Source organism: Halalkalibaculum sp. DA3122, from assembly GCF_043951865.1.
Taxonomy (GTDB): domain Bacteria; phylum Bacteroidota; class Rhodothermia; order Balneolales; family Balneolaceae; genus JAMQKA01.
Genome location: NZ_JBINJF010000020.1, coordinates 57,672 through 101,574, shown reverse-complemented (window position 1 = coordinate 101,574; position 43,903 = coordinate 57,672). Strand labels below are relative to the sequence as shown.

Annotated in this window: 30 protein-coding genes (1 of these 30 running past the window's edge); 11 read left to right on the top strand and 19 right to left on the bottom strand. The window is 42.1% G+C overall.

Annotation, left to right across the window (positions count from 1 at the left end; genetic code table 11):
* Window positions 1–101 (top strand): 2Fe-2S iron-sulfur cluster-binding protein (locus tag ACG2F4_RS13510; RefSeq protein ID WP_395261408.1); only part of this gene is annotated, 101 nt, incomplete at its 5' end.
* Window positions 102–281: 180 nt separating this feature from the next.
* On the opposite strand, the gene ACG2F4_RS13505 is transcribed toward ACG2F4_RS13510, so the two are convergent.
* Complete coding sequence (locus ACG2F4_RS13505) at window positions 282–1,379, bottom strand: ROK family protein (protein WP_395261407.1); 1,098 nt, start codon at window positions 1,377–1,379, stop codon at window positions 282–284.
* 516 nt (window positions 1,380–1,895) lie between these two features.
* Between ACG2F4_RS13505 and ACG2F4_RS13500 the strand changes: the two genes are divergently transcribed.
* The 5 genes from ACG2F4_RS13500 (at window position 1,896) to ACG2F4_RS13480 (ending at window position 8,993) form a co-directional block, all read left to right on the top strand.
* Window positions 1,896–3,851, top strand: a complete 1,956-nt coding sequence (locus ACG2F4_RS13500) for a M1 family metallopeptidase (protein ID WP_395261406.1) — start codon at window positions 1,896–1,898, stop codon at window positions 3,849–3,851.
* Between the two features lie 237 nt (window positions 3,852–4,088).
* Window positions 4,089–4,430, top strand: coding sequence for a hypothetical protein (locus tag ACG2F4_RS13495; protein ID WP_395261405.1), 342 nt, complete (start codon window positions 4,089–4,091; stop codon window positions 4,428–4,430).
* Entirely contained in the window at window positions 4,376–6,310 is a 1,935-nt protein-coding gene (locus ACG2F4_RS13490; protein ID WP_395261404.1) for a sigma 54-interacting transcriptional regulator, read from the top strand. The genes ACG2F4_RS13495 and ACG2F4_RS13490 overlap by 55 nt, the downstream gene beginning before the upstream one ends.
* 561 nt (window positions 6,311–6,871) lie before the next feature.
* Window positions 6,872–8,290, top strand: a complete 1,419-nt coding sequence (locus ACG2F4_RS13485; protein WP_395261403.1) for a selenium-binding family protein — start codon at window positions 6,872–6,874, stop codon at window positions 8,288–8,290.
* A gap of 10 nt (window positions 8,291–8,300) precedes the next feature.
* A complete protein-coding gene (locus tag ACG2F4_RS13480) occupies window positions 8,301–8,993 on the top strand; it encodes a hypothetical protein (RefSeq protein ID WP_395261402.1) in 693 nt (230 codons plus the stop codon).
* A gap of 665 nt (window positions 8,994–9,658) precedes the next feature.
* Here ACG2F4_RS13480 and ACG2F4_RS13475 read toward each other — a convergent pair.
* The 13 genes from ACG2F4_RS13475 to ACG2F4_RS13415 all read right to left on the bottom strand — a co-directional run bounded on the left by ACG2F4_RS13475 (window position 9,659) and on the right by ACG2F4_RS13415 (window position 31,464).
* Window positions 9,659–10,744, bottom strand: coding sequence for a nucleoside hydrolase (locus ACG2F4_RS13475; RefSeq protein WP_395261401.1), 1,086 nt, complete (start codon window positions 10,742–10,744; stop codon window positions 9,659–9,661).
* A gap of 73 nt (window positions 10,745–10,817) precedes the next feature.
* Window positions 10,818–11,810, bottom strand: coding sequence for a nucleoside hydrolase (locus tag ACG2F4_RS13470; protein ID WP_395261400.1), 993 nt, complete (start codon window positions 11,808–11,810; stop codon window positions 10,818–10,820).
* A gap of 335 nt (window positions 11,811–12,145) precedes the next feature.
* Complete coding sequence (locus ACG2F4_RS13465) at window positions 12,146–15,856, bottom strand: FG-GAP-like repeat-containing protein (protein WP_395261399.1); 3,711 nt, start codon at window positions 15,854–15,856, stop codon at window positions 12,146–12,148.
* 69 nt (window positions 15,857–15,925) lie between these two features.
* Window positions 15,926–17,449, bottom strand: a complete 1,524-nt coding sequence (locus ACG2F4_RS13460) for a sulfatase (RefSeq protein WP_395261398.1) — start codon at window positions 17,447–17,449, stop codon at window positions 15,926–15,928.
* A gap of 228 nt (window positions 17,450–17,677) precedes the next feature.
* A complete protein-coding gene (locus ACG2F4_RS13455) occupies window positions 17,678–18,412 on the bottom strand; it encodes a class I SAM-dependent methyltransferase (protein ID WP_395261397.1) in 735 nt (244 codons plus the stop codon).
* 95 nt (window positions 18,413–18,507) lie between these two features.
* The gene (locus ACG2F4_RS13450) at window positions 18,508–19,530 is read right to left on the bottom strand and encodes a nucleoside hydrolase (protein WP_395261396.1); all 1,023 of its coding nucleotides are present in this window, start codon (window positions 19,528–19,530) and stop codon (window positions 18,508–18,510) included.
* A gap of 65 nt (window positions 19,531–19,595) precedes the next feature.
* The gene (locus tag ACG2F4_RS13445) at window positions 19,596–20,594 is read right to left on the bottom strand and encodes a multidrug DMT transporter permease (RefSeq protein ID WP_395261395.1); all 999 of its coding nucleotides are present in this window, start codon (window positions 20,592–20,594) and stop codon (window positions 19,596–19,598) included.
* 27 nt (window positions 20,595–20,621) lie between these two features.
* Window positions 20,622–21,545: a ribokinase gene (gene rbsK, locus ACG2F4_RS13440; RefSeq protein ID WP_395261394.1), complete on the bottom strand. Its 924-nt coding sequence runs from the start codon at window positions 21,543–21,545 to the stop codon at window positions 20,622–20,624.
* Between the two features lie 96 nt (window positions 21,546–21,641).
* Window positions 21,642–23,564, bottom strand: coding sequence for an arylsulfatase (locus ACG2F4_RS13435; protein WP_395261393.1), 1,923 nt, complete (start codon window positions 23,562–23,564; stop codon window positions 21,642–21,644).
* Between the two features lie 97 nt (window positions 23,565–23,661).
* Entirely contained in the window at window positions 23,662–25,590 is a 1,929-nt protein-coding gene (locus ACG2F4_RS13430; protein WP_395261392.1) for an arylsulfatase, read from the bottom strand.
* Between the two features lie 156 nt (window positions 25,591–25,746).
* Window positions 25,747–27,240 carry a RagB/SusD family nutrient uptake outer membrane protein gene (locus tag ACG2F4_RS13425; protein ID WP_395261391.1) on the bottom strand — a complete coding sequence of 498 codons (1,494 nt, stop codon included), beginning with the start codon at window positions 27,238–27,240 and terminating at the stop codon, window positions 25,747–25,749.
* A 48-nt stretch (window positions 27,241–27,288) separates the two neighbouring features.
* Window positions 27,289–30,345 carry a SusC/RagA family TonB-linked outer membrane protein gene (locus ACG2F4_RS13420; RefSeq protein ID WP_395261390.1) on the bottom strand — a complete coding sequence of 1,019 codons (3,057 nt, stop codon included), beginning with the start codon at window positions 30,343–30,345 and terminating at the stop codon, window positions 27,289–27,291.
* Between the two features lie 96 nt (window positions 30,346–30,441).
* On the bottom strand, window positions 30,442–31,464 hold the full coding sequence (locus tag ACG2F4_RS13415) for a LacI family DNA-binding transcriptional regulator (RefSeq protein ID WP_395261389.1): 1,023 nt from the start codon (window positions 31,462–31,464) through the stop codon (window positions 30,442–30,444).
* A 261-nt stretch (window positions 31,465–31,725) separates the two neighbouring features.
* Here ACG2F4_RS13415 and ACG2F4_RS13410 point away from each other — a divergent pair, with 261 nt between their 5' ends.
* From ACG2F4_RS13410 to ACG2F4_RS13390, 5 genes are all read left to right on the top strand, one after another.
* A complete protein-coding gene (locus tag ACG2F4_RS13410; protein ID WP_395261388.1) occupies window positions 31,726–32,973 on the top strand; it encodes a tyrosine-type recombinase/integrase in 1,248 nt (415 codons plus the stop codon).
* A 28-nt stretch (window positions 32,974–33,001) separates the two neighbouring features.
* Entirely contained in the window at window positions 33,002–33,913 is a 912-nt protein-coding gene (locus ACG2F4_RS13405; protein WP_395261387.1) for a hypothetical protein, read from the top strand.
* A gap of 85 nt (window positions 33,914–33,998) precedes the next feature.
* Window positions 33,999–34,286 (top strand): helix-turn-helix domain-containing protein, encoded by a 288-nt coding sequence (locus ACG2F4_RS13400; RefSeq protein ID WP_395261386.1) that lies wholly within the window; start codon window positions 33,999–34,001, stop codon window positions 34,284–34,286.
* Between the two features lie 15 nt (window positions 34,287–34,301).
* Window positions 34,302–36,476 (top strand): phage/plasmid primase, P4 family, encoded by a 2,175-nt coding sequence (locus ACG2F4_RS13395; protein WP_395261385.1) that lies wholly within the window; start codon window positions 34,302–34,304, stop codon window positions 36,474–36,476.
* A 122-nt stretch (window positions 36,477–36,598) separates the two neighbouring features.
* Window positions 36,599–36,946, top strand: a complete 348-nt coding sequence (locus ACG2F4_RS13390) for a DUF2116 family Zn-ribbon domain-containing protein (RefSeq protein ID WP_395261384.1) — start codon at window positions 36,599–36,601, stop codon at window positions 36,944–36,946.
* Window positions 36,947–37,226: 280 nt separating this feature from the next.
* On the opposite strand, the gene ACG2F4_RS13385 is transcribed toward ACG2F4_RS13390, so the two are convergent.
* From ACG2F4_RS13385 to ACG2F4_RS13365, 5 genes are all read right to left on the bottom strand, one after another.
* Entirely contained in the window at window positions 37,227–37,997 is a 771-nt protein-coding gene (locus ACG2F4_RS13385) for a M48 family metallopeptidase (RefSeq protein WP_395261383.1), read from the bottom strand.
* A complete protein-coding gene (locus ACG2F4_RS13380) occupies window positions 37,936–41,142 on the bottom strand; it encodes a type I restriction endonuclease subunit R (protein ID WP_395261382.1) in 3,207 nt (1,068 codons plus the stop codon). Before ACG2F4_RS13380 ends, ACG2F4_RS13385 begins: the two co-directional genes overlap by 62 nt.
* 132 nt (window positions 41,143–41,274) lie before the next feature.
* Window positions 41,275–42,417, bottom strand: a complete 1,143-nt coding sequence (locus tag ACG2F4_RS13375) for a Fic family protein (protein ID WP_395261381.1) — start codon at window positions 42,415–42,417, stop codon at window positions 41,275–41,277.
* A 19-nt stretch (window positions 42,418–42,436) separates the two neighbouring features.
* Window positions 42,437–43,753 carry a hypothetical protein gene (locus tag ACG2F4_RS13370; RefSeq protein WP_395261380.1) on the bottom strand — a complete coding sequence of 439 codons (1,317 nt, stop codon included), beginning with the start codon at window positions 43,751–43,753 and terminating at the stop codon, window positions 42,437–42,439.
* Window positions 43,750–43,903 carry the 3' end of a Pycsar system effector family protein gene (locus tag ACG2F4_RS13365; RefSeq protein WP_395261379.1) on the bottom strand. The gene runs 380 nt beyond the window's last position, so only the last 154 of its 534 coding nucleotides appear in the window; its start codon lies off the right edge, out of view — the gene reads right to left on this strand; its stop codon occupies window positions 43,750–43,752. Before ACG2F4_RS13365 ends, ACG2F4_RS13370 begins: the two co-directional genes overlap by 4 nt.

Below are 43,903 nucleotides of genomic sequence, written 5' to 3'. Positions count from 1 at the left end.
CTTCAGACGAAGAAATCAAGTCCGCAATGAATGGCAACTTGTGCCGCTGCGGTACCTACCTGAGAATTCGAAAAGCTATCAAAACAGCCGCAAACTCCTGACTTTGTGTAGCCGGTATTCTTCACGACAATTAATTTAAATTTCTTGTAGAGGGCTTTGCCAAAAAACCTCAATTTCTCGTTCTGAGGAAGTTGTACTCCCGTTAAAAGGTCACCAAGGTCGGTGGTACAACTACCTCCCAACAAAATAGCAGGTTCTGCAAGGGTCTCTTGGAAAAAGGGCTAAAGCTGACTCAGCGCGTAGGCGTAGGCTCCCAATGCGGTGGCCCTGCTGGTTCCGAGCCGGGTTACGCCTGCGGCCAGGCGTTTATCGGGCACGTAGGGGACTTCTTGATCAGAGTAGGGGACCGTCACATGCCTGCTTTTATACTTGTAGAACTCTTTGGCGGATTTCGGACTCTCCAGGTTGTATATACTCGAGACCAGGCGCGATATTTTCTTCCCGTTTTCATCTTCTATGCTCCCGTTCATATGGTCGATCGCTTTCGGCAGGAACAGCTCATGAGCCCCGCAGATGCCGCCGCCCAGCACAATAATGCTGTCAACAAGCGTGACGGCATTGGCCAGCGCCTCACCAAGTACCACCGCCATCTCCTCGAAAGCCTTGACGGCAGCCTCCTTGTCGCCCGGCTTTTCGCCCCTGGCGATCTGGTAGATTTCACGCACGGTCATCTTTTCGTCGGTCCCGGAGGAAGCACGCTTCTCGTACGATCGCTGTACCGCCCGGATGCTTACCCCCTCCTCGGCAAAAAGCGCGCTGTTTCGATAGTTTCGGCTAAGCCAAATCTCCCCTGCTGCAGAATTATCTCCAAGGCACAACTGGTTGTTCATAACTATGCCACCCCCAAAACCGGTACCGATGGTGACTCCGAAAAGATTTTTGTACTGCCTGGGGATCCCGTTTTCCCTGAGCCTGCTATTCACTTCCGGCAGCAGTCCCCCCATCGCTTCGCCATAGGTGAACAGGTTCCCGTCATTGTTGATAAACACGGGCAGGCCAAACTTCTCCTCCAGCATGGGGCCCAGAGCAACGCCTCCCCGGTAACCAGGCATGTTCGGCAGGTCTCCGATCACCCCGGAGGGATAGTCGGCAGGACCGGGAAATGCGAAACTGATCGCATCTGCCGAACGCCCGGTTTTGGATTCCACCTCCTGGAATCCCCGGACCATATTTTTCAGGGAACGATCCAGATTATCGCCGTTGGCCGGTAATGTCACCGGCTCCAAAATCTCTTTTCCCGCCTGGAGCGCTGAAAACACAAAATTTGTCCCGCCGGCATCTAACGTCATTACTGTTCGGGTATCACTAAAAATATCCATAAACCTGATCTCTTAATTTAAATTGAACCGTGCCCCAAACAACCTGGGCAGCACCGCAAGTTGCCGGCCGTTACCGGGCTTTCTTCCCGGACTTCATTGACAGTCCCGTCGGGCAACCTGTGAATCGGCTCCTCATAACACGGGAATATGAGAAAATGATCTAATTTTTCGAACTGTTTTCTGTAATTTACTTTAATTATTTAATTCAGCATCTATTTCCCCGTATCTTCAAGCGGTCTGCCGGGAACTTTCAGAACCATGTACCCCGTTTTGGCAACACTATTGGCAGGGGTATACCGGTCGGAAATCAACAGCGTTTCTACGATAATACCGGAATAGCCTGCCTGATTTAACACCAAGCGTTCAATTTCCCGGTAACAGCGACGTTGATATCACGAATATCTCTTGAACAAATCCGTTAAATTTTGAACCTTCTCCCCGTCAAAATATGACATGCCAGAGAGCATTTAATTATAAACCGTCAGCAACAACCATTTAATAGTAAAAGCACCTGCAATGAAATTAAACATATCATTTATCTCCCTTCTTATAGGACTGTTCCTAACCACCTCCGCAAGGGCACAACAAGAGAACCCAAATGTGCAGGAAGCGTTCCTGCCTTACCATACGGGTGAAAGCACCATCTACCGCAGTGCCAGCGGTGCCCCGGGCGAAGCATACTGGCAGAACAGTGCCGATTACAATCTCGATGTCATCCTTCATCCGGAAGATCACCGGGTAGAGTCGACGGTTGAGATCCAGTACACCAATAACAGTCCCGATGCGCTGGAGTCGCTCTGGATACAGCTGGATCAAAACCTGTTTGCGAAGGACTCTTGGGGAACCAGGCTCACCCCGCATACCGGCTCGCGCTTTGGAAACCGGGGGTTTGACGGGGGCGTCCAGATCAAAAACATCCGGGTAACCCACAACGGCGAGATCTACGAACCCAAACGGCACCTGGTGGACACCAACATGAAGCTGCACCTGAGAGAGGCCCTGGCAGCTGAAGGGGGACAGGTATCGATACAAATCGACTTTGAATTTCGTATCCCGGAGTACGGTTCTGACCGCATGGGGCGACTCAACACGCAAAACGGCTGGATCTATCAGCTGGCGCAGTGGTATCCGCGGATGGCCGTATATGATGACATGGAGGGCTGGAACATCCGCCCCTACCTGGGAGCCGGAGAGTTTTACATGGATTTCGGAACGTTTGACTACACCATTACGGCCCCTTCCGAATTTGTGGTAGTTGGCTCCGGGGACCTGCTAAACAAGGAGGAGGTGCTGACCAAAGAGCAGCAGGAACGCTGGCAAAAAGCCCAGCAAAGCGACGAACGGGTCTTTATTATCCGTGAGGATGAGGTGGGCACGGAAGCATCCCGACCCAACACAGGGGGCACGCTCACCTGGCATTACCGGATTGAAGATGCTCGGGATATCGCCTGGGCCGCCTCCAAAGCATTTATCTGGGACGCCGCTCGCATAAACCTGCCGGGGGAAGATCAGTCGCTGGCGATGTCGGTTTACCCGGTTGAAAGTGCGGGCGACTCCGCCTGGGGGCGCTCCACCGAGTATGTGAAAGGATCCGTTGAGTATTACTCCGAGAAATGGCTTGAATATCCCTATCCACTGGCTATAAATGTTGCCGGTACAGTAGGCGGCATGGAATACCCGAGTATCATGTTTTGCAGCTGGGAGGCCACCGGAAGTGCACTCTGGGGCGTCACCGACCACGAATTCGGGCATATTTGGTTCCCGATGATTGTGGGTTCCAACGAACGGGAATATGCCTGGATGGACGAAGGCCTCAATACCTTTATGAATGGCTACAGCACCATGAATTTCAACGATGGGGAATATGGCGGACATCGCATCAGCATTCGGGGCATTACCAACTGGATGAACAGCCCGGCCCATGAACCGATCATGACGCACCCCGACCAGATACAGGAGGGAAACCTCGGTTACGTAGCCTACTTTAAACCGGCCGTGGGGCTCCGTATACTTCGCGAGACCGTTATCGGTCCTGAACTTTTTGATGAGGCGTTTAAAGAGTATATCGACCGCTGGGCCTATAAACATCCCACTCATGACGATTTCTTCAATACCATGGAAGACGTAACGGGCCGCGAGCTGGACTGGTTCTGGAGAGGCTGGTTCGAAAAAACCTGGAATATGGATCAGGCGGTGGATTCTGTCAACTATGTGGACGGAGAAGCTTCAAACGGAGCGCTTATCAGCATCAGCAACAGGGACAAGCTGGTTATGCCGGTCATCATGCAGGTGACACTGGCCGATGGTTCCACGCAGCGGGTGGAGCTGCCGGTACATGTTTGGCACCGCGGCAATACGTGGACGGCAAAGCTGGATACCAAACAGGAGATCACCCGTGTGGAGATCGATCCCGACAGGGAACTGCCTGACATCGATCCGTCGAATAACCTATGGATCGGCGGGGAAGAATGATCCGGATTATTCGTAAGGGGGCTTTGAAAACCCCGGGGTTTTGTTCAAGGCTAAAGCCTGAGCGGATTCGAAACCGCAGTTTATATCTCATAAATGAGGAGTTCGAATCCGCGAAAATGCCGGAATTGAGCAAAACAACGGTTTTGCAAAGTCCTCTCGTAAGTAGAGTGGAGTAGATCATCAACCGCGTGTCAGTATTGTTTATCCCCCCAAACCTGTGTGGAAACAGGGTGGGGGATGCGGGACAGGTATGGATACGGGATCGCTTTTATTGAGTATGTAGGCATTGGCAAGCGACTAATTTCCAAAACCGCGTTCCCCTTTTTTACCGGTCGCTTTTGTATCGAGGCCAAACAGGTTTCCACCGGGCAAAGGCAGAGAGCCCAAACACCACCAACAGTTAATGAAATTGGTAATATTCAAAAAAATGTGCGTGATGAATTTGACCTGAGTTGGAAAGTGCAGTACCTTCCCGGAGTAGCCACCTGCAAGATCCACAAAAACAAACACTTGTGGTTAATAAAATGGGCAATAAAGAACAATATGATGCCCCACCTTTCGAGGAACATCAAGCGCTAAGGACTATACTGCAAGGAACGGCTGCTCACACAGGCAACGCTTTTTTCAGGAAGCTCGTCAAACACCTTGCGGAGGCGCTGCACACAGAAAGTGCCTGGATAACGGAGTATAAAGAAAAGGGACAAAAATTACGTGCCCTTGCCTTCTGGATGGGTGATCGGTTTATCGAGGGATATGAATATGATGTTCCGGGAACCCCCTGTGAAATCGTATTGGGAAAGAAAGAGATGCTGCATGTCCCAAAAAATGTTGTTAACCTTTTCCCGGACGATCCCGATTTACAGAAATACAACGCGATGAGCTACCTGGGAGCCCCCCTGCTCGACCTTGACGGTAACACCCTTGGGAACCTTGCAGTTATGGACACGCGAGAAATGCCGGAAAAGTATCGCGATGTTGCACTGTTCAAGATCTTTGCTGATCGCGGGGCTTCGGAGCTGCGCCGGATTAAGGCCGAGCAGCGCCTGAGAGAACGAGAAGGGCAGCTCAGCCGCCTTTTCGACAGTGCCATGGACGCCATTATTGAGATCACGTCCGACCTCACGGTTACCCAGGCCAACCGGGCGGCACTGGAACTGTTCGAGGATAAAAATAACGATACCATGCTGGGAGAATCCTTTGAGCGATACCTGCTGGCAGAATCCGGGCACAAACTGAGAAATCTGCTGAAGGGCCTTCGCGATCGACCCATGGGGCAGCGTTATCTCTGGATTCCCGGGGGACTAAAAGCTGTGGGGAAAAAAGGGAATTCATTCCAGTTTGAGGCTACCCTGTCCTGCTATGAACACAACAGAAATACCTATTTTAATCTGATTCTGAGAAACATCACAGATCGCATAAAAGCCGAGAAGAGAATTAATACCCTGTCGGCCGAGTCGGAATATTTGCGGGAGGAGCTCGATCTCATCCACAACTCTGACGAAATAATCGGGCGGAGTCCCTGCATGCTGAAAGTGTTCGACGAAATCGACCAGGTGGCCGGTACCAATGCAACGGTCCTTATCTCCGGGGAAACCGGCACCGGCAAAGAGCTTGTGGCCCGGGCGATCCACGCAAAGAGCACAAGAAGTGACAAACCGCTGATCAAGGTGAATTGTGCGACCATCCCGGAAACATTAATCGAAAGTGAATTTTTTGGTCACGAAGAAGGGGCCTTTACCGGTGCTACGGGACAGCGTAAAGGGCGCTTTGCCCTGGCCGACGGCGGGACGATATTTTTAGATGAGATCGGTGAACTGCCCAAGTCCCTGCAACCGAAACTGCTCCGGGTACTCCAGGAGGGCGAATTTGAACCGGTGGGCTCCTCCCAGACGCAAAAAGTGAATGTGCGGGTCATCGCCGCGACCAATCGCGATCTGAAAAAGATGATCCAGGAGGGTGGCTTTCGTGCCGATCTATACTATCGTCTCAATGTGTTTCCGATTACAATTCCTCCTCTCAGGGAGCGTGGCGATGATATCCTGTTACTGGCTGAAGCATTCACAGAGCGATTTTCAAAACAGTTCGGTCGCAGGATGAAACCGTTGACGCCGGGTGACAAAAATCACCTTCGGTCGTACGACTGGCCGGGCAATGTCCGCGAGCTGCAAAATATTATAGAACGGGCAGTGATAACCTCACCGGATGATACGCTTAACCTTCCCAGTGTACTTACCGGTGCTTTACGCACGGATCAATCGAATTCCTCTCATGCGGCCAACGGTCGGATACTCACGGCCGAAGAACTGCTGCAGGAAGAACGCCGGAACATGATCCGGGCGCTAAAAGCAACAGACTGGAAAGTAGCCGGCAAAGGTGGTGCCGCCGAGCTGATTGGCGTTCCCCCCTCCACGTTCAGCTCGCGGATGAAGGCGCTCAATATTAAACGGCCCTCCGACTAGTCCCAAATTTAAAATGTGTTTTGGATTAGGTTGCCAAAATAGTTAGTAAGAAAGCCAAATTTTTAGATCTGCCAAGCTATAACACAGAGAATATCGGAGCAGGCACAGAGTTTCACAGAGGGATTCTTCTTTGTGGTTCTCAGTGTATTCTCTGCGTAACTTTTTTATAGGGGGGCTTTGAAATACCCGTCGGATGGCTGTTTTTGCCGTCCCGACAGCAGTCGGGATCTGTGAGAGCGTTTAAACCGGTCCGACCGCAAATACAGCGGTTGGGCCGGGAGGTTTTGCAAAGGTCTCTAATAGTTTTTTCCAAAAGGGCGTTATTGGCAAAACTCCTATCCACCAGTTGAGATCCCCCTTTTTGTTCATCTTCAGGTAATATTTTTACGAAATTTAGTTACGACATTTCGTAAATAACGATATTTCACTATCCCCTACCCAACAGAATAAAACCCGTAACACACTGCTAGTCAACAGGTTATAAAAACCTTCCTTTTTTGGCACGATTCGTGAATAAATGATTATGCCTATATAAACCACAACTAAAAAAGGATAACTGTCATGGCAAAATGGAAACCTGATGAAACGTTTTACACCTCGCCGCAAATGGCGATGGAAGCACCGGATGAAGAAATAGCCTATGTCGCTATTTTCAATCCGGAGGGGGAAGGTGAAAAAGACGCTATTGGCGTCGTAGATGTTGATCCCAAATCTAAAACCTATGGTAAGCTCATTAGTAAAGTGGAGCTGCCCGAATCGGATAACGAACTGCACCATTTCGGATGGAATGCATGCAGCTCTCACCTCTGCGGGTACGCGCCACACGCTCACGCAGAACGTCGCTACCTGATTGTACCGGGCATCGCATCGTCGCGCATCCATATCATCGATACCAAGCCGGACCCGCGTAATCCCAAGCTGATCAAGACCATTGAAGCAGAAACCATCAGGGAGAAAGCCGGGTATTCCGCGCCCCACACTGTGCACTGCGGGCCTAATGGTATTTATATAAATGCGCTGGGCTCCGCAGAGGGTGACGGGCCGGGCGGCATCTTTATGCTCGATCATGAGACGTTCGAGGTCCTCGGACCGTGGGAGCGAAACCGGGGCGACCAATACCTCTCGTATGACTTTTGGTGGCACCTCGGATACGATACCATGCTTACCAGCGAGTGGGGCACGCCCAACATGGTATCCAGGGGAGTTGACCCCGAGCTGCTGCTGAACGGCAAATACGGGCACTCTCTCCACGTCTGGGATTTGCGCACCCATGATCATTTGCAAACGCTGGATCTTGGCGCTGAGCATCAGATGGTGCTGGAGCTCCGCCCGGCCCATAATCCCCAAAAAGCCTATGGATTTGCCGGGGTGGTGCTCTCGCTTGAAGACCTCTCCGCGTCGATCTTCCTGTGGTACCGCGAGGGGCACAACGGGAAAGCCGAGTGGAAGACGAAAAAGGTCATTACGATACCTGCCGAGCCCGCTGAGGCGGAAGATCTTCCGCCGCTGCTGCAGGGGTTTGGAGCCGTACCGCCACTGGTCACAGATATCAACCTGTCGCTCGACGACCGCTACCTCTACGTATCCTGCTGGGGTACGGGAGAGTTGCGCCAGTATGATGTCAGTGATCCTTTCAACCCGGAGTTTACGGACTCACTGCATATTGGCGGTATTGTCCGTCGCACTCCACATCCTGCGACTCCTGATGTGCCACGAAACGGCGCCCCGCAGATGGTGGAAATCAGCCGTGACGGCCGGCGTATTTATCTGACCAACTCGCTTTATTCCCCCTGGGATGCCCAGTTCTACCCCGATGGCATCAAGGGCTGGATGAGCAAAATCAATGCGAAGCCCAATAAGGGTGAAATGAAATTCGACGAGTCCTTCTTCCTGGAGTTTGAAGGAGTTCGGCCTCACCAGGTCCGGCTCCAGGGTGGAGACACCTCTTCGGATTCATTCTGTTATTCCAATAAAAACTAATCCCGACATCATGTTTGCTGAACTGATATTCACGTTTGTCATGCTCCTGCTGCTGGGGATCTTTCACGGGATCAACCCGGGCATGGGATGGCTGTTCGCCGTGAGTCTGGGGTTACAGGAACAACGCAGGGCGGCCGTATGGTCGGCCCTGCTTCCCCTGGCTCTTGGCCATGCGTTGGCCATCGGTGTAACACTGCTGCTGGTCGGTATTATAGGGCTGGTGATTCCTTTTGAAATCCTGAAGTGGATTGTCGCCGCCATACTGATCGTATTCGGTGTTTATAAGCTGATTCGCAATCGCCACCCCCGTTATGGGGGCATGCAGGTTAACTTTCGCCAGCTTACCACCTGGTCATTTTTGATGGCTTCTGCTCACGGTGCCGGCCTGATGGTCCTGCCGTTTCTTTTTGGCGGGATGGACGCTGAGCCCGGAATGTCATCATCCCACATGGATCATCAAACAGGGGCGATGGTGGACCATGCCAGTCATGCCAGCGTTTTGTCCAACCTGCCAACCGATCCGATGATTGGCATTCTTGTCATACTGGCCCACACGGTAGGATATCTGCTGATAATGGGACTTATAGCTGTTATCGTCTATGAAAAGTTGGGGCTCAGGCTCCTCAAATCGGCCTGGTTTAATATCGACCTGGTCTGGGCAGGTGCCTTGATTTTGAGTGGAGTGCTTGTTCCCCTGATTTAGCTGTTAGCCCGCATTTTTTCATATCAGTAACGTCAACCTCGGGAGGGCACAGTTTCTTATTTGCGAACTGGTTATCAGTTATTTGCTATCCCTACAACTGACTTATTGCCAGTGATTCAACAGGATTGTTTTAGTTCACACTGAAAGAACATCCAATGCCGGGAAAAAGGTTTCGTGACCTTTTGAGCCAAATGACTGATACCCAGCACTTTGTTTGTATCCCCACCAGAAAGGAAATATTTGCATTTCAACACACTAAAAGTAGGTTTAAATCATTTCAACTACGAAACACGGCAATCTTAAAAAATTCTAAATGCATCTTTTTGTAAGAAATGTTGGACACTTGCTGGACAAGTCTGTAATGTCTACTATGCAAGATTGATTAGGAATTCCACTCTGACCCAATCAAGGGCCAGAGAGATATTTAGGGGATATGGGAATAAATCTTCATATGCTTTCTCGACCTAATAATTATTATAAGTTAACCCGTTTACCAGTTAAAGCAACAAACTGTAGATTATAAGCAAAGTGGAAAAATAACACACCGATTAATCCACTCATCAAGAGGGGAGGCAACTTGTCCCCTCCTCGGGAGGGGAGCCAGGGGTGGGTCAGCAATACGTTACCCCTTGTTCAAAATCGTTTAAACGTAACCGGTAAACGCGTTATAAGTTACTATTTTCAATCATCGGATTTTTCATCGTTTTAAAATAATCGCTCATAATTTCATATATATGGAAATTTTCCCACACAGTAATTTTTCTTTCATTATCAGGTCTTTCCACCCATTGATTATCAATTAATATAGGAGATGGTATTTCTTTTGAGTCACCCCAGTCTGGGTTCTTAACTATTGCTACAGCAGCCATATCAAATAAAGGTCTCGAAGGTGGGTCTCCATCCATCTTATAATTTTGAAATAAGTTCACAGAATAATCTCCGAAGTTACTAAATTTCCCACCGTGGCGTCCCTCAATTGGATCAGAAATATTAGGCCCTTTATCAGGCATTCTATGTATTATTTGACCCTTTGTCACTTTAACGGCGGAAGTTCCGGAGGGCTTCCCATAGCGTACAGTTACCATCTCAAAAGGAATATCCGAATTGAGTAGGTAGTTCATAGCTGTAGTATCGGAGACTTGATTATGCTCGCCAGGTTCAGGATAGTTTGATCCAAGCCAAACTAGACGTGCTTTTGATGCGATGGCAGGTTCTTTTTTTAATGCCAAAGCTACATTGGTTAGCTTACCCACAGCTAAAATAATGAGTTCATTTTCTTCATCGGCCATGGCCCGCTCAATAATAAAGTTGACCGCAGAGGAACCTTCAAAATTTGGTTGATTCACTTGATCTTCTATTTCTGGAAAGGTACTGTCAGCCCCCTCTTTTAAAGGGATATTCTGATATGACTTGGAGAGCTTCAATATTCGTTGAGCCTCTATGTAATCTAATTTTACATCCGGTTCTTTTGTTGAATTGACAGTTACTCCTTCTACATCGAATATGTGCTGATTAAATAAGAGATAGGCCAATGCATGCTGATCATCTATTTCATTATTCGTATCTGTATCAAATAAGATTCGCTTCTTTTGTTGCTTCTGAGATACCTGATCCATTTGCTGAGTTTTATCATTAGTTGAACTACAACTGCAAAAAAATAAAGTAAGCAATGCAACAGCGCTTATAGCACCTATCTTTCTGAAAGAGATTTTTTGACGAAAACCATACTTAATTGAATTATTTAATTTCATAATCTAATATTTTATGCATGTTTTATTACTATTATTAATTCTGAAAACATTTTAAAAGGTTTTGATTTCTACCTTATTCAGGTTGGTGCATCATTAACTGATCAATAAGATTTTGCATATAGTCTACCGATTTCTTTTCAACCATATAAAAATGCCCTGATCCCGAGTAATCCCATTTATTCTCTCCATTCGAATCCACCGTATTTCTACCAGGTACCAGCGAATAATAAGGCTCTGCTCCTCTTACCGCTACCAGCACGGCTGTCTGATCCCAACTCATTCGGCCATCTTTATCTTGTGGTTGTTGAGGGATGCTAACCACATAGGCTTCTTTTACCGGACTATCTTGGATATCCTCATTATTGATTAGGGGTATACCAGTCTTTATTTTCTCTCCAATTTTGAATCCGCTAAAAATGATTTCAGTCGGCCAATGTTCTAATACGTAGTCCGTTGAGGCTACATCCATGACTATATTGTGTTCTTCACCACTAGGATACTCACCTGCCATACTTACTAATTTCTCAACTTTTCTAGAGACCAGCTCATGGCCAGATAATTTGGAATAGCTATCGGGTTCAGAAACCAGCAATTTGGCCATATTAGTTAAAAATCCAACGGTTACTATAGTTACACTCTGATCGGGTTGAGTACTTAAAATTCGTCTGTAAAGCTCCACCGCACCAGGTACCTCCGCATTCGATTGAATATCATGAGGAAATTTTTTCACTAGTACTCGACCCCATCCACGTCTGTCAATTCGTTCAACTGCTATGCCTTTAGGTATACCAACTGGCATATCAGGATGATCAAAATAGGTGTTGATCACATCAAAAATCTGAGCCTTTTCCGGTTGCCGGTTACTTGCGATGGTAGCCAGTAAATTCACCTCTCCGCTGTCGGCTAAAGCATGCAATACAGCAAGAGCTCCCACATCATCATAATCCGGTCCCATGTCGGAGTCATAAATAATGGAACCTGAATTTTGTTTAATTTGAGCGTTAGTTGTAAAAGATAGAAAACTCAGAAGGAGTACAAATGGAGCAATCTTTAATAACTTAGGCATTTACTTATTTTGGTTTTAAAGGTTAAAAAGAACAATCGATTGTTCTTTTTAAATAAATAAAGAGGCATTATCAAACAGACCTAGTGATTTATTTTGCACAATCGATTGTTCGATAAGTATTTTACTGATATTTTGGGGGATTGTCAAACTAGATATTCGTCTATACGGATAATTACATCTTAACTCCATTCTACTACCTTAATATTAATTCTGGAATTCTCTTAACACCGAATATTGTCCAACCTATAGTTGGTTTTTCCAGTCGACTTCAGTTGCATTTCCCAAACAACTGAAGTCGGAGAGCTATGTGTGTACTCCCGCACCCTTATTGGGTTTTACATTGAAATGTCAGGATGAGAAATATTATACTTCCATTTTGACTTATTTATTTTAATATATTGTGTGTTCCCATCATACCAATTGACCTCTATACTTATTGGGTGAGCATTCTCTTTTATACCAAGAATATGCTTTGATGATCTCTGAGACCAATATCCAGATCCGGCCTGAATTTCTCTAATTGGACCTTTAGTGTTATTAGCGTAGACTAATCTAACACTAGATCCTATACCCATGCGGTTTTGGAGTGGACCATTCAAATGTACTTTGATCCCCTTCTTCTTAGTTTGGTTTAAATAGACTTTAGTTGAATCTTGATTTTGACTTACCAATAAATCTACTTTCCCATCATTATTAATGTCGTTCAGTGCCGCTGCCTTTTGTTCTCCATAGATTTTAATTCCACTTTTATGTCCCGGTATGGGTTCAAAATTCCCATTTCCTTTTCCTTTTAATATAAGACCACGTCCTGCATCCATTCTAGGTGTAACAGGATGAACTGCAAATAAATTTTGGCTTAGAAATATATCTTCAATTCCATCATTATTGAAATCAGCAATAGAAGTATGCTGGGCAGGGGCTAATTGTGCATACTCCGGAAGAGATCTAGCGTTAAAATGTGTTCCTTCATTCAAAAAAATCATATGCCTCAGTGTATTTATTTTTTTTGAAGGAATAGAATCCAAATTTCTATTTAAAATCACACTGAGAGTAGCATTTGCGAAATCTCTGTGAGTTTTTAAATTCGATTCCATAATGGTCCCTCTCAAAGACTTGTATTTATTTAACTGGCGTCTAGGAACATATGACTGCATTGTAGAATCATAGTAGGCTTCCACGATGTCTATATTTCCATCCTTATTAAAATCGTCATAAAACAATTTTATAGGATACTTTGATTCAAGTTGATAAGGTGTGTTTAAACCAATATTTGTAGCTACAAAATCTGGTAGCCCGTTTCCATCAAAATCACCTGTTGAAACAGCATTCCACCACCCTTTGTATTTGTCCAGCCCCATAGACGAAGTCGCATTTTGAAAACTCCCCTTTAAATTCTGGAACAATTTTAATGATCCCCATTCTGTACTTAACAGTAAATCTTCGTAACCATCCTCATTATAATCGGTAAACACTGCCCCTGTCACCAGACCTATCCTACGTAGCTTTTTTGAGTTCTCTTGATCAATTTTGAAGGTTCCATTTACATTTTCAAACAGTTTAGAGCTCGCATCCAATGGATAATTGAATGGTATAAATCTCCCTCCAAGAAACAGATCCAAATCTCCATCATTATCGTAATCTGATAAAGCAATTGGTCCTATAGAAGATGTCATACCTGGCAAACTATCTTTCTTAACTACCTGTCCATTTTGAATTTTGTAAATGTAAGCAGGAGATACATATTTACCCTTTTGCTCATAATTTGAATTTCCTACTGTCAGATAAGTATTGTTGTTTTCTTGCCACCCAACGATTGACGTTTGGTCACCACTAAAACTTTCACTTAATTTGGATTCCTTAATCTTATTTAAATGCCCGTCTTCATTAATAAATATATTTAGCTTTTCATCTTTTCCTGCACCAATAATTAAATCATCATTACCGTCACTATTTATATCTATCCAACTAACTCCTGGTCCTGATTGACTGAGCTGTATCGGTAATAATGACTGAGATTCAAAATCATCAAAATGACTTTCCTGATGTCGGTGATTAATTAGACGTGAAGAATCTTTAAAATGAATATTTTCATCTTTTTTCAACGTTTTTCCCCACTCAACTTTTGAACTACTTGAAGTCTTTGAAATTTCATAGATTCGATTTGCAGCAACGCTATCAATTATACTGCGCTTACCATCAGGCCATACCACTTTAAGTATATGATTTTGATTTTTGTTATTTGCAGCAAAAGTTAATATGGGCGATGAATCAGACATATAATTGCCACCTGATACCATCTCTTTCATTTGTTTTTCAATCCCCCCGCCCTCAAGAATCACCTTTGCTCCTATACCCCTGGTGTTCGGGTAAGAACCCTTAAGCTTTACGGCTATGCGCGGTGATGCCGTTGTGTTCTCATAAAGGACAGCTCTATCCATTAAGCGGTTAATAGCTAAGTCGAGATCACCATCATTGTCAAAATCAGCTGTAGCTAATCCATAAGAGGCATCCAGCTCGTTAAAACCCCACTTTTTTCCAACTTCTTCAAAAGTAAGATCATTTCTATTTCGATATATTTTGTTTCTTAAATTGAGGGGAGGGGCTTGATCAAGTTTTACATAACTTTGAATTCTGCCTTTGCTTCGGTCAATTTGATTACCTCTCCTCTTTTGATAGTCAATATCCATCGCATCGTATACATGACCAGTATTGACTATAAGATCTTCGTAACCATCCAAATCAACATCTAAAAACTGAGTGGCCCAAGACCATCCCGTAGCTTCTACTCCACTATAATGGGAAATCTCGGCAAACGTGTTATCTCCTCTATTTAGATATAACGAATTTCGCATATACTGAGGTTGATACATTGAACTCTGAATTTTGGATGGGTAGGGTTCCATAGAGATGATTTGTCGTGCACGCCTATGATGATATTTACTAAGCATCTCTGATACAAATATGTCACTGGTCCCATCACGATCAATATCTGCAATTGCTACCCCCATTGAAGAAAAACTAAAATTCCGGAATTCTTTATAGCTGGCAGCTTTGAAACGACCTTTACCTATGTTAATCCAAATGCGGTCTGTTGTCCAAAAATCATTACACACGTAAAGATCTGGAAGTCCATTACCGTTTATGTCGTAAAATTTTGCAGTAAGACTCCATTCAGGTTTTAAATCCGCTGGATTACCATCACTATCTAGAAAGCGCTCGCTAATATTTTTTACATTATCAAATTCTCCACTTCCGTTATTGATATAAAGCTCATTTACTTCAGCCCGCTCTTTGAGTAAAGGATCTTTGTGCTCTCTATATAGAATTGTATAGTGTTTATCAAACGGTTTGCGTAATCTATACTGTCCCTTTGACTCCAATTCCACCATATTGGTGGTTTTAAGTTGACTAGGTTTGAATATATTTCTAGCCGGTTTCTCCTTGTTATTTGCCACAAACAAATCAAGATCTTTATCATCATCAATATCGGCTAGCGTCATAGTTGTACTTCCTTTACTAGTATTCAGGCCACTATCTTCTTTCAGATGAAACTGTCCAGTACCGTCATTTATGTACAAAGCATTTTTCTTATCAAGTGAAGCAACCAAAAGATCGGGATCATCATCACCATCTACATCAGCAAAAACAACACCAGTAGTATGAAAATCATCATGGCCAACTCCCGCGTGCTCAGTGATGTCATTAAATCGGAAACCTCCTGAATTTTTATATAATTTGTTTTCCCCTTTTAAATTGCCAAAATAGACGTCAGTCCATCCATCTCCATCCACATCTGCAGTAGCCACTCCTGACCCATTCATGTAGTTTTGATTTTCATCAATATCTGCCTGGCTTAAATTATTTATAAAATCAATATTTGTATCCCAATTGTCTCGTTTAATAAACCCAACTTTGCCAGATTCTTTGGGGTGGACTTCTGCCCAGCGATATCCTTCTTTCTCAACCCATTTTAATTCCTTCGGTTCTGGCGAACAACCAGCTAGAAGACAAAAAAATATTAGCAGTATTTGATTTTTCTTTGCCATTATAAACAGGAAGGATTAAAACAGAAACATCTATCTATTTAGAAATCAATTTTCTTAGCTTTTATGTTTCTACTCTTTTTCCCAATTCGGTGTACGTTTGCCTTCTTTTTCATTTATCAGATCATTAAGTCGTTGGTCAAGCCTTTTCACAGTTTTCCATATTTTAGGATCTTGTCTTTCAACCTTGTCCAAAAATGAACCGTAAACATGACCATATTTAATGTTACCTAGCAGATTATTGGTTTGCTTAGGATCTTTTCGCATGTCGTATAACTCATACTTGGACCAAATCCCTTCATAGGTCATATAACTATAGTTCTGTGTCCGTAGTCCCCACGTCGTTGGCGTTTGTACTGCTTTCGGATCAATAAAATATTCATACAAAAAATCGGTCCGCCAATTAATCGGTTGCCCCTTAAGCATGCGGGCGAAAGACATCCCCTGCATCGTGGAAGGCACAGTGCTTCCTGCCAGTTCTAAAATCGTTGGCCCAATGTCAATATTCAGAATAAATTCTTCCCGTTTCACGGGGGTCCGAATCTGTTCTGGCCAGTGGACAAAAGCCGGCACCCGAATCGACTCCTCATACATCACGCGTTTATCGATCAAACCGTGTTCCCCCATCATGTATCCGTTATCGCTGTAGTAAATAATTACGGTTTCCTCCAGATGACCAAGATCACGCAAGGTCTCTGTTATTTTGCCCACACTCTCATCGACCGACAACATAGCTTCGCTGTATAATTGAAAAAAACGATTATAACTCCCATATCCTGCAGCGGCAAAATCTCTTTCAGCTCCATGCCAACTGTTACGTTGCCGCTTTACCCAAAGAGGTTTGCCCTCATAATTTACCTCGGTGTTGGCAAAAGTCTCTGGCTTGGGAATATTCAGATCCTCATAATGGCCCTGATGACGTGGCGCCGGGGTAAAATCTTCATGGATAGCTTTATGGGACAAATATAAAAAGTATGGGGTTTCTCCCCGGGCATTTTCTTCAATAAAATCAACTGCATAGTCAGTAAGCAGATCGGTGGTATAGCCCGTGTGATCACTCCGTTGACCATCTATATTAAATGTTGGATCGTTATAGGCCCCCTGTCCTCTGAAGGAGACCCAACGGTCAAATCCCGGACGTGGCATATCATTGTCTCCTCCCATGTGCCACTTCCCAATAAAACCGGTATGATATCCTTGCTTTTGCAGTTTAACTGGAAACGTAGGAATATGAGACGGAAGAGGTGTATTGTTATCCATGACCTGATGCGAGTGCGCATACTGGCCGGTTAAAATAGATGCCCTACTTGGGGAGCATAAAGAGGTAGTCACATATGCATTTTCAAAATACATACCGTTTTTTGCCAATCTGTCAATATTGGGCGTCTCTATCCATGGATGATCCAAAAAACTTAAAAAATCATAACGCTGGTCATCAATCAATACAAAGACTATATTAGGTTGGTTTTCAGGTTGGGCCTTTACCATCTTAGTCCCAAAACATAAAAAGAAAACTACCAATACCACTATTTTAGAATTGCTTACCAAATAAGTCTTTTTTAAGCCAGTCATATCTAATTGATTGTTTTGTAACATCTCTTTTTAACTGTTTTATCTCCGATGGGCTTATCCTGCATCAACTTTATTTACTGGGAGTCTAGTGAAGCATAGCATGTTGCAAATCATTTTAATATTGCTTGCAACATAACTTGCGCCGTAATTATAGTTTTTTTTCAAAAAGATAGAATTTGAAACAAAGCAGGAGCTGTACACCACGTACATGCTACATCCACTTTTATGCGCCGATTAAGTTTATTGCTGTTATTATTTTGCAGCTATTATTTGAACCATTCCTTGATTAGACTGTAAGTTGTCTATAATAAAATTTGTCTTCTCAAGAAGATACTTGACTCTATCTACCGATAATCGAACTTTTTTATAAACACTTTTCTCAAATTCCCAACTGTCTCCATTGCGTTCATAAACCAAATCATGGACAAGTAAGTAATCAGATTCATATTCCAGAAATACGGTCATTATTTTATTTTGGTCGTTTTGAACTGGGACAAACCGATCAACACCCGTAAGTTCAACGGAATAATCACGGAAGCCAATGATTAGTTTTCCATTAGATTCAAGTAGATTATAGGCTATGTGAAAAAAATTATTCACAGATTCTTCTGACGAAAGATGAGTGAGCGTATCTCCCATACAAACGGCAAGTTCAAAAGGCGCCATGTGGGAATAGTTTTCTGGCTTGAGTATATCACTTTGAATAACTTCAATGGTTTCATTTTCATCATGACTTTTTAATTCATCAAGCAAATATTCATTAAAATCAATCCCCGTAACGTTAAATCCAATTGACGAAAGTGCAAAAGACTGGAAGCCTGAACCACAGCCTAAGTCTATAGCCTTTTGGTTGGTCTTTGGGTACACATCATGCTCCTTAAACCAGTTCTGGTTTTTCTTGACTTGTTTGTTAAAATCCCCAAACATCCAAGAATAGTGCTCAGCAAGCAAATTTTCGTAATGCTTTTTTGCAGAAATTTCAGCCATGATTATTAGATTAAGATTTAAAAACCCCTAACATTCCTGATTTCGTAGAATGCTATGATTTACACCTTACTACTTATTTTTAATCATCCTTCTGCTTATCTAGTTGGCTGTTGCTGCATTAAATTATCGATTACATTCTCTACGTGATCAAGGCCTTCTTTTTTTTCTTTTAGATAAAAATGTCCAGTTTGAGAAGAATCCCAGCCATTGGAGCCATTCCAGCTAACAGTTATTTTCCCAGGTACAAGATCAAAATATGTTTCTGCACCATGCACTGCTACTAATACAGCTGTTTGATCAAAACTAGCTCCACTTTTCCCAGAAGATACCATTCGCATAACATCTTTGACTGGACTATCCTCTATTTCATCATTTTGCAATAATTGTCCACCTGTTCTCACTTTTACTCCAAGTGCAAAGCCACTAAAAATGATTTCAGTAGGCCAATTTTCAAAAACATGCTTTGATGCTTTTGCATCCATATACAGATTGTATTCTTTATTGGGACCTTGGGGATCATTTACAGGACCCGTAAATGTACCCGCCATGCTAACAAGGTTTTGTACTTTCTTTTTAACAAGCTCTTTGCCATTGAGTTTAGAGTATCTATCCGGACGAGATACCAAAAGATTAGATAAGTTAGTTAAAAACCCTACGGTAACTATCGTTACACTATGATCTGGTTGATTGCTAAGGATCTTCCTATATATTTCTACAGAACTTGGCACTACCTTATTTGATCTGATGTCTGCAGGGTAATTGCCAACAATTTTATTAGTCCATCCTCCAAAACAACAGACCTCCGGGGCATCTTTTATTTCTAAAGCTAGTCCTTTGGGTACTCCGATGGGAATATTGGGACGCCCATAATAGGTATTAAAGACATCCAATAGTTGGGCAATGGTGGGATGTGTATTACTGGCAACAGTAGCTAGCAATTTAGCTTCTTCGTTGTCAGCCATGGCATGAAGTATAGCCAGCGCTCCTACATCATCTGTCATAGGCCCCATATCGGTATCATAGATTACTGAAACGGGTTTATCTTGACTTTTGATTTGTAGAGGATATAAAGTGATACTCATTAACCATATAAGAAAGTATTTAGATAACTTCTTCATAAAGTTCCCTTTTTATAGAATACTTTTCTTTCCCTAACTCATATCGATAATTAATTCAGTTAATATTATGCAGTTCTACTTATTATGATAAGACCTAAACCAACGATGAAAAACAAAAACATTGACCAAATCAATTTATTAGTTCCTTCAGGTGCATCTTCAAATTCATCCCAAATAAATACTCCCCATGCTGCAGCTACCATCGTTGCTCCCTGACCAAGACCATATGATATTGCGAAGCCAGCTTTTTCAGGTGCTAACAAGTTAAAACCCATTCCCAGACACCAAATTACTCCTCCCAATATCCCGACCACATGTAATCGGCTAGTACCTTCAGTAAAATACTGTTTGTAGGACACGGCTTCTCCAGAGACTGGACGGTACATGAAATAGGTATTCCAGAGAAAATTGGAAACAAAGACACCTAACGAAAAGATAAAAACGGCTCCATAAGGAGTCATGAGACCCGGTTCAGGATTCGTATAATTTAAGGATACACCAGCAGCCACAAATCGATAAAACAGCCCCATCAAAACTCCACACAAAATGGAAATAATTATTCCTTTAGCTGAGCTATGGGTCTTTTCTACTCTATTATAAGCTAGTGCATCTAATATTATTGCTACTGTAACAAATCCAACCCCAAGAAAGAGAACTAAAGGATCTCCTACGGGAGATGCCAAGTAGTTGATAAAAACACCAATAACCAAAGCTAAACCTATGCCTACTGGGAATGCTACGGCCATTCCTGCTAGATCAATTGCGACTACCAAAAGAATATTAGCAAGGTTAAATACTACCCCTCCCAGAAATGCTGAGCCTAAAGCTGACCAATCGGCTTGAGCCAAATCTGCAAAAAAGCTGCGACCTTCACTCCCAATTGTCCCCAGAGTTAGTCCAAATATTAATGAAAATAGAAGAACACCGATCGTATAATCCCAGTAATAGAGTTGGTAGGGCCAAGACTTTATAGCTAGCTTTTCAGTGTTTCCCCAAGACCCCCAACATAGCATCGTAATGAAGCAAAATATAACTGCAACTGCATAACTATCTATTATAAACATGTTATTAGTTTTTATATTTAATGTTGATCACGATTTATCACTGATAAATCCCTGTAGTTCATCTATCGTTGGTATCGAGCTCTGAGCCCCATTTCTAGAAACAGATAAAGCAGCTGCCATATTGGCAAATTTAATAGCATTTCTCAAAGATTGTCCTTGAATTATTGCAGTTGATAATGCTCCATTAAACACATCCCCCGCAGCAGTTGTGTCCTCAACTATAACTTCTTGAGCAGGTATAATACCTTCAGATTCCTCAGTTTTCATAAATACCCCATCAGAACCTAGCGTAATCACAACATTTTTAACCCCAAGCTCTTGTAAGCTTTTGGCTGAACTTCTTAATGATTCACTATCCGCTATGTGAATACCCGTCAATTTTTCAGCCTCATTCTGATTAGGAGTGACCAAAAATAAATCTTTAAAAAAATAATTTGGTAATTCCAGTGCCGGTGCTGGATTTAGGATAACTTTTGTTTTACCCTCTCTGGCTATTTCAAGAATGAGACCCACTATTTCTATAGGAATCTCAAGTTGCAAAACAAGCAAATCAAAACTGACAATTACATCCTTTAGGTTTTTTATTTCATTTCTGGTAATCCCATGATTAGCTCCGGGTGCAACAACAATTTTATTTTCACCAGTCATATTTACAGAAATCATCGCTACACCTGTAGGTCTATCTTCATCAAAAAGGATGTTATCAACATTTATGCCTACATCTTTATATTGTTCAGTACAAAGATCACCAAATTCATCATTTCCAAGTTTGCATATAAAACTAACATTACCACCTAATTTGGCTGCAGCTACAGCCTGATTAGCACCTTTTCCACCTTTATGCATTTGAAATTCCCCGCCAAGTATTGTCTCCCCAGCTTCCGGAAAACGTTCAGACCTTACAACCATATCGATGTTTGCGCTTCCTACGATTAATATTTTTTCACTCATTCTGTTCAGTAACTATAATTATCAATAGATTTAAAGTATTAATATGTAAAGATCTCAATTAAGCCAGCCTCTGGTAAAGCTAACTTTGGTAATTCGTTATTTACGCTTCACATATACGTAGTACGGAGTTGTAATCGGATTGCCGTCCTCGTCGTTGAACCAGCTGTGCAGGGCGATTGGTCCCTCTTCCAGCTTGACCGTAAACGTGACCGACCTGTCACCAGCCTCCACCTGCTTCCGCTCACCTAAAAACGGATATGCTTCTATTTCATCTAGTGGCTTATGGGGAACAGCTACATTGTTAATATAGATATGGGCGCTTGCTATCGGCAGGGTTGTTGCAATAGCGAGATTATGTCGGGGGTTGATACTTGCAAGTTCCCTGCGAGGTTTATCCTGTAAGGGAATGTTACTTTCTTCCGGCCAGCGGCGCAGTTCGAATTCATATTCCCCCGCTTCTGCCACCTTCAGCAGCCAATATCCAAATTTGCGGGTACCATTCATCACCTGGGTTTGCTGATCGATAAACACATCCAGCCATTCGCAACCGGTCAGCATCGCAGGATTTGCCTTGTCGCTGCCAATGACCACACGTTGCGGTTGGTTAGCTTTGGATTCGACATCATCCCACCACTTGGATAGATGGGTTCGCATTTTTTCGGCCACGTCGGGATACTGGCCGATCACATTGGTTTGTTGTTTGGGATCGGCCTCAAGGTTGTACAGGGCCCGATCTTTCAGCAACCGCCATTTTTTCCACAGTACTGCTGCCCCCTCGGGTTCCAAGATCGTTTGGCCCTTCGGAGAAGGATAATTAAATCCTATAGGCATTCGGCTATAATTGATTACCACCATGCGATCCTCAGGGACAGCGGTTCTACCGCGAAGGACCGGGGCCAAACTAACCCCATCGAACTTAGGCGGGCTGGTGGGCACTATCCCAGTGAGATCAATAAGCGTGGGGAGAACATCTTGGACGGTGGTCAGCCCACCGATATCTCTTGGTTCTCCTAGCGCCCCATTGGGCCAACGTATGAAGAACGGAACTCGATGCCCCCCTTCCCAGAGCTGGGTTTTCATCCCGCGCATGCCTGCATTGTAATACAGGGGGCCGTGCGTGCTGCCATTGTCTGTGGTAAATATGAGAATCGTATTCTCTGATACCCCATGCTCCTGCAGAAAGTTCATCAGCCTGCCCATATTTTCATCAATATTTCGAATCATGGCCAAATACCGTATCAAACGGTCTTTTGTATCTGGATTCATATCAGTAAAAGCAGACTCGGCAAAGGCCTTTTGCATATCATCGATATCTGTGTCCTTTGCAATAAGAGGCCCATGCGGGGTATTGGTAGGGAGGTAGGTGAAGAACGGGGTTCCCTCTTCCACCGAACGACGCATAAAGTCCATCGCCTCCTCAAAGAAAACATCCGTGCTGTATCCTCCGAATTTTTCTCGCTCGCCATTCTGAATGTAAGTATCGTCAAAATAATCGTTGCCCCAAAAATCCGGTATTGAGCTTATCGATGAGGAGGGAAACCAGACGGTTTGCTGAAATCCGCGATCTTCCGGTCGAAAGGGATAGTTATCACCTAGGTGCCACTTCCCAAAAATGCCGGTATTGTACCCGCTTCCGGAAAATATATCGGCCATCGTGGTCAGGTCCGGTCGCAAAAGAGTGCGCCCGGCGCTAACGTTGATGGCTCCGTTGCGCGCCGCATCCAACCCGGTCAACAACTGTCCCCGCGTCGGGGCACACATCGGGGTCACGTGATAGTCGGTCAGCCGGAGGCTCTGGCCGGCCAGCTTGTCCAGCTGGGGGGTCGCCAACACCGGATTCCCGTGGTAGGAGAGTTCCCCGTATCCCTGATCATCGGTCATCACCAGAATCACGTTCGGCTTTTGCTCATTGTCATTTAGGATTTTCTTATCAAGGGAAACACTTTTAAAAGGCCAAATAATGAGTATAATTAAGAAAAGCAGGGGAATAAGGAATATTTTTGCAAACTTAATACTCATATTAGCATGTCATTAAGCATTAGATTTAATCAAGTATGTTCAGTTGACATTATTGATGGGAATAAAGGGCCCACACAATAATCCGAGAGGAAGCAATTCATTTACGTTTTACATATACGTAGTAAGCACCTGTAATTGAACCACCATCTTCGTTATTAAACCACGTATGCAAACGAATTGAACCCGGTTCTAGGTTGGTAGAAAATGTTACAGCCTTTTCTCCTGAACTAACTTCTTTTGTTTCGTTAAGAATGATAGATCCACCCTCTTGTTTGTTAGCATCACCACTGATGTATATTTGAGCTTCTGAGATGGGCAGAGCCTTTCCTGACACAAGAAATTCATCACCTTTTCGAACATGATCAGAAGGAAGAGGATCGCTTAATGCTAGATCTGCTTCTCGTGGCCACCTGCGTAGCTCAAATTCATACTCTCCTGCCTGTTCTACATTTAGATGCCAATATCCATTCTTACGAACGCCATTGCGAACCTGTCTTTGTAGATCTACAAAGACATCCAACCATTCTACCGCTGTCAATTTTGTTGGATTTTCAGCCTCATCTCCAATGCTAACAGCCAGCGGTTCATTTACATCATTTTTAACTTCTTTCCACCATTGATCGAGATGGTCATTCATTTTTTGAGTTACTATTGGGTACTGATCTATAACATTGGTCTGCTGCATTGGATCCTCTTCAAGATTATACAACTCCGTGCCTCTCAATAATCGCCAGTGCTTCCAGAGGACAGCCGCTCCGTTTCGCCGTACAATAGACGGGTTTGCAGGAGACCGATAATCGAATCCAAACGGCATGCGACTGTAGTTTATAACCACCATTCGTTCTTCTGGAACCTCCGTTGCTCCCTGGAGTGCTGGAGCGAGGCTGATACCGTCAAATTTAGTAGTAGTATGGGGAACGATACCTGTCAGATCAATAAGTGTTGGTAGAACGTCTTGAACTGTAGTCAATCCATTAACTTTTCGCTCATTCCCTAGATCACCATTTGGCCAACGAATAAAGAAGGAAACGCGATGCCCGCCTTCCCAGAGTTGTGTCTTCATTCCTCTCATTCCAGCTTTGTAATATTGGGGAGCAAAAGTACTACCATTATCGTTTAAAAAAATCAATATAGTATTGTTAGACAACCCTTCATCCCCCAAAAAATCCATCAGTTTACCGATATTTGTATCTATATTACGAATCATGGCTAGATATCGGATTAAATTTTTTTGCATATCCTCGGTATGCAAAAATTCCGGAGATTCCCCTGTTTGAGCACTTGAAAATTTTGAATTTTTGTAAGCTTCCTTTAAAACCTCAATATCTTCCTCGGGTGCCCAAAAGGGCTGATGTGGAGTATTTGTAGGTAAGTAGGTGAAAAATGGCTTATCGGACTCTGCTTTTTCCTTCATCCAAGCCATAGCTTGCTCAAAAAATATATCTGTAGAATAGCCATCAAATTGTTCTTCTTTGCCATTATGTCTCAAGACAGGATCAAAATAATCATTACCCCAGTAGTCGGGAACAGAGTTAATGTGAGAAGAGGGAAACCATATGGTCTCTTCAAACCCACGATCTTGAGGCCGATAGGGATAATTGTCCCCTACGTGCCATTTACCAAACAATCCAGTAGTGTAGCCGGAATGTTTAAAATAATCGGCAATAGTCGGTAATTCTGAACGCATCAGGGTACGGCCGCTGCTAACATTTAAAGCCCCATTGCGAGCAGCATCCATGCCCGTCAAAAGCTGCCCTCGGCTGGGGGTACACATCGGGGCAACATGGAAATCGGTAAGCTCAACGCTTTGTTTAGCAAGTTGATCCAAGTTTGGCGTATCCAGAATCGGGTTGCCATGGTAAGAAAGCTCCCCATATCCCTGATCATCAGTCATAATGATAATCACATTGGGTTTTTGGCCATCTGTCTGCTGGGAGTTATTATTTGGTTTTTCCCCGTCAATTGATAGTAATTCAAATGGAATCAGAAGAAGTAATCCTACTACTGACAACTTGTTAAGTTTCATAAAACTTTCCTTACTTTTTTGTTTTTTTGAAAATTGGAATTACCCTTGTTCTAAATAAAATCCTGCATTTTATGAATGAATTTGTAAACGCTTAACTAAACAAAACCAAATTTCATGTTGGTCCTTTTAGAACCCAACATGAAAGAAAAGTAATATTTAGTAACCGGGATTTTGCTCAAGTTCAGGATTTGCATCTATTGCATATTGAGGAATTGGAAACTTTTTATGGAATTCTTGAGCATTGGTAGCTCCTCGTTGTTGTGCAGACTCAATAAATTCTCCATGTCGTATTAAATCTCTTCTTCTTTTTGATTCATACCAGAACTCCCACTTTCTTTCTTTTAAAATTTGATCATTCAACTCTTCTTTATTAGCAAAATCAGATAATTGCACATCCCCTAATCCAGCCCGTTCACGTATCTGATTTATAAGATCGATACTCTCCTGATTTGGTCCATTAATTTCATTTAGAGCTTCAGCTCTGGATAAAAGGATGTCGGCATATCGTATTTTTGGTATATCATTCCCATGATTCCCACCTGTTGCGTTAGGATCCGGTGGATACTTCATTGATCTAGTGGCATTATCATAATCCTCAATTAGATCAACTGTATCGCCTTCGGTGTTTATATATCTTGTGAGGATACGACCATTTCGCTCATCATTAGGCGCAAAGGAATTGTAAAATGAGTCACGAAGTCTATATTGGGAAGCAAAGTTTGTCCAGCCCTGATCAACAACTCCGGCTATACCACCATCCAAGCCTTCATGGAATCCCCAGGGAAATGCAGTTGCAGTAATTGTGCATCTGGCATCTGGATCATTCGTTATTGCCGGCCGTACCCAGATAAACTCACTGTTTTGTTCGTTCTCTAGCGCAAACATTTCGTTATAATCGGGATATAGCTCATAATTCCCATTATCAATAATTTCTTGCGCTTTATCAGCTGATTGCTGCCACTGTTCTGTATTAAGATATAATTTTGTGAGAAATGCTCGTGCTGCACCACTATTTGCTCTATACCGGGTTGCCTCATTCGGCCCTGGCAGTATAGACTCAACAGCGCTGAATTCAGATATTACAAAATTTATAGTCTCTTCAGCACTAGCCCTGGCTAATTCAAGAGGATCTTCTGTACTGGTTCTTAAAGGCACGCCACCATACTGATTCCAAAGATCATAGTAGGCAATAGCTCGGACAAAACGAGCCTCGGCACCAATTTTCTCTCTCTCACTTTCAGAAATATTTTGCGGTCTATCCAAATTATCCAGCACGATATTTGCATTTCGGATTGCACTCCAGTGGGGATCCCAATAAAATGAAGCCTCATCACAACAATTAGGATCCCACGTAAAATTAATCAACAGCACAGCATTTTGATTTTCACCTCCGCCTGTATGCCATAGGATATCTGTGGTCATTTCTTCCCTCTTTATCGTATGCTGGCTGCCCCAAGACGACATGTTAGCCGATTCAGTATATCCCTCAAATAGGGTTGATTCCAAGCCGGATTTTGTCGTTAGTAAGTTTTCACTTGCAAGTTCTGAGTGGACAGGTTCATTTAACACGTCTTCACATCCTTGTATCAGAAAAGAAACTGATAAAAGTATGATTGCTGTCTGAAAAATATTTGTTTCAACCGATTTCATATTCACTACCTCACTTAATTAATTTCTTTAAATTTCTATTTTTTTATTCTACAGACCTATTTTCAGTCCCAACATGAATGTCCTTGCCGTAGGGAATGCGTTGCGGTCTATTCGATAATTAGCATTACCATTGGGATTTATAGCCGGATCTATTCCATCATAATCAGTGAAAGTAACCAGATTTTCACCTACTACATATATTTGTGCAGATCGTAAGCTTTGGAATATTTTTGGTAGTGTGTAACTTAGTCTTACTGTTCTTAGCTTTATATAGGATCCATCCTCAACTACAAAAGAATTTATTGACTTTCTACCCTGCGCAAGGGGATTAACAAATGAAGGATATTTATTAGAAGGATTCTCAGGAGTCCATCGGTTCAAAAATGGTTCAGCAAACTTATTCCTTCTAAAATTGATAGGATAGAACGTTTCAACTTTATTTGCATTTAATATTTCAAACCCTTGTTCAGCTTGGAGAAACACATATAAACCAAACCCTTTGTAGTTGAATGTGTTACCAATGGACCATTGATAATCAGGAAATGAATTACCTAAAATGACCCGGTCTTCTCCGGTAATTGTTCCATCCCCATTTTGGTCTCTATACTTTATACTACCTGGACTAACGGGATCGGATGTGACTGAGAAATCATCACCTTCTTGCCAAATGCCTTCTACTTCCCAACCATAAAAGGAGTTTAATGGCGCACCGGGTCTTATAATACCTGCCTGTCCAGCAAATGCAACTCCTCCTAACTGGATTTCTGGGACACCGCCCAAACTTTTAACTTCGTTTTTAAGAGTTGAAAAGTTTAAGTTTGTAGTCCATTGAAATTCCTGTGCAGTTATATTTCTTGAAGTCAGAGATAACTCAAAACCAGTATTCTCAATTTGTCCCACGTTCGATAAACGTGAATCAAAACCAACAGACGTTGGAACTGGCAAATTAACCAACATATCCTCAGTTGTTTTCTTGTAATAGTCAACTCCCCCTTCAAGTCTATTTTCCCAAAGTGCAAAATCTAAACCGAAATTAAGTTGTTCTGTTGTTTCCCATTTTAAATCGGGATTTGGCAGCCTTGATGGAGTAGTAGTCGTCACTCCTGCATCACCTATAACAGCCGTTAGGCCTTCTGAAAATGTTCCAGCAAATGGGTAATCACCAATTTCTTGATTACCTGATTGTCCCCAACTGACCCTAATTTTAAGATTGTTTATAGCACTAATACCTTCCATAAAACTTTCTTCTGATAATCTCCAACCAATCGCTCCAGATGGGAAAAAAGCAAACTTATTGTTTTCACCAAATCTGGAAGATCCATCTAATCTAGCTGACAAAGTCAGAAGATATTTTTCAGAAAGTGTATAATTTACCCGGCCGAGATAAGAAGCAAGCCTGTTGGCAGTTTTAGAGTTAGACAATTCAAAATTTGAAGTCTGACCCAGACCAAGATTATCTGCACCGACTTGTAATGAAGGGAAATCACTGGAACTGTTATATAGGTATGTTGTTACAAATCTTTCATAGGTGATCCCTCCGACAGCATTGATATCATGCTCTCCAAATGTCTTGTTAAAATTAAGTGTTCCTTCTACTAACACATGGCTCATCTCAGAATTCTGATTACTCCCAATACCATTATTTTCTCGTCCCAGGCGTGTTTGGTCATCGACGAAGGTTTTTCTACTTTCGTTAGTAAAATCACCTCCAATATTTAATTTTGCGAACAAATTTTGGTTTATATCATATTCAGCAAATGCTGTCGAAAATATGCGATTAGTATTGGATGCTGAATTAACACCTTGCAATAAAGCCATTGGATTGTCAACACTGACAAGTTCATTTAGCGCAAAACTACCATCATCATTCCTAATGGGGAAAGTAGGATCAAAGTTAAATGCTGCTCGAATAACTCCTGAATTTTCAATTGCTGCACCACCGTTGGGTATAAAATCATCCTTGATATATGTACCAGTGGCTTTCAAACCAAGATTTAATCTATCTGAAACTTGAGACTCAAGATTAACCCTTGTTGAATATCGATTGAACCTAGTTTCTCTAACAGTCCCTTCCTGATCCATAAAGTTAAAAGATACAAAGTAAGTGGTATTTTCAGATCCTCCTGAGAAAGAAATTTGTTGGTTCGTGACCGGTGCATTATCATTTTCAATAACTTCCTGCCAATCAACACCTCTACCATTATTGGCTATATCACCTACTCTAAAGGAAGGGTCTTCACCACCAGCATCAATAATTGCGTTCAATTCTCTCTGATACTGCTGTGCATTTAACAAATCAAGTTTATTTGACCAATTTTGAATTCCAATACTTCCATGATAATTAACTTGTATATCCCCGCTGCGTCCACTTTTTGTAGTTATTAGGACTACTCCATTTGCCCCTCTTGAACCATATATGGCGGTTGCCGAGGCATCCTTAAGAATCTCAATCGATTCTATGTCTTCGGTATTTAAATTAGCAAGTGGATTCCTAGGAGTTTGAGTATTACCTAAATTTACTCCACTCCCCCCGATTGCTCTTTCCTTATTAACAGGTACCCCGTCAATAACATATAGTGGGCCATTGCTTGCATTGATCGAACTGGAACCTCTGATATTGATAGAAAAACCACCACCTGGCTCCCCGCTATTTTGAACGACATTAACACCAGAGCTTTTACCCACCATCATCTGATCTACAGAGGATGTGACTCCTTGATTTAATTCATCGACATCTACTGATGAGACAGATCCAGTTACATCAGTCTCTTCAACACTTCCGTAACCGACCACTACCAATTCTTCACCGGCTACAGCTTCGAGTTGCATGGTTACATTAATTGTTGTTCTGCCGTTAATTGGCATTTCCATTGTTTGATACCCTACAAAAGAATAAACCAATGTGTCATTCAATGAGGGCACATCTAGTTTATATTCACCCTCAGGATTTGTAGTAGTACCAATTGTTGTTCCCTCTACAACTATGTTAACCCCTGGTAGTGCTTCACCTGAATTACTATCTGTAACTTCTCCAGTTACAGTTTGTGCAATCAAGGTTGGTACTACCAAGGTCACTATCCCAATTGTTAGTATGAGTCGTTTCATAATTTATCCCTGTGTTGCTTATTATTGATTGAACAATCGATTGAGCTATATTTCAAAAAAATGCTCAATCGATTGTTTTATTTAGAAAACAATTTATTAGATACCTGTTACTGATTTTCGTTGAACTAGCGAAGGTTTCAACTCCCTACTTTTAAACTCTGACAAGGTTATATCACCATCAATGTGGTTTATTAAAGCCTGAGAAACAATCTTACTAATTTCTTCAACCGGCTGACAGATTGTAGTTAATGGAGTCGACAGGTAATCAAGGAAAACATTATCATCAAATCCGACGAGTGAAAAATCTTCTGGTATCCTCAAACCTGCCTCTTCTATAGCTTTGATAACTCCTAAAGCAATTGTACTGCTCATCGCAAAAATAGCAGTCGGCTTATTTTCTCTGGCTAAAATACGATTCATTTCTCTATATCCACATTCAATACTAAAATCATTACCACTTACCTCATATGGTTCTAACCCATTATCCTGCAAAGCCTTAAGGTATCCGTTCTTCCTGTCAATTGCGGGTGTTGAATCTTGTATTCCCTGGATACAAGCAATGTTTTGGTGACCGTTCTTAATCAGTAATTCGATAGCTTGATAAGCCCCGTTTACGTTATCAGTAGTAACATAAGGAATCTTAGAATCTTTAAAATATCTGTCAATACATAATACGGGGACTCCATGATCGCTGATCGCCTCAAGCAACGAAGGGTTACCTCCTTTTGCCTTGCTCGGAATCAATACAATACCATCCACGTTCCTGGAATTTAAATTTTCTATCATCTTTTTTTCAACCTCTGGATCATCATAACTTTCAGTAAGTACTATATTATATCCTCTTTCTGTCAATTGCTTATCCAAAATGCTTGTAATATTAACAAAAAAAGGATTATCTAAACTTGGTATGATCAATCCTACCGTAAAACTTTTTTTAACCCTTAAATTGACTGCAACAGGATTCGGTTTGTAACCAAGCTTTTTTACAGCCTTCAGAATTTTCTTTTCAGTTTTTTCACTTATTCTGAATTCCCTGGCTTTCCCATTTATGACTCTAGAAACCGTCGACTCTGAAAAACCTGTCTTTTCGGCTATAGTACTTAAAGATACTTTTTCCATCCGTTAACTTAATCCATTAGCTCAATCGATTGTTCAATATAAATTATATTTTTGAAAATGCAAATTTTTTTCCAAATAGGCATCAAATATGCTCTTCCAAGTTATTTTAAGAAGATAGAACTGAATTAGATTGACTGGCTTATCGATTCCCATTCTTTTATGAAAAATAATCAAGATCAATATACCAACCTATCAGATCCTTGCATCTTTCATTTTATACAGTAAGCTTTACTGCAAATAAAGCGAATCTATGCAAGGCCAATGGCAACACTTTCATACTATCTCAAGAAACGCAAAAACAAAGACAAGCATCCGCTTTACCTCCGAATCATTCATAATCGAAAATCCAGATTAATCAATACCGATATCCGTTTGGCTACATCAAACTGGAACGAGAGTAATGAGGAGGTGCGGAAGTCGCATCCCATCCATAAAAAGCTGAATAACTTTCTGAAGCGTAAAAAGTTGAATGCTGAGGCGATTCTACTCGATATAAAGTTACAAGGTAATGGAGTTTCTATTAATGATATAAAGAAAGCGATTACAGAGAATAAAGTTGAGGGAAAAGAGCCTGATAACAGTGAAGAACAACACAAACCAGATTTCTTTGAATATGCAGAAGATGTAATTGAAGACTTTAAAGTCACCCTAAGCCATACCCGCTGGAAAAGCTATAATACCGTGTATAATAAGTTCCAAGAATTCTGGAAACAGGATACCCTGCCATTCGAAGAATTTGATGTGGAGGTTCTTCGAAAATATGAAGTCTATTGTATGAAAGAACGTGGAAACAAACCCAACACCATCAAGTCTGACCTTAAGATGGTTCGCAAAATCTTCAATAATGCTATTCAAGAAGGTGTCATCCCCAGGGATATGTATCCATTTCGATTTTATACAATGCCCAGTAACCCAGTGGTTAAAACGAAACTCTCAGAAGAAGAAATTAAAGCACTAAAGAGTGTAGAAACCCAAAAAGGCACACGACTATTGGATACAAAAAATATTTTTCTTTTTGCATACTATTGCTGGGGAATACGAATTCGAGACGCATGCCTACTCAGATGGGAGAATATCAAGGATGGTAGACTTATCTACATTATGTCCAAGACGGGCAAGAGGATGTCAATAAAACTACCCAGGCAAGCCGATGACATCATTGCCCAATACAAACCTGATGGCAAAGTAAAAAACGAACATTTCCTGTTCCCCTTTCTGGACCATAGAATAGACTATTCTGATAAAGAGTTCTTGGACAACCAGATTTCTTCCAAAAATGCTTTGATCAATAAATATCTAACTAAGCTTCAAAAATTAGCTGAGATTGATCAACACATATCATTCCACGTTGCCAGGCATTCATTTGCCCAACGCTGCCTAGAAAAAGGGTTAAGAATCATCGAAATCAAGGATTTGCTGGGACACAAAAATATTACAACTACAATGAAATATTTGAAGAGCCTTGATAATCAACATTTAGACACTACCGTCGAAAACCTTTTCAATTAATATACTTTAATCTTAAAACTGATGAGCAATGAAAAAGAAAAAGATTACAGATCAACTTGTTAACGAAGTAGATATTAGAGCTGCGATAGATGGTTATTTCTCAATAAATCCAATAAAGGAAGGGAGTTTTTTCTATGAACAAATTCAGAAAACATGGAATAGAATGCTAGATGATTTTGAAAGTGAAGATTGTCTCCATAATGAAACCGGTTATATAATGTTTATGACGGTGGCACGTGAGGAAAAGGTCGAACTTTTTGAACGATGCAATTCTCTCCTTCAGAAAATTGATTTCCTCGTTGATAAATTTATCCTGGAATTAGAGCGATATTGTCAAAAACTTCCCAAAAATGAGAATAAACTTCTCCAAACAGCAATAGATATTTGGAAAGAGCTTAAGGATGATTATGATTATGCCTTTTGTATTGAATATACCGAACTGGTAGTTGAGGTTTCCAACTTAAAAGAGACAAAAATTGAGAATCCATGCGGTAATGTTGAACAATACATAAAAGTTTTTATCTACATTGTTGAAAGAGAAATTAAAGATTTAGCTGCCTTTTATGCTGGTTTTTGGGGAATAGATTCTGCAATAGAATGTGTAACCCTACATGGAGATCTTTATTCATTTGACCAATATCTTAATTGTGTTCGACCAAAGGAGAATTTTAGGCTGGCTAGATTAAACCATAAATCCATCAGAAACCTCATCTCTGCAGGGCATTTGATAGATCCTGCCACAAAACTACGATTCCTTTCCCTTAGGAAAAATGATAACAAGACGATGCAAGAAGCTTATGATATTATCCTATCTGAATTACAAGAATTAGGTTACACCCCATCCGATTATTTGCCAGTTGAGGCTAAAACATTGGCCGATCGAGCCAGAAGATATCGCAAAAAGCGTTTTAAAGAACTAGGTGCGCTGATCGAGAATTAAACTGCGCTCAGCAAGAAGGCGCTCTACTCTTCCTCTTTTAGCTTCATAGTGAACTTAAATTCAAACTCAAGAAATGAGGTTCACTATGAAGAACAATATAACAATTCAATTAGATAATGAACTGCTCGATCACCTTGCTTCTGCGGTCAAAGAAGCTGTTAAAGAGGAAATTCCTAAAATGAAGGATTCCTTCCAAAAGGAATGGCTGACGACCGAAGACGTAATGGAAATGCTCAGCTGCTCAAGGAGAACAGTCCAAAATTATCGGGACGAAGGCAAGATCCCCTTTACTCAGGAGGGTCGAAAAATTCTCTATCCGAGAAATGGTATAGAACAGTTTCTGAGTGATAATATGATTAAGGCTTATCGTTAGGAGGAGGATTAAATTATGAGTTCCAACTTAACCAGAGCACTCAATCTAGCTGAAAGTAACTTCTACATTGTACCCATGCATTTTCCCAAAAGCAATGGCGGCTGCAGTTGTGGTAATGATTGTAGAAGTACAGGGAAACATCCCTGGATTCGTGGCTGGCCTGAAAAGGCCAGTCGGAATCCGAAGCAAATTCGCAGCTGGTGGCGCCGATGGCCGAAAGCCAATATTGGGATCGCATGCGGTAAAAAGTCAAATCTGGCCGTGTTGGATGTGGATCCCAGACATAATGGCGATCAGTCATTGGATAAATTAGAAGAAGAGATTGGGGTATTTACACAAACCACCACCATATCAACGGGGGGAGGGGGATTTCATTACTATTTTCGGTATCCTGGTGAAAATAAGATGAAAAATAGCGTCGGTACCCTGGGAGAGGGATTGGATATCAGATCGGACGGCGGCCTGGTCGTCGCTCCCGGAAGCCTTCACCAATCAGGTCATACTTACGAGTGGCTTGTTGGACTGGAGGAAATTAAAGTTTTCCCCAAAAAGTTACTCAATCATTTGCAAAATGAACATAACACCAAAGTAAATAAACAAGTGGCTGTTTCTCTTTCATCAGTAGAACCTATTTTAGAAGGCAAACGGAATGATACCCTATTCTCACTGGGTGTTACACTCAGTAAGAAAGGGATGGAATATCAGCAAATCCATAAAGAGTTGCTCGATATCAATGACAAGCGATGCACTCCTCCTTTGGAAAATTCAGAGATTTCTCAAATTGCTAAAAGCGCTAGTAAACCACCCAAAAAAGATCCATTAAGGTCCGAGGTAACAGAAGAGAAGTATGGCTTGTGGAATACCGATTTTGGTAATGCACGGGAACTGGTCAACGCCTATGGTGACAAAATACGCTATGATATTAATGAAGAGCAATGGTTGTTCTGGGATGGAACCAAGTGGAAACGAGATTCCACCGGCCTGTATGTGATGGGGATTGCCAAAAAACTCGTCGAGTCTCTCTATGAGCAGGCCAAAGAAATTGAAGATCCGGAAAAAGCAAAACACAAACAGAAACATGCCCGCAAGTCAGCGAATGAGGCTCGGCTTAAAGCAATGATGAGCCTCTCAACTACCTTTCCGAATATTAAAGTTTCAAAAGAGAATCTGGATCAAAATCCCTTTCTAATTACGCTCGATAACCTGACGTTTGATCTTAAAAATTTTAAGAAGCTTAAACTAAATCCCAAGCATCTAATAACTCGGCAACTTCCGTTTTCCTTTGACTCTGATGCAACCTGCCCTAAATGGGAAGAGTTTATATCTCAAATTATGGGAGGAGATCAGAATATGATCCGTTTTTTACAGCAGGCGATGGGGTACACCCTTACCGGTCTTACAACAGAACAATGCTTATTTTTTCTATTTGGAACTGGCCGAAATGGCAAAACGACCTATGTAGAAGTTTTGCTGCATCTTTTAGGCGACTATAGTATCAAAGCGGAATCTAATATGATTATGAACCGGTCCTATGGTGGAGGGGTCCCCAATGACATTGCACGGCTATGTGGCCATAGGCTCGCAGTTCTTTCTGAGATTCAAGAGGGGAAACGGTTGGATGAGGCAAAAGTAAAAAATTTAACCGGTGAGGATACAATCTCTGCCCGTTTTCTCCGGCAAGAGTATTTCGATTTTGAACCGACTCATAAACTTTGGGTGTATGGAAATCACAAACCATTAATAACTGGAACCGATGAAGGCATCTGGCGACGTATGCGGCTTATTAAATTTGATGTTACCATACCTAAAGGTCAGGTTGATAAGAATCTCAAATATAAACTATTGAAAGAGCTACCAGGCATATTCAATTGGGCAGTGCAGGGGTTCCAGCAGTGGCGGCAAAATGGAATGAGTCTAGAGGTGCCAGATAGCGTTAAGCAGGAAACCCTTTCCTATCGCAATGAAATGGACCAGTTGAATAAATTCATAGAAGAGACCTGCAGGGTAAAAGCAGACGTAAGTTGTAGCAATAAACAGTTACGGAAACGATACGCGGAATGGTGCTCAGATTATGGGGTCCACACCATGAGTACCCGTAGCATGAGTCCTAAACTTGAACAGCGTGGATTTCAGAAGTATAAATCCAACGGCTGTGTTCATTGGAGAGGCATAACACCTGTAGAATTGTAGACCTTGTAGAGAGAGTAGAGCATATTGCCAATTACATTTTTCTGATAACAAAATACCTCTACTCTCTCTACACACACTACTCCTAATACCCAATTTCATTTATAACCTTAACAATTCCGAATATGACAGATAATGAGTGTATAGAATGTGGGAAAGATATTGCATATAAACGAAGTGACGCCAAGTACTGTAGTGACCGTTGCCGGATGAGGTATCGTAGAACCCAGAAAAAAGAAAAAATAATTGGTGAACTGGTTGAGCTTTTCATTGAAATGCCGAACCATTCCGTACAAAACACAGATAATGGTTTATACCTGATTGGGGTTAATGCATTTACACGAACACCCCAAAAATGGGACCTTTCCGACCTTCAAAACATGTCAAACAAGCGACTAAATGAGCTGAAAAAGGGTAAAAAAGCCCAATTTACAGGTGAATTTATTGCTCAAGCATTTTCCCAAAAGAGTTAAAATGATTGGCAAGCTAATTCTTTTAAAAGAACCTGATTTTTTAAAGAAAAACGTTTAAAACTTCGATCTTTTTAAAAGTAATAATCCAGCCAGATCAATCTGAGTGGACATTCTTAATTTTTAAAGAAGAGTATACGGGGGGGAGGGGGGAATGATTAAAAAAGTTTAAAAACTTATTTTTAAAGACAATTTTAAACCTTTTTTGCTGGATATATTCCCGAAAAAAGCCCCTAAAACCCTTTTTAAAAGATAATTTCGAAATCGATTTGGATTTTAAAAATTAGCTAAACCTTTCCAATTTATGCTTCCGTTTCTGCCAATCGGGGAGCACCGTATTTAACAGTTGATAAAACCTCTTGTCGTGATGGGGATATTTCGTATGACAAAGTTCGTGAACGATCACATAATCGATGCAGTAGGTAGGGTGTTTAACAAGATCGGGGTTTAATAAGACTTTGCCAGAGGCGGTATAACTGCCCCAGCGCTTGTCCATCTTATAAAGCTGTAGCTCTGGGGTTGGAATGTCATATTTTTGCAGGTTTTGAAGGCACAGATCGAAGCGTTCGTTAAATTTTTTGGTAGCATGGTCCCGGTACCACCGGTCCAGGAGCTCTTTTGTATGAAGGTTGTCCTCCTTGCTGCGGGTCCTGATGCGGAGAAATTGCCCTTTTAGTTTAACAGTTTCCTTCTCACCATTCTCAATTTGTATAACTTTAAGGCGATACTGGCGCCCTAAATACCGGTGTGTTTCCCCACTAATGTATTCAAATTCATCCTTGGTCTGTTCAAACCTTCCAAAATATCTTTTCTGTTTAACGATCCATCGGGCTCGCTTTCGGACCTTTTCTTCAATATCGTTTAACGATGCATCATCAGGAGCCGTAACCCATACTGCTTGATCAGGATATACGGCAATCTCTAACGTTTCGCGATCAGAGTAGGTAAGATTAAAGGCAATCTCGCTGGTGCCATACGAAATCGTATGACGATTAGTTTGAACTACGGGATTGCTTCTGTTTGATAAGGGTTTCTGCAATGCGTTCGATGACATCAAAGTCACGGTTTAGGTCAAGTTCGCGGAAAAATTCAATCATATAGTCCTCAATGGCGATAAACATCTCATCCTTGATATCTGGATTGGTTGTCCAGTCAACGATAGCCAATTCGTCTAACTTTTCATCCAGATCAAGCCCCGCCTCAATATACATTTGTTTGAGTTTCCGGGGTTGTATGTTTCCATTACTATTTTTCAGTTTGGCATTTGTTATATAGCTGTCAAACTCATCCTTCACTGTGTTATAAAAAGAACGCGCCTGTGGTTTATCTCTGAGTTTTGAAGGGGTATTACCCATGGTTCCTTCCTGGACACCCTTTTTAATCTCCTTCATCTTTTCCAGGTACTCTTTCTCCGAAATGCGCTCATCCAGGAACTTCTGAATCGTCTCATGTATCATATCTGAGAATTTACGATACAGGGCCGGATCTTCATCCATTTTCTCCGTAATCACCTTCTTGGTGTTGCTGGCAATCCGGTCAGCTTTGGAAGCGTCTGTTTTCTGTTCTTTATCCAGCTGTTCATCAGAAAAGTCTTTGCTGAAAATATTAACCGGCTCAATGATCTGCTCGATGCCTTCGGTCCCCACGTAAGAGTCTAACAATTTCTGGACGCGGTCTTCATACTCACGGTGATCGATAGATTCGGAATAACGAAGACGCACAGACCGCCGTAAATCCTCGAAAAACTTTAGATCTTGTTTGTACTTATTTATAGTCTCCTCGTCGATATGATCAAATAATCGATTGGCAGAAAAGGCCGCCTGCAGGGTTCGCGCAAAGTTAGATAACTTCTCATAAAAGGTATCTCGTCGATCTTGGGGGCGTAAAAATTGTTCTAAGGCCTCTTTGTCATCTGTGTTTTCACACTCTTTAAACACACCCCACAGTTCGCTATACAATTGGGGCAATTTATCAATAATGTCTTGTATAGGGGTTACAGCTCCCTGCAAGTCTTCCTGCTCAAAGCTGTCTAACGCCTGATAAGTATTTAATGCATCATTTAAGGTGCCGAGTATTCCTCTGTAATCAAGGACATACCCAAAATCTTTACCCTCAAACAAACGATTAACCCGTGCAATGGCCTGCAATAGATTGTGCTCTTCGAGATACCGCGCCATGTATAATACCGTATTGCGTGGGGCATCAAAGCCGGTGAGCAGCTTATACACCACAATTAGCAGCTCAACCTCCTCACCATCCGATTTGAAGAGGTTAACAAGGCTTTTCTCATAGTCATCCTTATTTTGAAAACGATCCATCATATTTTGCCAGAAGACTTGCACCTCGTCATTCGGATCGTCATAAATATCATCATTGCCGACTCGGGTATCGGGTGGAGATATTACCAACTCGGCATTAATTTGCCCACGCTCTTTAAAGTATCGATAGTATTTAACAGCGGTCCTTCGATCAGGTACCGCCAGTTGTGCTTTATATTTTGTACCCTGATATAGTTTTTGATAATGCTGGGTAATGTCATTGGCTATTTCTTCAATAACATGCTGGGCGGTTAGCAGTTTATTTAAGGTAGAAAAACGGTTTTTATACTCCACCTTTTGCTCGTTAGTCATGCCCTCCATATCCCTTTCAAAACCCCGGTCGAGTTTCTCTTTCCAGGTATCGAGGATAGCTGCCCTCCCTTCATAAATTATAGGTACCACAGCTCCATCTTCCACCGCCTGATCCATGGTGTAGGAATCAATGATGCCGCCAAACTTACGAGCAGTATTCTTCTCGTTTTTAGTCAGTGGCGTGCCGGTGAAGCCGATGTAGCAAGCATTGGGCAATACTTTTTTCATCTTGGCGTGCATCAGCCCGTATTGGGTACGGTGGGACTCATCGACCAAGACAAAGATATTCTTGGACTCGTTTTTGAACGTCCTCTGGTTTAATGCAGCATCAAACTTGTTGATGATCGTGGAGATATTCTGCTTGCCCCGATCCTCTACAAGTTTGCCCAGATGTTTGCCAGTTTTGGCCCGGGTAATCTCTTTCCCACAGCTTTTAAAGGTATTGGTAAGCTGTTCGTCCAGGTCCGTACGGTCGGTAACCAGGATAATGCGATGATTATCCAGGTCATCTGCCAGCGTCAGGTTCTTGGACATCATGATCATGGTGATGGACTTACCGCTGCCCTGGGTATGCCAGATAACCCCACCTTCACGCCGACCTTCGTCATCCTTTTGACGAATACGACTCATCATCCGCTTGACCCCAAAATACTGCTGATACCGGGCGACCTTCCGTACGTTATTGTCAAATACCGTAAACTTACGTGTGAGCTCTAATAGCCTTTCTGGGCGGCAAAGATTGTACAGGTTCTTGTCCTGTAGGGTGGGCTCACGGGGATCTTCGGTTTCTTTTGGATCTGTTTCGTAATGCTTTTGCAGCCTGTTTTTCCAATTCTCTTTATCATCTGGTTTGCTGGTCAGGCCCTTGACCTTTTCTACCTCCTCATCTTCTTCACGCCAGATGGACCAGAACGGTTTGGATGTCCCTGTGGCTGCATAGGAAAGCTCATTCACGCTGGTGGCCACAAGCAGCTGAGTATAATGGAAAAAGGCGGGCACTTCTTCCGGCTTTTGATTGCGTATATGCTGTGAAATAGCATCACTCACAGCATCTTTTTTATCTCTTCGCTTGCATTCAATAGCACAAAAGGGAATACCGTTAACAAACAATACAATGTCTATACGACGAGTTTTATGTTTGCCTTTGATTTCAAACTCATCAGTCACATGATAGACGTTATTCTCAGGATTTTCCCAGTCGACATATTTAAATGGGAAGCTCTTTTTGTCTCCCTGAATGATTTGTTCATAGCTCTTGCCCAGGGTCAGCAGATCGTAAATCGCTTCATTGGTATTGACCAGTCCCTCGTCCAAAACCTGCTGCAAGTCCCGGCTTGCTCTTTCAAAGGTGTTATCCGGGAAATCGTAGGTTTCCCCCTTGTATTCAATCTCATTCAGTTCTCTCAACTGGTCAACCAAGACCTCTTCCAACACAAACTTCGAAAGTAGTCCATCACGCAGTTCTAAGGCTTGCTCCGGTGACAGATAGTTGTATCCCATGGCCTGCAACATACGCAGCGCCGGTATCTGGGAATCAGCATCTTCTAAATATGAGGGAGAATGTGCCATAACATGGTTTCAAATTGGATCCGAATCTTAACTACAATTTTTCTTAGTTAAATATCACGGCTAAAATTTTATTATAAATTTTCTTAGTTAAATATTTTGCAAAAATCTTAACTATAAATATCTATAGTTAAATTATTCGCGGAATATGTTATAGTATCGATCAAAAAAGAAGATGCGGTTGCGTTCATACCCCGTTGTTTCTTTCAGAAGTCCCAACTCCTCAAAATCATTGATCAGCCTATTGGCCGTTGGGGTTGACACGTCAAGGTATTCACTGACTTCATTAACATTTACAAAAGGCTGCTGAAATAGATAGTTAATCAACTTGTTGCCATTTTCAGCTCTTTGGCCAAGGCTGAGCAGCTTGCCGTTAATATCGTTTCGCAACTCCAGGATTTGATTAAAGGTCTGCTTCCCTTTCTCGGCAGTTTCAATGACGGCATTTAAGAAAAACTTTACCCAGTGCAGCATATTGTTGTTGGTCCGTACGTACATGAGCGCATCGTAGTAAGCTGCTTTGTTACGCTCAAAGAAATCCGACAGGTACAGGGTAGGCTTATTAAGCAAGCCGGTACTTACGAAATACAGTGTGATCATCAGGCGGCCTATTCGCCCATTGCCATCCAGAAAAGGGTGAATGGTTTCGAACTGGTAATGGGCAATGGCAATGCGAATCAGATGTGGTACGGAATCGTTGTATAAAATTTTTTCGAGGTCGCTCATCAGGTCCGGCACTTCGTTTTGATGAGGCGGAATATAGATAGCATCGTTTAGGCTGCTGCCCCCGATCCAGTTTTGGCTGTCCCTGAACTGGCCGGGTAGTTTGTGTTCTCCGCGAACCCCTTGCATCAAAGTTGCATGTGTATTGCGAAGCAGACGGGTAGATAGTGGCAGCTCCTCCAATTCTTCGATGGCGGTGTTCATGGCCTCTACGTAGTTTTGGACCTCCTGCCAATCGTCACGTTTTTGCGGGGCCACATCTTCTTCTTTGAGCAGGGCCTCATCCATATTGGTTTGCGTGCCCTCAATACGGCTGGAGGTGTTGGCCTCTTTTACCACGTGCATGCGGATGAACGTATCCACATCCGGTACAATCAATGAGAAGGCATTCAGTTCTCCGAGCTTTCGGGTCGCCGTCTCCAGCATGGTATTGACCTTTGCATCATCCCAGGTCCAGGTGTGATTAATCGGATTGGGAGAAAAGCTTTCGTACTCGTATTGCTCTTTGAAGGTGCCAGAGTCAAAACTTTCGAGTTTTGTGGGATCGGTGGCCATGAATAAAGATTATTAATTACTATTGAACAAATATTGGAAAAGACAATGTCTTAGTAGGGGAATGGGGGCCAGCGGATAATTTACATTTAGCTTGATGATGTCCAAGATATTTTGCTGATGTTTTGCAAAACAATTTGTTATCAAAATTCCCACCAAAATCATGTTCTAATTGTTCTGCGTCCTCAGCCTCGGTTCCTGTGTTATGGGCCTCCCACTTTATACTTTTGAATTCTTGTTTCCTAAGAGATCTATCATATTTTTCTGCATAAATTGTGTATTTAATATTAGTCTCTTTCGGAAGAGAGTATAAATTTTGATAATAGTTTTCCTGATAACTTTCATCTTTAGATATAGAACATTTCAAACGATAGTCAGGCTTATCAAAGATGATTTTCCCTTCTGCATAATCTTTCTCTAAGAAATCAAAAGTCTGTAGGTATTTTTGCCAATCAAACTCATACTGATTATAGTTAATATCCCCACCTCGAAATACATAGTAGTCAATATCATCACTACCAGACTTAGTAATATAATCCCAAAAATTATCTGCCAGGTCTAGCTTCGAAACTATATTATCACCTAACATGATGCTATTTGGTGCAGCATTCGCTTGAAGCTTAGCCGCCAAATCCGTGTGAAGACTGGTAGTAGTTAATTCGCTACATCCTGGAATGCCATAATGGGACCAGAGAACATCTTCAGCAGGTCCATAATCCACACCAGTACGCACTTTAAGAGGATCGATACCTTGGTCTTCAAATATTTCAGCTAGCAAGCTTTGAATAAAAAAAGTGATTAATGAACTTGCATTAAGAGCATTTATGATATCGTTGTTGGGATGTCCTTCCCTTCTCACAAACTGCAAAAAGATACCATCACCTTGTAAACGGTGTACATGGCCGCCAAAAAAATGTGCGAGATATATACATAACGTAAGAACATTATCTTTTATAAATCTTATTTCTTCAAGATTATACTTCTTTATAAGGTTAGTTGAGCCTTTGATATCGATGAAAACTGAAACACAATGATGATGTATCTGCTCACTGTGATCTATATTTTCGAAATCGGGGTGGGGGCCAATTGTTATAGTTGGAAGTGAATTTGGATTATGACCAAACAGTTCTTCCAGTCTTTTAAAATCTAGGGTTGCTACCTGTTTCGGCCCATCAATCTCTTTAGGGATATTTTGTGCCTCTTTTAATGTTGTAAAAGTGCCGGACTCAAAAAGAGAGTTGTAATTACGGTATTCATTTAACTCATCTTTGTACCCCTCTTGCTTATTAATAACTCTTGATAATGGATCGGTATAATCCTGGAAAATATTCTCACTCATGACAAGCTGATTAGTTTAATGATTAATACTAATATGACAGTAACCCCTGTGGCATATAAAGCATGTGTTGCGTGTTTTAGTTTTTTAAATTTTTTGCTCAACCCTTGTGCTAACAAATATGCCTGATTCGCTAAGTCTGTGTTTATATCG

Excerpts from the sequence above, each read along its gene's own strand:
- ACG2F4_RS13505 (WP_395261407.1), bottom strand. The coding sequence starts at position 1,379 with ATGGATATTTTTAGTGATACCCGAACAGTAATGACGTTAGATGCCGGC.
- ACG2F4_RS13500 (WP_395261406.1), top strand. The coding sequence starts at position 1,896 with ATGAAATTAAACATATCATTTATCTCCCTTCTTATAGGACTGTTCCTA.
- ACG2F4_RS13495 (WP_395261405.1), top strand. The coding sequence starts at position 4,089 with ATGCGGGACAGGTATGGATACGGGATCGCTTTTATTGAGTATGTAGGC.
- ACG2F4_RS13490 (WP_395261404.1), top strand. The coding sequence starts at position 4,376 with ATGGGCAATAAAGAACAATATGATGCCCCACCTTTCGAGGAACATCAA.
- ACG2F4_RS13485 (WP_395261403.1), top strand. The coding sequence starts at position 6,872 with ATGGCAAAATGGAAACCTGATGAAACGTTTTACACCTCGCCGCAAATG.
- ACG2F4_RS13480 (WP_395261402.1), top strand. The coding sequence starts at position 8,301 with ATGTTTGCTGAACTGATATTCACGTTTGTCATGCTCCTGCTGCTGGGG.
- ACG2F4_RS13475 (WP_395261401.1), bottom strand. The coding sequence starts at position 10,744 with ATGAAATTAAATAATTCAATTAAGTATGGTTTTCGTCAAAAAATCTCT.
- ACG2F4_RS13470 (WP_395261400.1), bottom strand. The coding sequence starts at position 11,810 with ATGCCTAAGTTATTAAAGATTGCTCCATTTGTACTCCTTCTGAGTTTT.
- ACG2F4_RS13465 (WP_395261399.1), bottom strand. The coding sequence starts at position 15,856 with ATGGCAAAGAAAAATCAAATACTGCTAATATTTTTTTGTCTTCTAGCT.
- ACG2F4_RS13460 (WP_395261398.1), bottom strand. The coding sequence starts at position 17,449 with ATGTTACAAAACAATCAATTAGATATGACTGGCTTAAAAAAGACTTAT.
- ACG2F4_RS13455 (WP_395261397.1), bottom strand. The coding sequence starts at position 18,412 with ATGGCTGAAATTTCTGCAAAAAAGCATTACGAAAATTTGCTTGCTGAG.
- ACG2F4_RS13450 (WP_395261396.1), bottom strand. The coding sequence starts at position 19,530 with ATGAAGAAGTTATCTAAATACTTTCTTATATGGTTAATGAGTATCACT.
- ACG2F4_RS13445 (WP_395261395.1), bottom strand. The coding sequence starts at position 20,594 with ATGTTTATAATAGATAGTTATGCAGTTGCAGTTATATTTTGCTTCATT.
- rbsK (WP_395261394.1), bottom strand. The coding sequence starts at position 21,545 with ATGAGTGAAAAAATATTAATCGTAGGAAGCGCAAACATCGATATGGTT.
- ACG2F4_RS13435 (WP_395261393.1), bottom strand. The coding sequence starts at position 23,564 with ATGAGTATTAAGTTTGCAAAAATATTCCTTATTCCCCTGCTTTTCTTA.
- ACG2F4_RS13430 (WP_395261392.1), bottom strand. The coding sequence starts at position 25,590 with ATGAAACTTAACAAGTTGTCAGTAGTAGGATTACTTCTTCTGATTCCA.
- ACG2F4_RS13425 (WP_395261391.1), bottom strand. The coding sequence starts at position 27,240 with ATGAAATCGGTTGAAACAAATATTTTTCAGACAGCAATCATACTTTTA.
- ACG2F4_RS13420 (WP_395261390.1), bottom strand. The coding sequence starts at position 30,345 with ATGAAACGACTCATACTAACAATTGGGATAGTGACCTTGGTAGTACCA.
- ACG2F4_RS13415 (WP_395261389.1), bottom strand. The coding sequence starts at position 31,464 with ATGGAAAAAGTATCTTTAAGTACTATAGCCGAAAAGACAGGTTTTTCA.
- ACG2F4_RS13410 (WP_395261388.1), top strand. The coding sequence starts at position 31,726 with ATGGCAACACTTTCATACTATCTCAAGAAACGCAAAAACAAAGACAAG.
- ACG2F4_RS13405 (WP_395261387.1), top strand. The coding sequence starts at position 33,002 with ATGAAAAAGAAAAAGATTACAGATCAACTTGTTAACGAAGTAGATATT.
- ACG2F4_RS13400 (WP_395261386.1), top strand. The coding sequence starts at position 33,999 with ATGAAGAACAATATAACAATTCAATTAGATAATGAACTGCTCGATCAC.
- ACG2F4_RS13395 (WP_395261385.1), top strand. The coding sequence starts at position 34,302 with ATGAGTTCCAACTTAACCAGAGCACTCAATCTAGCTGAAAGTAACTTC.
- ACG2F4_RS13390 (WP_395261384.1), top strand. The coding sequence starts at position 36,599 with ATGACAGATAATGAGTGTATAGAATGTGGGAAAGATATTGCATATAAA.
- ACG2F4_RS13385 (WP_395261383.1), bottom strand. The coding sequence starts at position 37,997 with ATGTCATCGAACGCATTGCAGAAACCCTTATCAAACAGAAGCAATCCC.
- ACG2F4_RS13380 (WP_395261382.1), bottom strand. The coding sequence starts at position 41,142 with ATGGCACATTCTCCCTCATATTTAGAAGATGCTGATTCCCAGATACCG.
- ACG2F4_RS13375 (WP_395261381.1), bottom strand. The coding sequence starts at position 42,417 with ATGGCCACCGATCCCACAAAACTCGAAAGTTTTGACTCTGGCACCTTC.
- ACG2F4_RS13370 (WP_395261380.1), bottom strand. The coding sequence starts at position 43,753 with ATGAGTGAGAATATTTTCCAGGATTATACCGATCCATTATCAAGAGTT.